Source organism: Microbacterium aureliae, assembly GCF_054780155.1.
Map to the genome: position 1 here is coordinate 335,382 of NZ_BAAGWW010000001.1, position 54,524 is coordinate 389,905.

The 54,524-nt window shown below is 71.9% G+C and carries 55 protein-coding genes (2 of these 55 cut by a window edge); 25 read left to right on the forward strand and 30 right to left on the reverse strand.

The genetic code is table 11. The features are described from left to right. Both tsf and rpsB read right to left on the reverse strand, forming a co-directional pair. Window positions 1-113: the 5' portion of a translation elongation factor Ts gene (gene tsf / locus ACYVF4_RS01645; protein WP_460719096.1), read on the reverse strand. The gene continues 715 nt to the left of window position 1, outside the view; only the first 113 of its 828 coding nucleotides appear in the window; the start codon lies at window positions 111-113; the stop codon falls past the left edge of the window. A gap of 95 nt (window positions 114-208) precedes the next feature. Further along, window positions 209-1,105, reverse strand: a complete 897-nt coding sequence (gene rpsB, locus ACYVF4_RS01650) for a 30S ribosomal protein S2 (protein WP_460719098.1) — start codon at window positions 1,103-1,105, stop codon at window positions 209-211. A 303-nt stretch (window positions 1,106-1,408) separates the two neighbouring features. Between rpsB and ACYVF4_RS01655 the strand changes: the two genes are divergently transcribed. After that, window positions 1,409-1,954 (forward strand): murein hydrolase activator EnvC family protein, encoded by a 546-nt coding sequence (locus ACYVF4_RS01655; RefSeq protein WP_460719100.1) that lies wholly within the window; start codon window positions 1,409-1,411, stop codon window positions 1,952-1,954. 1 nt (window position 1,955) lies between these two features. Here ACYVF4_RS01655 and ACYVF4_RS01660 read toward each other — a convergent pair whose 3' ends face one another. The 3 genes from ACYVF4_RS01660 to ACYVF4_RS01670 form a co-directional block, all read right to left on the reverse strand. Then, complete coding sequence (locus tag ACYVF4_RS01660; protein WP_460719102.1) at window positions 1,956-2,855, reverse strand: tyrosine-type recombinase/integrase; 900 nt, start codon at window positions 2,853-2,855, stop codon at window positions 1,956-1,958. Window positions 2,856-2,919: 64 nt separating this feature from the next. Continuing rightward, the gene (dprA, locus tag ACYVF4_RS01665; protein WP_460719104.1) at window positions 2,920-4,113 is read right to left on the reverse strand and encodes a DNA-processing protein DprA; all 1,194 of its coding nucleotides are present in this window, start codon (window positions 4,111-4,113) and stop codon (window positions 2,920-2,922) included. Next, window positions 4,110-4,733, reverse strand: coding sequence for an ATP-binding protein (locus tag ACYVF4_RS01670; RefSeq protein WP_460720719.1), 624 nt, complete (start codon window positions 4,731-4,733; stop codon window positions 4,110-4,112). Before ACYVF4_RS01670 ends, dprA begins: the two co-directional genes overlap by 4 nt. A gap of 56 nt (window positions 4,734-4,789) precedes the next feature. Between ACYVF4_RS01670 and ACYVF4_RS01675 the strand changes: the two genes are divergently transcribed. From ACYVF4_RS01675 to ACYVF4_RS01695, 5 genes are all read left to right on the forward strand, one after another. Then, window positions 4,790-6,415 carry a recombinase family protein gene (locus ACYVF4_RS01675; RefSeq protein ID WP_460719105.1) on the forward strand — a complete coding sequence of 542 codons (1,626 nt, stop codon included), beginning with the start codon at window positions 4,790-4,792 and terminating at the stop codon, window positions 6,413-6,415. Window positions 6,416-7,138: 723 nt separating this feature from the next. Continuing rightward, on the forward strand, window positions 7,139-7,411 hold the full coding sequence (locus tag ACYVF4_RS01680) for a hypothetical protein (RefSeq protein WP_460719107.1): 273 nt from the start codon (window positions 7,139-7,141) through the stop codon (window positions 7,409-7,411). Between the two features lie 193 nt (window positions 7,412-7,604). Next, window positions 7,605-8,393, forward strand: a complete 789-nt coding sequence (locus tag ACYVF4_RS01685) for a hypothetical protein (RefSeq protein WP_460719109.1) — start codon at window positions 7,605-7,607, stop codon at window positions 8,391-8,393. 409 nt (window positions 8,394-8,802) lie between these two features. Further along, the gene (locus ACYVF4_RS01690; protein WP_460719111.1) at window positions 8,803-9,375 is read left to right on the forward strand and encodes a hypothetical protein; all 573 of its coding nucleotides are present in this window, start codon (window positions 8,803-8,805) and stop codon (window positions 9,373-9,375) included. After that, window positions 9,372-9,746: a hypothetical protein gene (locus ACYVF4_RS01695; protein WP_460719113.1), complete on the forward strand. Its 375-nt coding sequence runs from the start codon at window positions 9,372-9,374 to the stop codon at window positions 9,744-9,746. Before ACYVF4_RS01690 ends, ACYVF4_RS01695 begins: the two co-directional genes overlap by 4 nt. 855 nt (window positions 9,747-10,601) lie before the next feature. On the opposite strand, the gene ACYVF4_RS01700 is transcribed toward ACYVF4_RS01695, so the two are convergent. Beyond that, window positions 10,602-11,393 (reverse strand): restriction endonuclease, encoded by a 792-nt coding sequence (locus ACYVF4_RS01700; RefSeq protein ID WP_460719115.1) that lies wholly within the window; start codon window positions 11,391-11,393, stop codon window positions 10,602-10,604. 201 nt (window positions 11,394-11,594) lie between these two features. Next, a complete protein-coding gene (locus ACYVF4_RS01705; RefSeq protein WP_460719117.1) occupies window positions 11,595-11,921 on the reverse strand; it encodes a hypothetical protein in 327 nt (108 codons plus the stop codon). Window positions 11,922-12,067: 146 nt separating this feature from the next. On the opposite strand from ACYVF4_RS01705, the gene ACYVF4_RS01710 reads away from it, so the two are divergent. From ACYVF4_RS01710 to ACYVF4_RS01720, 3 genes are read left to right on the forward strand one after another with little or no spacing between them, the layout of a single operon-like run. Beyond that, a complete protein-coding gene (locus ACYVF4_RS01710) occupies window positions 12,068-12,424 on the forward strand; it encodes a hypothetical protein (protein ID WP_460719119.1) in 357 nt (118 codons plus the stop codon). Window positions 12,425-12,429: 5 nt separating this feature from the next. Further along, window positions 12,430-12,759: a hypothetical protein gene (locus tag ACYVF4_RS01715; protein ID WP_460719121.1), complete on the forward strand. Its 330-nt coding sequence runs from the start codon at window positions 12,430-12,432 to the stop codon at window positions 12,757-12,759. Beyond that, window positions 12,759-13,049: a hypothetical protein gene (locus ACYVF4_RS01720; protein ID WP_460719123.1), complete on the forward strand. Its 291-nt coding sequence runs from the start codon at window positions 12,759-12,761 to the stop codon at window positions 13,047-13,049. The genes ACYVF4_RS01715 and ACYVF4_RS01720 overlap by 1 nt, the downstream gene beginning before the upstream one ends. Here the strand turns inward: ACYVF4_RS01720 and ACYVF4_RS01725 are convergent. Beyond that, window positions 13,046-13,267 carry a hypothetical protein gene (locus tag ACYVF4_RS01725; protein ID WP_460719125.1) on the reverse strand — a complete coding sequence of 74 codons (222 nt, stop codon included), beginning with the start codon at window positions 13,265-13,267 and terminating at the stop codon, window positions 13,046-13,048. The genes ACYVF4_RS01720 and ACYVF4_RS01725 overlap by 4 nt on opposite strands. Window positions 13,268-13,311: 44 nt before the next feature. Between ACYVF4_RS01725 and ACYVF4_RS01730 the strand changes: the two genes are divergently transcribed. The 4 genes from ACYVF4_RS01730 to ACYVF4_RS01745 all read left to right on the forward strand — a co-directional run bounded on the left by ACYVF4_RS01730 (window position 13,312) and on the right by ACYVF4_RS01745 (window position 14,822). Further along, entirely contained in the window at window positions 13,312-13,791 is a 480-nt protein-coding gene (locus ACYVF4_RS01730; RefSeq protein ID WP_460719127.1) for a hypothetical protein, read from the forward strand. 80 nt (window positions 13,792-13,871) lie between these two features. Beyond that, a complete protein-coding gene (locus ACYVF4_RS01735) occupies window positions 13,872-14,213 on the forward strand; it encodes a hypothetical protein (RefSeq protein ID WP_460719129.1) in 342 nt (113 codons plus the stop codon). 145 nt (window positions 14,214-14,358) lie between these two features. Beyond that, window positions 14,359-14,655, forward strand: coding sequence for a hypothetical protein (locus ACYVF4_RS01740; RefSeq protein ID WP_460719131.1), 297 nt, complete (start codon window positions 14,359-14,361; stop codon window positions 14,653-14,655). Further along, window positions 14,652-14,822 carry a hypothetical protein gene (locus ACYVF4_RS01745; RefSeq protein WP_460719133.1) on the forward strand — a complete coding sequence of 57 codons (171 nt, stop codon included), beginning with the start codon at window positions 14,652-14,654 and terminating at the stop codon, window positions 14,820-14,822. The genes ACYVF4_RS01740 and ACYVF4_RS01745 overlap by 4 nt, the downstream gene beginning before the upstream one ends. Here the strand turns inward: ACYVF4_RS01745 and ACYVF4_RS01750 are convergent. From ACYVF4_RS01750 to ACYVF4_RS01785, 8 genes are all read right to left on the reverse strand, one after another. Beyond that, on the reverse strand, window positions 14,819-15,610 hold the full coding sequence (locus tag ACYVF4_RS01750; RefSeq protein ID WP_460719135.1) for a hypothetical protein: 792 nt from the start codon (window positions 15,608-15,610) through the stop codon (window positions 14,819-14,821). The two genes, ACYVF4_RS01745 and ACYVF4_RS01750, sit on opposite strands and share 4 nt — an antisense overlap. Before the next feature lie 33 nt (window positions 15,611-15,643). Next, window positions 15,644-16,597 carry an ATP-binding protein gene (locus ACYVF4_RS01755; protein ID WP_460719137.1) on the reverse strand — a complete coding sequence of 318 codons (954 nt, stop codon included), beginning with the start codon at window positions 16,595-16,597 and terminating at the stop codon, window positions 15,644-15,646. After that, complete coding sequence (locus tag ACYVF4_RS01760) at window positions 16,594-16,962, reverse strand: YraN family protein (RefSeq protein ID WP_460719139.1); 369 nt, start codon at window positions 16,960-16,962, stop codon at window positions 16,594-16,596. The genes ACYVF4_RS01755 and ACYVF4_RS01760 overlap by 4 nt, the downstream gene beginning before the upstream one ends. Window positions 16,963-17,065: 103 nt before the next feature. Then, entirely contained in the window at window positions 17,066-17,389 is a 324-nt protein-coding gene (locus tag ACYVF4_RS01765; RefSeq protein ID WP_121149251.1) for a DUF2469 family protein, read from the reverse strand. Between the two features lie 23 nt (window positions 17,390-17,412). Next, a complete protein-coding gene (locus ACYVF4_RS01770) occupies window positions 17,413-18,072 on the reverse strand; it encodes a ribonuclease HII (RefSeq protein WP_460719141.1) in 660 nt (219 codons plus the stop codon). Further along, window positions 18,069-18,854 carry a signal peptidase I gene (gene lepB / locus ACYVF4_RS01775; protein ID WP_460719143.1) on the reverse strand — a complete coding sequence of 262 codons (786 nt, stop codon included), beginning with the start codon at window positions 18,852-18,854 and terminating at the stop codon, window positions 18,069-18,071. The genes ACYVF4_RS01770 and lepB overlap by 4 nt, the downstream gene beginning before the upstream one ends. Before the next feature lie 188 nt (window positions 18,855-19,042). Then, complete coding sequence (rplS, locus tag ACYVF4_RS01780) at window positions 19,043-19,390, reverse strand: 50S ribosomal protein L19 (protein ID WP_460719145.1); 348 nt, start codon at window positions 19,388-19,390, stop codon at window positions 19,043-19,045. A gap of 173 nt (window positions 19,391-19,563) precedes the next feature. Continuing rightward, the gene (locus ACYVF4_RS01785; protein ID WP_460719147.1) at window positions 19,564-20,052 is read right to left on the reverse strand and encodes an MFS transporter permease; all 489 of its coding nucleotides are present in this window, start codon (window positions 20,050-20,052) and stop codon (window positions 19,564-19,566) included. A 97-nt stretch (window positions 20,053-20,149) separates the two neighbouring features. Here ACYVF4_RS01785 and map point away from each other — a divergent pair, with 97 nt between their 5' ends. Then, window positions 20,150-20,932, forward strand: coding sequence for a type I methionyl aminopeptidase (gene map, locus ACYVF4_RS01790; protein WP_460719149.1), 783 nt, complete (start codon window positions 20,150-20,152; stop codon window positions 20,930-20,932). Between the two features lie 4 nt (window positions 20,933-20,936). Here the strand turns inward: map and treZ are convergent, their stop codons facing one another. Genes treZ through glgX form a run of 3 tightly spaced genes read right to left on the reverse strand, consistent with a single transcriptional unit; the run spans window position 20,937 to window position 27,229 of the window. Then, on the reverse strand, window positions 20,937-22,667 hold the full coding sequence (gene treZ / locus ACYVF4_RS01795) for a malto-oligosyltrehalose trehalohydrolase (protein WP_460719151.1): 1,731 nt from the start codon (window positions 22,665-22,667) through the stop codon (window positions 20,937-20,939). Beyond that, window positions 22,664-24,994: a malto-oligosyltrehalose synthase gene (gene treY / locus ACYVF4_RS01800; protein ID WP_460719153.1), complete on the reverse strand. Its 2,331-nt coding sequence runs from the start codon at window positions 24,992-24,994 to the stop codon at window positions 22,664-22,666. Before treY ends, treZ begins: the two co-directional genes overlap by 4 nt. Window positions 24,995-25,024: 30 nt before the next feature. Beyond that, complete coding sequence (gene glgX / locus ACYVF4_RS01805; protein ID WP_460719155.1) at window positions 25,025-27,229, reverse strand: glycogen debranching protein GlgX; 2,205 nt, start codon at window positions 27,227-27,229, stop codon at window positions 25,025-25,027. A 280-nt stretch (window positions 27,230-27,509) separates the two neighbouring features. On the opposite strand from glgX, the gene nirB reads away from it, so the two are divergent. Genes nirB through ACYVF4_RS01825 form a run of 4 tightly spaced genes read left to right on the forward strand, consistent with a single transcriptional unit; the run spans window position 27,510 to window position 32,843 of the window. After that, complete coding sequence (nirB, locus tag ACYVF4_RS01810) at window positions 27,510-30,086, forward strand: nitrite reductase large subunit NirB (protein ID WP_460719157.1); 2,577 nt, start codon at window positions 27,510-27,512, stop codon at window positions 30,084-30,086. Continuing rightward, entirely contained in the window at window positions 30,083-30,469 is a 387-nt protein-coding gene (nirD, locus tag ACYVF4_RS01815) for a nitrite reductase small subunit NirD (protein ID WP_460719159.1), read from the forward strand. The genes nirB and nirD overlap by 4 nt, the downstream gene beginning before the upstream one ends. Continuing rightward, entirely contained in the window at window positions 30,466-31,701 is a 1,236-nt protein-coding gene (gene cobA / locus ACYVF4_RS01820) for a uroporphyrinogen-III C-methyltransferase (RefSeq protein WP_460719161.1), read from the forward strand. Before nirD ends, cobA begins: the two co-directional genes overlap by 4 nt. Beyond that, window positions 31,701-32,843 carry a uroporphyrinogen-III synthase gene (locus tag ACYVF4_RS01825; RefSeq protein WP_460719162.1) on the forward strand — a complete coding sequence of 381 codons (1,143 nt, stop codon included), beginning with the start codon at window positions 31,701-31,703 and terminating at the stop codon, window positions 32,841-32,843. Before cobA ends, ACYVF4_RS01825 begins: the two co-directional genes overlap by 1 nt. A 33-nt stretch (window positions 32,844-32,876) precedes the next feature. Here the strand turns inward: ACYVF4_RS01825 and trmD are convergent, their stop codons facing one another. Further along, window positions 32,877-33,554 (reverse strand): tRNA (guanosine(37)-N1)-methyltransferase TrmD, encoded by a 678-nt coding sequence (gene trmD, locus ACYVF4_RS01830; protein WP_460719164.1) that lies wholly within the window; start codon window positions 33,552-33,554, stop codon window positions 32,877-32,879. Window positions 33,555-33,721: 167 nt separating this feature from the next. Between trmD and ACYVF4_RS01835 the strand changes: the two genes are divergently transcribed. Beyond that, window positions 33,722-35,140: an MFS transporter gene (locus tag ACYVF4_RS01835; RefSeq protein ID WP_460719166.1), complete on the forward strand. Its 1,419-nt coding sequence runs from the start codon at window positions 33,722-33,724 to the stop codon at window positions 35,138-35,140. Between the two features lie 92 nt (window positions 35,141-35,232). On the opposite strand, the gene ACYVF4_RS01840 is transcribed toward ACYVF4_RS01835, so the two are convergent. The 4 genes from ACYVF4_RS01840 to rpsP form a co-directional block, all read right to left on the reverse strand. Beyond that, window positions 35,233-39,294, reverse strand: a complete 4,062-nt coding sequence (locus ACYVF4_RS01840) for a molybdopterin-dependent oxidoreductase (RefSeq protein ID WP_460719168.1) — start codon at window positions 39,292-39,294, stop codon at window positions 35,233-35,235. 124 nt (window positions 39,295-39,418) lie between these two features. Continuing rightward, on the reverse strand, window positions 39,419-40,054 hold the full coding sequence (gene rimM, locus ACYVF4_RS01845) for a ribosome maturation factor RimM (RefSeq protein ID WP_460719170.1): 636 nt from the start codon (window positions 40,052-40,054) through the stop codon (window positions 39,419-39,421). Window position 40,055: 1 nt separating this feature from the next. Next, window positions 40,056-40,286: an RNA-binding protein gene (locus tag ACYVF4_RS01850; protein ID WP_460719172.1), complete on the reverse strand. Its 231-nt coding sequence runs from the start codon at window positions 40,284-40,286 to the stop codon at window positions 40,056-40,058. Then, complete coding sequence (gene rpsP / locus ACYVF4_RS01855; protein WP_460719174.1) at window positions 40,286-40,702, reverse strand: 30S ribosomal protein S16; 417 nt, start codon at window positions 40,700-40,702, stop codon at window positions 40,286-40,288. The genes ACYVF4_RS01850 and rpsP overlap by 1 nt, the downstream gene beginning before the upstream one ends. 183 nt (window positions 40,703-40,885) lie before the next feature. Here rpsP and ACYVF4_RS01860 point away from each other — a divergent pair, with 183 nt between their 5' ends. Further along, window positions 40,886-42,049, forward strand: coding sequence for a glutamate--cysteine ligase (locus tag ACYVF4_RS01860; RefSeq protein ID WP_460719176.1), 1,164 nt, complete (start codon window positions 40,886-40,888; stop codon window positions 42,047-42,049). Window positions 42,050-42,067: 18 nt separating this feature from the next. Here ACYVF4_RS01860 and ffh read toward each other — a convergent pair whose 3' ends face one another. Then, window positions 42,068-43,636, reverse strand: a complete 1,569-nt coding sequence (gene ffh, locus ACYVF4_RS01865; RefSeq protein WP_460719178.1) for a signal recognition particle protein — start codon at window positions 43,634-43,636, stop codon at window positions 42,068-42,070. A gap of 169 nt (window positions 43,637-43,805) precedes the next feature. After that, on the reverse strand, window positions 43,806-44,447 hold the full coding sequence (locus ACYVF4_RS01870) for a TetR/AcrR family transcriptional regulator (protein WP_460719180.1): 642 nt from the start codon (window positions 44,445-44,447) through the stop codon (window positions 43,806-43,808). A gap of 100 nt (window positions 44,448-44,547) precedes the next feature. On the opposite strand from ACYVF4_RS01870, the gene lipB reads away from it, so the two are divergent. Together lipB and lipA are read left to right on the forward strand one after the other, a co-directional pair. After that, on the forward strand, window positions 44,548-45,186 hold the full coding sequence (lipB, locus tag ACYVF4_RS01875) for a lipoyl(octanoyl) transferase LipB (RefSeq protein WP_460719182.1): 639 nt from the start codon (window positions 44,548-44,550) through the stop codon (window positions 45,184-45,186). Then, the gene (gene lipA / locus ACYVF4_RS01880) at window positions 45,183-46,202 is read left to right on the forward strand and encodes a lipoyl synthase (protein WP_460719184.1); all 1,020 of its coding nucleotides are present in this window, start codon (window positions 45,183-45,185) and stop codon (window positions 46,200-46,202) included. Before lipB ends, lipA begins: the two co-directional genes overlap by 4 nt. A gap of 113 nt (window positions 46,203-46,315) precedes the next feature. On the opposite strand, the gene ACYVF4_RS01885 is transcribed toward lipA, so the two are convergent. The 3 genes from ACYVF4_RS01885 to smc all read right to left on the reverse strand — a co-directional run bounded on the left by ACYVF4_RS01885 (window position 46,316) and on the right by smc (window position 51,278). Next, complete coding sequence (locus ACYVF4_RS01885) at window positions 46,316-46,816, reverse strand: DUF2004 domain-containing protein (RefSeq protein WP_460719186.1); 501 nt, start codon at window positions 46,814-46,816, stop codon at window positions 46,316-46,318. A 67-nt stretch (window positions 46,817-46,883) separates the two neighbouring features. After that, window positions 46,884-47,756: a signal recognition particle-docking protein FtsY gene (gene ftsY, locus ACYVF4_RS01890; protein ID WP_460719188.1), complete on the reverse strand. Its 873-nt coding sequence runs from the start codon at window positions 47,754-47,756 to the stop codon at window positions 46,884-46,886. A 9-nt stretch (window positions 47,757-47,765) separates the two neighbouring features. Beyond that, complete coding sequence (smc, locus tag ACYVF4_RS01895; protein ID WP_460719190.1) at window positions 47,766-51,278, reverse strand: chromosome segregation protein SMC; 3,513 nt, start codon at window positions 51,276-51,278, stop codon at window positions 47,766-47,768. A 487-nt stretch (window positions 51,279-51,765) separates the two neighbouring features. Between smc and ACYVF4_RS01900 the strand changes: the two genes are divergently transcribed. The 3 genes from ACYVF4_RS01900 to ACYVF4_RS01910 all read left to right on the forward strand — a co-directional run bounded on the left by ACYVF4_RS01900 (window position 51,766) and on the right by ACYVF4_RS01910 (window position 54,276). After that, window positions 51,766-52,020, forward strand: coding sequence for a hypothetical protein (locus ACYVF4_RS01900; protein WP_460719192.1), 255 nt, complete (start codon window positions 51,766-51,768; stop codon window positions 52,018-52,020). A gap of 80 nt (window positions 52,021-52,100) precedes the next feature. Continuing rightward, window positions 52,101-53,183, forward strand: a complete 1,083-nt coding sequence (locus ACYVF4_RS01905) for a GNAT family N-acetyltransferase (protein WP_460719194.1) — start codon at window positions 52,101-52,103, stop codon at window positions 53,181-53,183. Beyond that, window positions 53,176-54,276, forward strand: a complete 1,101-nt coding sequence (locus tag ACYVF4_RS01910) for a GNAT family N-acetyltransferase (protein WP_460719196.1) — start codon at window positions 53,176-53,178, stop codon at window positions 54,274-54,276. The genes ACYVF4_RS01905 and ACYVF4_RS01910 overlap by 8 nt, the downstream gene beginning before the upstream one ends. Here ACYVF4_RS01910 and mutM read toward each other — a convergent pair whose 3' ends face one another. Then, window positions 54,277-54,524: the final stretch of a bifunctional DNA-formamidopyrimidine glycosylase/DNA-(apurinic or apyrimidinic site) lyase gene (gene mutM, locus ACYVF4_RS01915; RefSeq protein WP_460719198.1), read on the reverse strand. Its footprint extends 670 nt past the window's final position; the window shows 248 of its 918 coding nt (coding positions 671-918); its start codon lies off the right edge, out of view; it ends in the stop codon at window positions 54,277-54,279.

Below are 54,524 nucleotides of genomic sequence, written 5' to 3' on the forward strand. Positions count from 1 at the left end.
ACGGCCTTCTCGACGTCGCCGTCGGCCTCTTCGAGTGCCTTCTTGGTGTCGACCATGCCGGTCCCGAGCTGCTCGCGCAGTGCCTTGATGTCGGCGATCGTGAAGTTTGCCATGGGTGGCGGCTCCTAGGTGTGTGGTGCGTTGTCGTGAACGCCCCGACGGCGACGCGGGTGCGACGCCGCCGGGACCGGGTGAAGCGGGCCGGGTCTTACTCGGCGGCGGGCTTGTCGGCCTGGTCGGCGGCGACGGTCTCGTCGGCCTCGGCCTGCGCCTCGTCGGCGACCTTCTCGGCCTCGGCGGGGGTCTCCTCGGCGCGGGTCTCCTCTGCGGCGGACTGCTCAGGGGCGGCCTGCTCGAGGAGCTCGCGCTCCCACTCGGCCAGCGGCTCGGCGGCCTCGGCCTCGTCGGCGGGCTGGTGGCGCTGGATGAGACCCTCGGCGGCGGCGTCGGCGATGATGCGGGTCAGCAGGCTGACCGAGCGGATGGCGTCGTCGTTGCCGGGGATCGGGTACTGGAACTCGTCCGGGTCGGCGTTGGTGTCGAGGATGCCGATCACCGGGATGCCGAGCTTGGAGGCCTCGTCGACGGCGAGGTGCTCGCGCTTGGCGTCGACGACCCAGATCGCCGACGGGGTCTTCTGCAGGTTGCGGATGCCGCCCAGCGACTTGTGGAGCTTGTCGAGCTCGCGCTTCTTCAGCAGGAGCTCCTTCTTGGTGAAGCCGCTGGCCGCGGGGTCCTCGAAGTCGAGCTCCTCGAGCTCCTTCATGCGCTGCAGGCGCTTGGACACCGTCTGGAAGTTGGTCAGCAGACCGCCCAGCCACCGCTGGTTGACGTAAGGCTGGCCCACGCGCGTGGCCTGCTCGGCGATGATCTCCTGCGCCTGCTTCTTGGTGCCGACGAACAGGATGGTGCCGCCGTGGGCGACGGTCTCCTTGACGAACTCGTAGGCCTTGTCGATGTACGACAGCGACTGCTGCAGGTCGATGATGTGGATGCCGCTGCGCTCGGTGAGGATGAAGCGCTTGACCTTCGGGTTCCACCGACGGGTCTGGTGTCCGAAGTGGACGCCGCTGTCCAGCAGCTGGCGAATGGTGACGACGGCCATGGCCGTTCTCCTTCTCTGGCGCACGAGGCGCCGCTTGCGGTTGTGATCCGTCGCCGGGCGGCGACGTGCCTGGTGCCCGGCACACGCCCGCCCCGTGTTCACACGGGGACCGATGGGAGTGGATGCCGCGCGGCGGCCTCTGTCGAGGGGCAGCGCTATGGGCACGCGGAGTCATCCCGACGAGCGGGATGCGAGGTCCAGTGTAACAGCCGGCCGCTCCTCCCCAGCCCCGGGATCGGACTCGGCTGTCCACAGCTGCGCCGGCGCGCGCCCCGGCGGCGCGCGGCGCCCGAGGATGTCGACATGCCCGTGCGACACCCGCTGCATCTGTTCGCCGTGGTCGCCGCGGCGGCCCTGGTGCTCTGTTCCCTGGTGCTCTGCTCGGCCGCACCGGCTCCGGCCGCCGTCGCGGGGCCGCCGTCCCCGCGCGGCACCGCCGCCGAAGCGCGGTGGGCGTGGCCGGTGGAGCCGTTCCGGCTGGAGCGCCCGTACGTCGCGCCCGCCCACCGCTACGCCGCGGGTCATCGCGGCATCGACGTGCGGCCGCTCGGGGCCACCACGGTGCGGGCGCCGGCGGCCGGAATCGTCGCCTTCGCGGGCCCGGTCGCCGGCCGCGACGTGGTCACCCTCGCCCACCCCGGCGACCTCGTCACCACCCTGGAGCCGGTCGCCTCGTCCGTCGAGCCCGGCGATCCCGTCGCGCGCGGCGCGATCGTCGGCGAGCTGTCGTCGGGCGGCCACGCTGCCGACGGGACTCTTCACATCGGGGTGAGGCTCGCCGGGGAGTACATCAACCCGCTGCTGCTGCTCGGAGAGATCCGGCCCGCCGTCCTCTTGCCGTGCTGCTGACTCAGGCCCGCGGATGGGCGAGGCGATAGGCGGCGGTCAGCCGCTCGCTCGAGACGTGCGTGTAGATCTGGGTGGTGCCGAGACTGGCGTGGCCGAGGAGCTCCTGCACGCTGCGCAGATCCGCTCCGCCGTCCAGCAGGTGCGTGGCCGCCGAGTGCCGCAGGGCGTGGGGGCCTGCGGTCGTACCGACCACCGGCTGCAGGAAGCGGGCGACGACGTCGTACGCGGACCGCACGCCCATGCGGCCGCCGCGCACCCCGAGCAGCAGCGCCGCCGGCCCGGCCGCCGCCCGCGCGGCGAGGACCGGGCGCGCGCGTGTGCAGTAGGCGTCCACCGCGGCGGCCGCCGGGGCGCCGTAGGGCACGACCCGCTCCTTCGCGCCCTTGCCGACGACCCGCACCGTCCGGCGCGCGCGATCGAGATCGTCGAGATCGATCCCGCACAGTTCGCTCACCCGGATGCCGGTGGCGTAGAGCAGTTCGATCAGCGCATGGTCGCGCAGCAGGACGGGGTCGCCCTCGCGCGCCGCGGCGGCCAGCCGGTCGAGCGCCTCGGCGAGGCCGGGCGCGGCGGCCACCGTCGGCAGGGTGCGTCCGCGCCGGGGGGTCGTCACCCGGACGGTGGGGTCGGCGGGCACGAACTCGTTCTCCCTCGCCCAGCGGAAGAGTCCGCGCACCGCCGCCGCCCGGCGGGCCACGGAGCTCTTGGCGAGGCCGCGTTCGCTCGCGTGCCACAGCCATTGCCGCACGTGCTCGAGCGTGACCTCGTCGAGTCGGGGGTCGGCGGAGGCGTCGGCGAAGTCCGCCAGGTCCGCGCGGTACGCGGTGACGGTCGCGGGGGCCAGGCGCCGGAGGTGGACGAGGTCGTTCATGTACTCCTCGACGGCCTCGGACACCCGCATGTGCCCAGTGTGCACCCCTCCACCTGCCGTCGCGGGGCGACGCCCCGCACGGCGACGCCCGGACTCAGCCCGATCGGGGCGCCCGCCGCCAGGCTCCGCCGTCGCGCTGCGCGGTGCCCTCGAGTTGCAGCAGGCCGAGGATGGCTTCGACGTCGGCCGTCGGCATCCCGCATCGCAGGGCGATCTCGTCCGGGCCGCGCCACGCGCGGGCCGACATGGCGTCTCGAACCCGGGTGACCTCGTCCGTGCGACCCTCGGGCGCGGGGAAGAGGGCGGGTGAGGCGAGGCCGAGCAGCTCCAGCACGTCCGCACCGGAGGTGATGCATGCGGCGCCGAACTCCCGGAGCATGCGGTGGCAGCCCACGGACGCGGCAGAGGTGATGGGACCGGGGACCGCCCCGAGCGGACGTCCCATCGACGCCGCGTGCCCGGCGGTGTTGAGCGACCCGCTCCGCCAGCCCGCCTCGACGACCACGGTGACGTCGCCGAGCGCGGCGATCAGCCGGTTGCGCTGCAGGAACCGCCACTTCGTCGGCGCCGTGCCGCACGGCACCTCGCTGACCAGCGCGCCGGAGCCGACGACGTCGTGCACGAGCTGCGCGTGCCCGGACGGGTATGCACGCTCGACTCCCCCGGCGCTGAGGGCGACGGTGGCGCCGCCCGAGCGCAGTGCCGCACGGTGCGCCGCGCCGTCGACCCCGTACGCGGCGCCTGACACCACCACGGCGCCGGCCGCGGCGACCTCGGCCGCCAACTCGCCCGCCACATGATCGCCGTACGAGGTCGCCGCCCGTGCGCCCACGATCGCCACGGTGGGTCGCCCGTCGGCCACCGGTCCGATGTCGCCGCGCACCCACAGGCACAGCGGCGCGTGCAGGCCGAGATCGTCCACCCGGCGCGGCCAGCTCGCGTCGGCAGGGGTCAGCAGCGCGGCGCCGGATGTCCGCGCGGCCGGAAGGCCGGTGTGCGAGAGGGCGGTCGGGATGCGCGGACGCCACCGCGCCTTGGCCGCCGCGAACGTGCCGGCTTCGATTCCCGCGGCGGCCGGCGGTGCGTCGTCGGTGTGGATCAGACGCAGCGCGTCCGCAGCGCCGACGGCCCGCACGAGGGCACCGGCCGCGCCGTCGCCGGGCTCCGCGACCGCGGACCACACCGCGCGCGCGAGGGCGTCCACGACGCCCTCCGCCGTATCGCCGTCACGCCGGACACCGGCGAGCACGGCGCGTGCCGAGGGCTCGGTCAGGTCGGTGGGTCTCATGCGGCGATCCCCTTCTTGAGGTACAGCGCCCGGCCGATGTGGTGGGGACCGAGCTGGGTGGAGCCGTCGAGGTCGGCCAGCGACCACGCCACCCGCAGCACGCGGTCGTACCCGCGCAGCGTGATGCCGCCGCGCTGGAGTGCGGCATCCAGCGGACGGCACGCCACCAGGCTCGGCGCCATCGGCCCGGTCCGCAGCCAGGAGCCGCTCGCCTGCGCGTTCAGGCGCCAGCCCGTGCCCCGCAGACGCGCGGCCGCGCGTCTGCGGGCCTCGACGACCCTCTCCCGCGCCTCGGCGGTGGTGGTCGCGGGCGTCGCGGGCTCCCGGCGGGCGGACGAGACGCGCGTGAGCGAGAGCTCGATGTCGATCCGGTCCAGCAGCGGCCCGGACAGGCGCCCGAGATAGCGCCGGATCGCCGCGGGCGGGCACACGCACGTCCCGCCGCGGATCCCGTAGTCCCCGCACGGGCACGGATTGGTGGCGAGGACCAGCTGGAACCGCGCGGGGAACGACGCCGCTCCCCCGGCCCGCTCGATCGTGATCTCGCCCGACTCCAGCGGCTGCCGCAGTGCATCGAGGCAATGCGCGGGGAACTCCCCCGCCTCGTCCGGTGTCTTCATATACACGGGCAGAATCTCCGGCGGAGGCGGCCTCTCATTCCCGAGAGGAGCCCACCATGAAGCACCCCAAGTCCACGACGCCGCGCCGCGCCGTCACGTACCTACGTCTCAGCCGATCCACCGAGGAGAGCGAGGCCATCCCCCGTCAGCGGGCCGACCTCGCGGCGCTCGCCGAGCGCGAAGGCTGGGACATCGTCGCCGAGCTCGCCGATGACGGCGTGAGCGGCACGAAGACCCGCGACAAAGCGGTCGAGGCCCTCCGCATGCTCCGCGACGGCGAGGCCGACGTCCTCCTCGTGTGGAAGCTCGACCGCTGGAGCCGCCAGGGCATCGCCGCCATCGGCGAGCTCATGGCGACCCTCGACGCCCGCCCCGACGCCGTCTTCGCGGCCTACCGCGACGGGCTCCGCTCGGATCAGCCCGCGTGGCGCATCGTCGCCGCCGTGCTGGCCGAGGTTGCCCGCACCGAGGCCGAGAACACGAGCGCCCGCGTCGCGGCGATGCGCGACGGCCACCTCAGCAAGACCCGCCCCGAGGATCAGCGCCACCTCGGCGGCGTCCCGGGCTTCGGCTACCGCGCCATCAAGAGCCCCCACGGCCCCGGCAAGGTGCTGGTTCCCGACGACTACGAGGTCGCCGTCGTCCGCGAGGTGGCCGACCTTCTCATCGGCGGCGCGACCCTCGCAACCGCGACCCGCTGGCTCGCCGACCACGACGTGCCCACGCCGACGAGCCCCGCCCGCCGTGCCCGTCAGAGCGGCGTGCGGCACTCGCACCTCGATAAGGGCGAGTGGCGCTTCACGACCGTCCGCAACCTCTGGCGGTCAGAGACGCTCATCGGACGCACCACCAGGCGCGTCGAGGTCACCGGCCCGGATGGCAGGCCCGTACTGGAGCGCCGCGTCGTCGTCGACGCCCTAGGCGTCCCGATCACCCGATGGGAGCCGATCATCGACGCCGACACGCATCGCCGCCTCCGCGAGCGGCTCCCTGAGACGGGCCGCAAGCAAGCCCGGCGCATGGCCTCATGGCTCAGCGATGTCGTGCGATGCGCCGGGTGCGGCGCAAAGCTCTATGTGCAGAAGCGGGACCGGGACGGCGTCGCTCCGCGGCATTTCCGGTGCCGCGCCTCCTCGGGCAAGCTCGACGCGTGCGCGGCACCGGCGACCGTCGATGTCGACCTCATCGAGGGCTTCATTGAGGCCGCCTTCCTCGATGCGGTGGGCGCCAAGCCCGAGCTCCGGCGCGAGGAGGTCGTCACCGCCCCAGACGTCGCCCGCGAGCTCGCCGAGGTCGAGGCGGCCATCGCCGACACAACCTCGGCGATGAGCAGGGACGACGGCGACGAGGTCGCCCTCTTCGCTCGCCTGGCCAAGCTCAAGGACCGGCGCCGCGACCTCCGCGCGCACGCCCCCGCGGTCGAGGTCGTCCTCGTGCCCACGGGCCGCACAATGGCCGACGTGTGGGCGGGCACCGCGGGCGAGGCCAGCCTAGAGCTCCGACGTGAGCTCCTCCGCGAGGTCATCCCCCACGCCTTCATCACCCGGGCGGCGGGCGGCAACGGACGGGCACCGCTCGGCGACCGCATCCTCCTCCGCTGGGATGCCGACCACGCACCCGAGGCGGGGCCGCTCACCGACGCGGGACCGTGGGCCCCCGCGCTCCGCTTTCGAGCGGCGTGACCCCCGCGCCGGGGTCGAGGGCGATGGCCCCGGCGTGCGGCGGGCGTGTGAACGTGCGCCGGGGTGAGGCGGCGATGCCCGGGCTGGGAGGGAGTGACCGCTACGTGTTCACATCGCGCTTTCTGCCCTATCTCAAATTCCCCCCTTGAGAGCTCGCTCTCTAGTAGCGGGAATGGGAAACACGCCTGAATGGGCGTCGTGAACACGTAGCAGTCACTAGGCCCACCGGCCTCCCCTGGGACCGGGCCCCTCGGCCCCCACCTACCCCCGGCCCGCCGCGCGGGCGCGCCCCCGCACCGACCGCCAGCCCCGCCCCGGTGCGCCACCCACCGGCGCCGATGCCCGGCAGAAAGTCTGGGCAGTCCCGCCCCTCCAGGCGGCCTCTCTTCTCGTGCACGTCTCCCCCGACGGCGAGGCCGAGGCGGTCACGTCCGACACGCTGGAGGGCCGCATCATGGCCCTCGTCGACACCGCCCTTCCCGGTGCTCGCCAACGTCAAGCTCCTCCGCCTCCTCTACTCCTAGGAGCGGGCAGGCCGGCGGCCTGTAGAGGGGTAGGAGGTAAACCACCTACCCCACGATCCTGACCCCCGCCGACCGGGCGCGCTGACAATAGCGGCCCGGCGCCGCGGCTCCCCCGGTCACATTCGCCCGCCCCCGTCGGCGGGCCTTTTCGCGGCACCTCGCCGTGTGACACACCCCCCCGACAGAAAGGCCCCACCTGATGGAGTACCAGCACGAGTGCGCCCAGTGTGGCCGCGCCTTCACCGCATCGACATCAGCCGCCATCACGTGCTCGACCGCATGCCGCTCCAAGCGCTGGCGCGGGGCAACCGCCGCCAACGCCGTCAAGGCCGCCGCCGAGCTACTCCACCGGCAGACCGCCGCTGTCATCGCCATGACCGCGCCCGGCGCGTCTGACGCCGACCGCGAGCACTACCGCGCTGAGCTCGACCGCATCGCCGCCGATGCCGCACGCATCCTCCCCGCCGCCTAGGCGGCCCCCAGCCACCACGCCCATCCCGCGCGCGTGTGGAGTCGCCCCGGATTGAGCCCCGGCGCGACCTACAAGCCCGAGAGGCCCGCCCCGTAATCCAGTCCGGGCCGGGCCTCTCGGCGCACCTTCCCTCGCTCCCTCATCACTGCGGATTGGATCGCCCCCGCTCAAGGCGCGCACGACTGGATAACGCATGACCCTCACCTCCGCTGAACGCACCTCCGCTTACCGCGCACGCCGCGCGGAACGCGAGCGCGACACCGTTGTCGCCTTTCTCCACAGCCTGACAACGTGGGACTTCATCGTCGACGAGCTCGACCCGGCGCTCCTCCCGCGCGACTTCCTCGTCGAGGCCCTCCGCACGTTCGCCGACGAGGCCGAGGCCGCCTATTGGGAGGTCCGCGACGGTAACGACAACGCCCTCTCCGACTATGAGGCCGCGGTGGATCGCTGGACTTCCGACCTCGTCAAGTGGCAACTCCGCCGCGCCAACGCCATCGCCGCGGGCCGCCGCCTGAACTCCCGCCGCTACCCCGAGGACGCACGCCCCACACGCCCTACGCGACCCACCCCGGAATCGTGGGAGCTTGTCGCCCGCGACGAGGGCTACCCGACCCGCCCCGTCGCGGTCGGGCCGCGGCGCGCTGTCGCCCTCCTACGTGAACTCGGCCCCGAGCTCGGCCTCCGCGAGGTGCGCCGATCCCACGGTCGCTACTACGCCTTCACCGATCCGGCACGAGAGGAAACCACCATGCCCCCATCCCCTCTGACGACGAGCTCATCGCCGACGAGGTCCTCGACCGCGTCGCCCGCCTGGCCTGGGCCGAACAGCGCGAGGTGCTCCGCGGCGTCCTTGAGCGCCGCCGCGCCCGTGAGGCGGCCCCCGACGTCGACGCGCACGACGCGCCCGGCGCCACCGTCGCCCGCGCGCCCGTCGACCTCGCCGCGTATCGCGCCCGTCGTACCTCCTAGCCGCGTGTAAACGCCCCTGACCCCGAGCGTCCTCACCTAGCCGCTCGGCCCGCCCGCGTCATCGTCGCCGCGGGCGACGCCCGCCCCTCCTCGTCAACGCTCCTGGGACGCGAGGACGGGGCGGGCCCTGTCCCCACCTCACCCGACCGAAAGGCCGCACGTGCGACCCATCGACCGCCTCGACCCCCGCACCCGGCGCGAGCTTGAACAGCGCTTCACCGAGTGTCGGCGCCCGCGAGCAGATGACGCGTCCATCGACGAGTGCGCCGCGGACATCTTGCGCAACCGCGCACGCCGCCGCGAGGAGCTCCTCCTCCCCGCTGGAGCCTGGGCCTAGCCCACCTCCCCCGAGGGCGTCCCCTGCCCTCACACGCGCGTCTCTACTGGGCGCGCGACGTCCCATCGAAGGACAACAACACATGAGCATCACCACCCGCGAGCCGCTCGACTACGGCCCCGGCACTCCGACCCCGGCGCCCGAGTGGGCCATCACCGCTGACCCCGGCGCCAAGCCCCTCCTGAAGGCGTTCTACGCCGCGCGAGACGCGGCCAAGGCCGCCCGCGAGGCCGCGAACACCGCCACCTATGCCTTCCGCGACGCGAGCGTGAGCGCAGACTCGGGCTATGTCGCCCGCCGCGACGTCGACATCGAATCGTGGCGCCGCCTCGACTACGAGGTCAAGGACGCCCGCGCCGCCGAGGTCAAGATCGGCCACGAGGTGCGACGCACTTACCGCGCCCTCGCGGCGTTCGTCGAGGCCAGCGCCGCGTGCGACGCCGAGGCCTTGAAGGTCGCCGAGGAGCGGCACGCCGCCGTCGTCGCCAAGCTCGCCGAGCTCGACAAGGCCATCGTGACCTTCGCCGAGGCCGAGGCGCTCGTGCCCGACGTGTACGCCCGCAAGGACGGCATCTTCCGCCACACCGTCAGCGGCGACGTCGACACGCTGGCCCGCGATCTCCGCGGCGTGATCGAGCGTGAGGCCACCCGATGAGCCCCCGTGCACACGACCTCGACCTCGACCCCGTCATCGACCGCGTCGTGGCCGAGGCGACCGCCCCGAGCACCGAGCGCGCGCCCAAGCGGCGCGAGGCCGACGACACCGGCTTCCAGCCGTACCCGGCGACCGTCGCCGAGCTCCGCGGCGGCCAGCTTCGCACCGTGCACGCCGAGGCCGTCCGCATTCTGGAGTCGCGCGGCATGGCCAAGCACCGAGCCATCGACGCCGTCAACCGGGGCGAGGGCATGGCAGAGACACTCGCCCGTGTCCGCGCAGGCCGAGCCAAGGCTCTCGCCAGAGCCGCCGCCGCCAAGTTCGGAGACGAACTTGCTGACGGCATCGTCGCGGCAGTCACCACGCGATAGAGCGCCACACTTCAACGACCGGCGGGGGGCGGGTCGGCGTCCGAGTCGTCCCCCCCAACCGTCGAGGCCGCCCCGTTCAACGCCGCCCGCGCCTCCCCCGTATGCGCGGCTTGCCTATGACCCGTCTGCGAGTGCGAGACGATTCGCGTAGGTCATCGTAGGTTCGCTGCGCAGAACTCTGAATACTCAGCCCCGATGCGATTCGCTCCGCCGCAACCGATATCCGCTCCAGCCTGCGCTCGTTCCGCTGCACGGCGTTCCAGTTCCTATTGTCGTAATCCTGCTCCGTCGCCGACTCTCCGTACTGGAGCAAGTCCAAGACATACGTGTCTTCGTACCACTTGGGTGTCGGCCTGGCGGCCTGATACCCAAGCGAGCGGACGGGGCGGGCGAGCGGGTCGCAATAGCGGACCACGACCTCGAATCTCGTGGGCAATTCGTCTGAGTTCAGCAACTCGGGCGCCGTGTCAATGTGCCAACTCATCCGCCGATGGGGCGCAAGCTGACGAATCGTGAAAGAACCGTCAAATATCTTCTCGATTCTGCCGAGCCGATCACCCTGAGACGAGCGCGGGACCGGCGACGAACGGAGCGTGACGTCGGTAGCGAGTTTATTGGACGTGTTCTCCACGGCGATAAGAACTAGCAATGATCGAAACTCGAAGTCGACCGTCACATACGGACGCTCCCGCTCCTCGCGCTCCAACAAGATGATGCGCAACTGGCCAAACGCCAACACCGCAGCGCCTAGCGCGACACCGAAAGTAGCGAACGTCCACAAGGCTCCCCACTCGGCGGCAGTTGGCCAGCCCTCGACATTCCACCACCCGGATAGAATCCGCGAAGCCCGGGATGTCATGGCTCACCGTGCTCGGCGAAGCTCTGCAGCCCAAATTCGTACCTGGCCACCGCCTCCTCCATGGCTTCAAGCTTGGCCGCTATGCCGATCATGTCGACCTTGCTGAGCCACACGAACGTCGCCGCGATATCCCCCTCAGGTACCGATCCGAACACCGCTGCGAGGTCGTTGATCGAGTGCAGTGCAGCCTCCTGCGCGACCCGGACCTCCCTCGCTTTGGCGTTAATGATCAAGACCTTCCGGAGACGTTCCTCCATTGCCTCCGCCTGCTCATTCGAGGGTTCCCGCGACAATAGCTCCACCGCTTCCGATTCAATCTCCCGCGCCGCTTTCGCCCAGGCGCCGACGCGCGGGTGGACCGTGGAATGCAGACCGCGCAGTTGTTCCATGCGATCGTGAGCTGCCGCCCCCAGAACCTTTAGCGTCGCCGCCTTATCGGCTCCCGAGCACCATTCGACAGCCTCGGCATTCACCGGGAGAACGTCATTGCTGTTCGTGAACCGAAAGAGGGCAACGCCGGTGGCAGCGGCGGCGCGTATCGCCGCCTCCGTGTAACCAGAGGAAGCGTAGAACGCCGCGGACACAGAGCGATACGCCGCGCCACGCAGTCTCTGGACATCAGGTCCGCCGACAGGCCGACTAAGGTGCTTGACCTGCGCTGCAACTCCTGAACCGGTCACGTCAATTCCACCATCAGCCCCCGAGCCCGTGCGCCTGGCGTCGCGAAAACCAAGGCCGCGAAGATGAGCTGCGGCCAACTCCTCCGCCATCTGCCACGTGAAGATCATGGGGGCACTCTATTGGTGTATCGCAGCCCAAAGGCACCGTTATCCACGACGTCACGTCGACACCCCTCCTCCACCCGATGCCTGTGTTCGCAGCCACCAGGCGACTACATTTCTGCGGAAGGTGGCCCGTGATAAGAACCGCAGGCTCATGGCGCGCCCCATGACGACACCCGCATGCGCCCGGCAGCGCAAACCCTCGGCCTAGACCGCCCCGCTATCCCTCACGCGAGCGCTCTCCCCAGGGCCGCTTCGGTTCACACGGCCAACGGCTCGAGCCACCGTATCGAGAGCGGCGTCCTCGGCATCCTCACCGGCGCCCTCCCAGCCGAGCGCGTCGATGAGCACACGAACGGCGTCAAGCCCTCCTGACGAGCTATCGCGGATGACAGACACGTAGGACGCTTCGAGGTCGCGCCACTTGTGCTCGGCTGGGGCGTACCGATCAACCCACCTCTTGAAGGCCTTGAGCTTCGATGACGGCAACTGCAACTCAAGCGTCGTGCGGTACCGGGTGCGTCCATCCGTCACACCGCGAAGTCTAGGGGGTGGGGGGTGCCTCCCCTCCCCCGGGGTCGCTCCTCCCCGAGCGGCCAGAGCGTCTCGCGCCGCGTACCGTCCGCGATTCCCCATTTTTCGACGTCCCCCTCCGCGCCCCTGACCCCCTTGGAGCAACCGTGTCCACGACCGCCTACCCCGACCACTGGACCGACGCCGCCGTCGACGTCGTCCGCACGGTCACCTCGGCCCGTCCCGAGCTCGACGGCGCAGAGGCCGCCATGCTCGGCGAGGCCGCCGAGCTCATCACCGCCGCCGACAAGCTCACCGCGACCGCCCGCGAGGCGGGCCTCCTCGCCACCGGCTCCACTGGGCAGACCGTCGTGCACCCGGCGCTCGTCGAGGCCCGCCTCACCCGCGCGGCGGCTGGCGCGCTCCTGTCCAAGCTCGTCCCGCCGCGCCCGGCGCAGGGCTCCCGCGGCGGCAACGGTCGCTTCACTGCCCGCATGGACGGCACCTCAGGACGCCGCCGATGAGGTGGATGACCGAGGCCCCGCCCGCGGCCCCCACGGGCCTCCTCCCGCGCTTCAAGGGCGAGGAGCTCCCCGAGTTCAACCCCGTCACCCCCGCGGGCGGCTGGACCCCGGCGACGGCACGCGCGGCGGCCACCGCCTACGCCCACGCCGTCGACTCCGGCATCCCGCACATCACCGTCGACCGGATCGCCGATGCCGCCTACTTCGCCCTCCGCCGCTCGGTCCCCGGCCTCCACGGCGCCGACCTCCTCGACCGGCTCCAGCGCGCCCGCGCCGCCTCCCCCGGCGACGTCGTCACCGACACGCCCGGCGTCATCGAGCTCCCGCCGTTCTGATGGCCGACGACCGCTACCGCCGCTACCGCGCCCGCCACCGTGACCGCGTCCGCGAGGACGAGAGGCGCCGCACCGCGCGCCGCTCGGCGCGCACGCCCGAGCAGATCGCCGCCGACCGCGCCCGGCTCCGGCCCGACGGCCTCCGCTACTGCCCGGCGTGCCGCCGCAAGCTCCGCTTCGCAGAGTTCGACGCGAACCGCTCCCGCCCGGACGGCCTGGCGACCCACTGCCGCACGTGCGCTCTCGTGGCGCACGCCGCACGCACGGGCCGCCGCCTGACCCCCGCCTAGTCGACGTCCTCCTCGGGCGCCGCCCTCGGGCGTCGCTTCGGCGCCGCCTCATCCCACGCGTTCCCGAGCCTCACGATGAACGGCCAGAGGTCGCGCGCCTCGCCGACGGCGCCTGTCGTCGTGAGCTCGCGCCCGTGCTCGGCGACGGCGTCATACAGCGCGTGCAACTCCTCCAGCGTCACGCTCAACGTCACGCGGCGGCGCTCGTGTCTCCCCATCCCGTCAGGGTAACCGCCCACCCTCGCCCCCCCCTAGGAGCCCCATGCCCGCGCCCACCTTCAACGCCGCCGACGTCGCCGACCGCCTCGGCGCCGCCCTCGCCCCGCATCCCTTCCGCGTGCGGCACCGCGGCGTCGCCTACGAGCTCCAGCCCGACGAGGCCCTCAGCGCCGCAGTCCTGCCGCACCTCCGCGTCTCCGATGTCGTCGGCTGGGCCCGCGCGCAACTCGCCGACCCCGAGCTCGACATCACCGCCGACGAGGCTTACGACCTCCTCGCCGACGTCACCGAGCACGTCATGCCCGACGACGCGAGCCTCGACCTCGACCTCGGCGTCGACGGCGTCGTCACCGTGCACGTCGCCGCGGTCGCTTCCCCGAGGCACCTCGCCGAGCTCCGCGCGGGCCGCGCCGCCGCGTGGGCCAAGCTCGTCGCCATCGACGGCCTCCCCGCACGCCCGCCCTCGGCGCTCGCCCGCTCCCTGGCGCTGGCCGCACTGGCCGCCGTCGAGCCCCGCGTGTAAACGCGTCCCTGCCCCCGCCTTCCCCCGAGGCGGGGGCTTTCGGCGTTGCCCCGGCGCGCCCGCCCTGTAGCCTCACGCGCATGCACACGCTCATCGTCTGGCTCGCGGCGGCGAGCTTCGCGCTCCCGGTCGCCGGGCTCGCGGTCTACCTTGTCCGCGACGCCCGCCACGCCCGCCGCGTAGCCGCCGCGCAGACCGCGGCACGTAACGCCGCCGAGAGCGGCCACCGCGAGGAGCTCGTCAACATCTTCGGCGCCATCGGCGTGCGCCCGCCGACAGGTCACGACGTCAACCACCTCCCGCTCTACGTCCTGGAGGTCATGAACGCCGCGCGTGGCGCCCGGCCCGTCGTCGAGTTCGTGCTCATCACCCTCGGCCTCGCGTGCGGCGCCCTCGCCGCCGTGCTCAGCCTCGGCGTGTAGCGGCGATACGCTCGGCACTATGCGCCTCCGCCCGCTCGTCCCCGTCGCATGCGCCGCGCTCCTCGCCGGGTGCGCTGGTAGCCCGCCCGAGGTCACCGCTGCCGCCACGACGCCGACGCCTACCGCTGACGCCCGATGCCTCGACGTGACCGACGGCGCCCGCGCTGGCCTTCAATGGGGCCTCGACGACGCCGGGATCGGCTACACCATCGAGCGACTCGCCGCCGTCGAGGCCGAGGCTGGCTGGTTCGTCGCCGCGCACGTCGTCGGCGAGGCGGGTGACACCGATGCCGTGTGGTGGACAACTCAAGACCCCACAACGGCGAGCGACGCGGCGTATCTCTCCGTTGACGCCGTCGCCGCGGTCGCCTCCAGCTTCGTCATGCCCGAGAACCTCTCGGGCACCGATCCCGTCGAGGCCGCGCTCGACTGCCTCGGATGACCGCCGACCTCGACGACGTCCTCGACGACCTCCAGCCGCCGCGCCGGTGCCCGGCGTGCGACCGCCCCCTCGACGTCGCACCCCTCGCCGAAGGCTCCCTTGTCCTAGCCCTGGTTTGCCGTACGCACGGCCCGATGGGCGCTATCGACACTCACGACTTGTTCTAGTGTTCGACGTCGCCATCCTCGGATGGTTCTCGCGCAGCATCCGGCAGAAGTCTTGACCCGTCATCACGCTGCGCCCTTAGCCGATGTGCGAGAGCTTCGTTCCACAACGCGACGGCCGCGTCAACCTCCGAAGGACGAAGCGTGCTTGTCATGAAGCGCTCATTCGTCAGACGCGACCTCAGATGCGCGGAAGCCGTATTCGGCTGCGCGTCCGCTTCGTCGCCGGGGTAGCGTCGTATCTCACGCAGAATCCCGAGCATCTCGTCGATCTTCTGAGAATCACTTCTTTGCGGTTCGACGCCGCCTGGTTCATCGTGTGCTGTTTGGATGGCGGCCTCCAATTCAGGCCAAGCCCGATCGTGCGCTTTCTCCAGAATCGTGTTATCTATCGGATTCTCGCTGAGACTGTTGATCTTCTTCAGTAGCCGGAGAACGTCGTCCTTGTCCTCCGCACGAGTCATATGAAGGTTCGCGAGCGGCCCCGCGTAGTCGCTCTGCTCCATCCACAGCAGAACTGGACAAACGCGGCGGTCGTCGAAACGTCCCAGCAGGGCACCGCCTTCGAAGTTCAACCAGGCCTCCGTCTGGTTCTCGGGCGTGATCAGTACCAGGCCGACCGCGGCCGAGTCGAGGTTGTGTGCAATATTGCTGAACCAGGCAACCCCTTTCTCCTGTTCTGACGACACGAATATCTCGCGACATTCCTGGATCACGGTCGGGAGGTACTCACGAAGAGCTATCGCGACGCGCAGCGAGCGGGGCTTCGACCAACTGATGAATACGTGCACGGGACGAACATAGAGCAATTCCGCCCCCACTGATCAGATAATGTGTGCTTTGGTCACCCCCGCCTCGTCGAGGAACAGCACCCCCTCGGAGGCGCGGGCGATCGCCCCGGGCCGCACGCCCCGCGAGCCGCCGCCGACGAGGGCGGCCACGCTGGCGCTGTGATGCGGCGCCTCGAACGGGGGCGCATGCGAGATGCTGGTGACCGCCTGCCCCGCGAGCGACCGGATCGAGGCCACCGTCAGCGCGGCCGCGTCGTCCAGATCGGGCAGGATGCCGGGCAGCCGGCGCGCCAGCATCGTCTTGCCCGCACCGGGCGGACCACACATGAGCACGTGGTGGCCGCCCGCCGCCGCGGTCACGATGGCCTCGACCGCCTCGCGCTGCCCGATGACCTGGGCGAGATCGAGTCCCGGGTCGCCGACGACGGCGGGCCCGCGGTCGTCGGCGACCGGTTCGAGGTCGGCCTGCTCGACGGCCGCGCCGTGCCACGCCGCGACGTCGGCCAGTGACACCGCGCCGAGCACCTCGACCCCGGGGATGAGCTCGGCCTCTGCGGCGTTGGCGTGGGGGACGACGACCCGGCGGACACCCGCCTGGGCTGCCGCATGCACCGCCGGGAGCACACCCGCCACGGGGCGCAGGCGGCCGTCCAGGCCGAGCTCGCCGAGGTGCATCGTCGACTCCATCCGCGCCCGGTCGAGCCGCATCTCGGTGGCCAGCGCCGTGATGGCGATGGCGACGTCGAACGAGGATCCGGACTTGGGAACGCTCGCCGGCGACAGGTTGACCGTCAGCCGCCTGCGCGGAAGGATCAGCCCGCTGTTGGCGCACGCGTTGTGCACGCGCTGCACGGCCTCCCCCAGCGCCTTGTCGGGCAGCCCGATGATGCGGAACCCCGGTGTCTGATTGGACAGATCGGCCTCGACCGAGACCATGACCCCCGCCATCCCCTGCAGCGCCACCGCCGTCGTGCGCGCGACGCTCACTGCAGATCCAGGTCGACGAGATGCTCCAGGGTCGCCGAGGCCGGATCGGCGCCGATCAGCGCGATGGCGTCGAGCCGCAGCCGACGGCCCTGGGCCTGGGCGGGGTGCGCCGCGATCCAGGCGACGCCCAGCTGCCACAGCCGCCGCCGCTTGCGCTGATCGACGGCCTCGAACGGGTGACCGAACGCCGCGCCGCGCCGCGTCTTGACCTCGACGACGACGAGGTCCCGCTCGTGCACGGCGACGACGTCGATCTCACCCGTCGCGCATCGCCAGTTGCGGTCGACCACGTCGTAGCCGCGATCGGCGAGATACCGCGCAGCCCTGTCCTCGCCGTCCCGGCCCAGCACATCCTTTTCTGCCATGCGGCGATCGTCGCGCGCCGGGCATCACGGAAGACCGCGGTGGCGGCATCCGTGGAGAAACGGGCGCGGACAACGGCCTGTGGGGTCGACGACGTGCGAACGGTCAGCTGTCCAGCGACAGCTCTTCGGGCAGCTGGAAGTCGCGCCGGGAGAGCTCCTCGACGTTGACGTCCTTGAAGGTCAGGACCCGGACGGACTTCACGAAGCGGTCGGCCCGGTAGATGTCCCACACCCAGACGTCGGTCATCGAGATCTCGAAGTAGAAGTCGTGCTCGGTGTCGCGGCGGACGACGTTGACCTCGTTGGCGAGGTAGAACCGCCGCTCGGTCTCGATCACATACTGGAACTGCGAGACGACGTCGCGGTACTCGCGGTACAAAGCCAGTTCGAGCTCACGGTCGTAGTCTTCGAAGACGTCGTCATCCATGGTCCATCCATCCTAGGGCCCGCTCAGAAGAGCGTCGGTGCGCCCGCGATCGACCAGGAGGCCCGGTGGTGGGGTGTCATGCCGTGGTCGAGGATGGCGGCGCGGTGGTCGGGGCTCGCGTACCCCTTGTTGCGTCCCCAGCCGTACGGCGGGAAGTCGTCGTGCAGGCCCGCCATGAGCGTGTCGCGAGCGACCTTGGCGATGACGGATGCCGCGGCCGCGCTCGCGCAGTCGCGATCGGCCTTGATCACCGGCCGCACGCGCAGGCCCGCTCCGCCGGCGGGGGTGATGTAGTCGTAGTTGCCGTCGAGCAGGATGAGCGCGTCGGCGGGGACGACGCCGTGGGCGCCGAGGTCGGCGAGGGCGCGGAGCGTCGCCAGGCCCAGCGCCCGCATGATGCCGACCTCGTCGATCTCGGCCGAGCTGGCCCAGCCCACCGCGCTGGCGCGCACCCACTCCGCCGCACGCGCGGCCACGTCGGGCCGGCGCTGCTCGGGTACGAGCTTGGAGTCCCGCAGTCCCGCGGGGACGCGCCGGCGCGAGCGCGCGGCGTCGATCGCCACCGCGCCGACGGCGACCGGACCCGCCAGCGCACCGCGGCCGACCTCGTCGCAGGCGATCACGGTCGCGTGCTCCTTGAGCAGCCGGCGCTCGAGCGTCAGCCGGGGCTCCACAACGGTCATGGCGCCGCGTCGCCGCCCGTCGACCCGGACGCGGGATCGGGGATGCCGGCGAAGTCGGCGCCGTGGGAGTCGACGATGCCGAAGCGATCGAACGGCCAGGTGATCAGGAACACGCGCCCGACGACGTTGTCGATCGGGACGAATCCGCCGCCGGGCTGGTCGGTGTTGTAACGGGAGTCCTTGGAGCGGTACCGGTTGTCGCCGAGCACCCACAGGCTCTCGGCCGGCACCGTGACGTCGAACTCGTCGGCCGACGCCGCCGACTGCGCGGTGGGCAGCTTGATGAAGTCGCTCTCGTCGACGGGAACGCCGTTGACGGTGATCTGCCCGATCGCGTTGCAGCACACCACGCGGTCACCGGGCAGGCCGATGATGCGCTTGACGAGATGATCGTCGCTGTCGGGCGCGGACAGGCCGACCAGCGCCAGCACCCAGTCGACCGCCTCGACCAGCGGGGGACGCTGCGGATCGGGGGTGACCGGCAGCCACCCGCCCGGGTCGCGGAAGACCACGATCTCGCCGCGGTCGAACTCGTCGAAACGCGGGGTGATCTCGTCGACGAGGATCCGGTCGCGGATCTCGAGGGTGTCCTCCATCGATCCGGACGGGATGTAGAACGAGCGCACGAGGAACGTCTTGACCAGGAACGACACCAGGACGGCGATCACGACGATCACCAGCACGTCGCGCAGGAAGGTGACCCAGCCGCGTCGGCGGGAGCGCGGCGTGAACCGGCGGCTCCCCGCAGCGGACGCCTCCGTCGCGGTCTTCTCGGTGGTCATCCAGGTTCCTCCAGCGGGCTCGCCGCCGATCGGAGGGCCACTCATCAAGGGTCGCACATGCGCGGGCCCGCCCGGCGTCGGTCGAGCCCCGTGTACGACGTGGGCGGACCGGCCGGCAGCGGGTCCGACGAGGGGCGGGGGACGACGAAGGCCCGGTCCGTCACGGACCGGGCCTTCGTGAGCGCGGATCAGTTCTCGCGCTTCTCCTTGATCTTGGCCTTCTTGCCGCGGAGGTTGCGCAGGTAGTACAGCTTCGCGCGACGCACGTCGCCTCGGGTGACGACCTCGATGTGGTCGATGACCGGGCTGTGCACCGGGAAGGTCCGCTCGACGCCGACCTGGAAGCTGATCTTGCGGACGGTGAAGGTCTCGCGCACGCCGTCGCCCGAGCGGCCGATCACGACGCCCTGGAAGACCTGGATGCGCGAGCGGTTGCCCTCGGTGATGTTGACGTGCACCTTGACGGTGTCGCCGGGAGCGAAGGCGGGGATGTCGGAGCGGAGCGAGGCTGCGTCGACGGTGTCGAGGATCTGCATGATCGTTTCTCTCTGCGGCCGCCACAGGTCGACCGCGGGAAGGGGATGGAAGATGTCGTGTGCCCCGTGCCGTCCGACGCTGTCGGAGGGCGGCTCCCCTGAGGCAGAACCTGGTCAGGGCACAAACAGCCATTCTGCCACGGATGGGTGCTCCGGCAAAACCGCGCGACGCGTCAGCGAGGAGGGGTCCCCCGGCTCTCGGTGACCACGATGACGTCCGCGGTCGCGGCCGAGCCGGCGGGGCGCACCGCGCCGAGCAGGCCGTCGCGGCCGACGCCGGCGACCAGGCCCGTGGGCCTGGCCTCGCGCCACAGCTGCGCCAGCGAGCTCCAAAACAGCCCCAGGCCGGCGAGCACCGCGCCGACCATGGTGAGCGCCCACCAGTCCGGGTGGAAGAAGCCCAGGGCGACCACCAGCACGTGCCACACCAGAACGCCGGCGGCGTCGGCCCACGAGACCGCGCGACGGGCGCGGACGGTCCCCCGGGCGCGGATGAGGAGGGTCACCAGCAGCTGCCAGACGAGCACCCCGGGCACCGCGAGAAGGACCCACAGCAGGGCCCACCCTCCGGCGCCGGTGACCGCCCACCCGATGAACAGCCACAGCGGCAGGGCGACGGCGGCGGGAAGGAGCCACGCGAACAGGAGGCGGCGGATCACCATGCCCCGATGCTACGCCGCGCCGGCCCCGCGCTGGCCGTGAGAACGCCGGGACGACGTCGCCGGTGAGACACAATGGAGCGATGAGAGGACGTGGAGAATGATCGAGCTGCGCACCCCGGCCGAGATCGAGGCGATGAGACCGGCGGGCCGCTTCGTCGCCGAGACGCTCGCGACGCTGCGGGACGAGACGAAGGTGGGCACGAACCTGCTCGCCATCGACCGTCGCGCACACGATCTGATCCGTCGCGCGGGCGCCACCTCGTGCTACATCGACTACCACCCCTCTTTCGGCGCGAGCCCCTTCGGCAAGGTCATCTGCACGTCGGTCAACGACGCCGTCCTGCACGGCCTGCCCTTCGACTACGACCTGCGCGACGGCGACCTGGTGTCGCTGGACTTCGCCGTCTCGATCGACGGCTGGGTCGCCGACTCTGCCGTGTCTTTCGTCGTGGGCACTCCCCGCGACGAGGATCTCGCGCTCATCGACACCACCCGGCGGGCGCTGGATGCCGCGATCGCGGCGGCCGTGGTCGGCAACCGGATCGGCGACATCTCCCACGCGATCGCCACGGTCGCCCATGGCGACGGCTACTCGATCAACACCGACTTCGGCGGGCACGGAGTGGGCCGCGTCATGCACGGCGACCCGCACGTGCCCAACGACGGCAAGGCGGGGCGGGGCTATCCGCTGCGCGAGGGTCTCGTCGTCGCGCTGGAGCCGTGGTTCCTCCAGACCACCGACAAGCTCGTCACCGATCCCGACGGCTGGACTCTGCGCAGCGCCGACGGCTCGCGCGGGGCGCACTGCGAGCACACCGTCGCCATCACGGCGGACGGGCCTCTCGTCCTCACCGACCGCGCCTTCCTCGGCGTGGACTGAGAGGCTAGGGCGCGCCCTCGACGATCGCCGCCGATTCGGCCGGGAGCACCAGGTCCGAACCGGCCAGGGCGACGGCGGGATCGGTGGCCAGCAGGACGCGTCCGCCGGAGGGGATCCGGACGTCCTCGCCCGACAGATTCACCAGCACGTCCAGCGTCCCGCGCGAGAGCCGGAAGACGCGGGAGTCGACCCCTTGGTCGGCCCGAACCTCGGCGGCCAGCGTGTCCGCGCGTGGATCCGTCAGCTCCGGCCGCTCGCGGCGCAGGCGCGCGAGCGCCCGGTAAAGCTCCAGCAGCCGCGCGTGCTCGGCGCGCTCCGGCTCGCTCCAGTCGAGGCGCGAGCGCCGGAAGGTCTCGGGGTCCTGCGGGTCGGGGACGACGGATTCGTCCCACCCCATGCGGGCGAACTCGGCGATGCGGCCTTCGGCGGTCGCGGCGCCGAGCTCGGGCTCGGGGTGCGAGGTGAAGAACTGCCAGGGCGTGCGCGCCCCCCATTCCTCGCCCATGAACAGCATCGGGGTGCCGGGCGCGGTCAGGGTGAGCACGGCGGCCACCGCGAGCCGGCCGTACGGCAGGCTCTGGGACAGCCGGTCCCCGGTCGCACGGTTGCCGATCTGGTCGTGATCCTGCGCGAAGGTCACCATCCGCCAGGACGGCACGGCGGAGGGAACCGGCGAGCCGTGGTCCCGGCCGCGGAACGACGAGTAGGTGCCGTCGTGGAAGAAGTGGCCCGTCCAGACCTTGCCCAGCGCGCGGGGGTCGGCGAAATCGGCGTAATAGCCCGTCGTCTCGCCCGTCACCGCGACGTGCAGCGCGTGGTGGAAGTCGTCGGACCACTGGGCCGTCAGACCGTAGCCGCCGGCCTCCCGCGGAAGGATCAGCTTCGGGTCGTTCATGTCGGACTCGGCGATGAGGGTGAGGGGACGGCCCACATGGGCGGACAGGGCGTCGGCGGCCTCCGCGAGCTCCTGCAGGATGTGGGTCGGCGAGGTGTCGACGAGGGCGTGCACGGCATCCAGCCGCAGGCCGTCGACGTGGTGGTCGCGAAGCCACATCAGGGCGTTGTCCACGATGAAGGAGCGCACGGCCGGCTCGTCGAGGTTCACCGAGTCGCCCCACGTGTTGCGCTCCCCCGAGCGCAGGTAGGGACCGAACTCCGGCAGGTAGTTGCCGCTCGGGCCGAGGTGGTTGTACACGACGTCCTGGATGACCGCGAGCCCGCGGGCGTGGGCGGCATCCACGAATCGCTGGTAGGCCGCGGGCCCGCCGTAGGCCTCGTGGACCGTGTACCAGAGCACGCCGTCGTAGCCCCAGTTCCACGTGCCGTTGAAGCCGTTCACCGGAAGCAGCTCGACGTGGGTGACGCCCAGCTCCACGAGGTGGTCCAGCCGCTCGATGGCCGAGTCCAGCGTGCCGCCGGGGGTGAAGGTGCCCACGTGGAGCTCGTAGACCAGACCCCCCGCCAGCTGGCGGCCGGTCCAGGAGGAGTCGGTCCACGCGAACTGCGCCGGATCGAACCACGCCGACGCGTCATGCACGCCGCGCGGCTGGCGCCGGGAGCGCGGGTCGGGACGCAGCTGATCCCCGTCGCCCAGCACGAAGCCGTACTCGTCGCCGGGGCTCAGCGAGACCGGGGCCGCCCACATCCCGTCGCCGGCCGCCGCCAGCTCGGTGTCGTCGTGCCCTGGCCGGCGCAGCCGCACGCGGCTCGCCGATGGTGCCCACACCTCGATCATCTCTCCCCCTCGTCCTCGGCGACCAGCAGCGCGACCGGGTAGTCCGCCAGCAGCTCCTCGAGCGCGATCGCGCCCGTCACCGTTCGTCCCGTCAGCACGTCCACCGCGCGGGTGTCCGGCCGCAGCAGCACGGTGTCCCCCCAGCCGCCCCGTTCGGCGAGTCCGGCCGGCAGCCTGGTCCCGACCGCGACGACCCCGCCGCGGTCGAACGCGACGGCGTGACCGGCCGCGGCGCCGGCGACGACCATCGGCCGGTACAGCGCGAAGGCGTCCGGGCGTTCGCGCCGCAGGCGGAGCGTCCGCGAGGTCACCAGGAGCTTCGCGGCACCGGTCGCGTCGACGGCGGGCCGCCAGCCCCCGTCCAGGCGCGCCAGCAGCGCACGCCGCTCGGCGAAGTCGACTCGCCGCCGATTGTCCGGGTCCACCAGCGAGGTCTCCCACAGCTCCGAGCCCTGGTAGACGTCGGGCACGCCCGGCCCCGCCAGCTGGAGAAGCTTCGCCGTGAGCGAGTTCGACCAGCCCAGGGGCGCGATGCGGGCCACGAAGCGCTCGATCACGGGGCGGGCGGGCCCGAAGGCCGAGTCCACGAGCGCGTGCATGCCGCGCTCGAAGTCCTCGTCCGGGTCCCACCAGCCCGTGCGCTCGGCCGCCTCGCGTGCCGCCTTCTCGGCATAGGCGTGCAGGCGGCCGGCGTCCGCCGGCCAGGAGCCGACGATCGCCTGCCACAGCAGGGAGTCGAAGGGGCCGTGGCCGGTGGAGGCGATGCTCCGGAGCTCCCGCAGCACGGCGCCCCACTCCTCGGGGATCTCGGACAGCACCGACAGCCGGGCGCGGACATCCTCTCCTCGTTTGGTGTCGTGCGTGGACAGCGACGTGAGGGCGTGCGGCCAGGCCGCCTGGCGGCGGGCGAACGCCGCGTGCAGGCCCTCGACGTCCAGGGCGAACACCGACGGGTCGCCGCCCACCTCGGTGAGAGTCCCGAGCCGCGTGGCCCGGTAGAACGCGGTGTCCTCGACGCCCTTGGCCATGACCGGGCCCGTCGTCTGCTGGAACCGGCGGGCGATCTCGAGAGAGGGGTCGCGCAGCATAGGCTCCAGCTCCCCGATCGCGCGCGCGAGATCCGGGCGCCTGCGGCGCGCCTCGCCGAGCGCCTCGTCGAGATACGCCTGGCCCGCCGGCAGGTACGACCGGTACACCGGGTAGCAGGCGAGGATCTCGGCCAGCGCATCCTCGGCGCCCGCGACCGGCGCGGGCAGCCGCCGGACGAGCCGGCGGATCTCGGCGACCTGGATGGTGTCGGCGATCATGCGCTTGGTCTCGTGGATGAGGTCCGGCCACGACGGCGACGCCGCGCCGCGCAGCTCCTCGTCCAGCCGGTCCAGCGCCGCCTCGCCGCGAGGGTCGATGAGGACGCGGTCGATCTCGGCCATCGCGTCGTAGCCGGTCGTGCCGTCGGTGGACCACCACGCCGGCAGCTGCTCGGGGTGATCGGTCGCGCTGTGCTCGAGGATCTTCTCGACGAGCACGTACGCTCCCCCGGTGGCCTCCGCCAGCCGGCGCAGGTACGCGCCGGGGTCGGCGAGACCGTCGGGGTGGTCCACCCGCAGGCCGTCCACGTGCCCGTCGCCGATCCAGCGCAGGATCTCGCGATGGGTCTCGTCGAAGACCCACGGGACCTCGACGCGTACGCCGGCGAGCGTGGTGACCGCGAAGAACCGGCGGTAGTTCAGCAGCTCCGCCTCGTCGCGCCAGAACAGCAGCTCCCAGTTCTGTCGCGCGAGCACGGCGGCGACATCCTCGGGGTCCACGCCTTCGAGGGATCGGGGGGCCAGCGGCAGCTCGTGGTCGAAGTAGCGCACGACGCCGGCGCCGGCATCCACGCGGACATCCGCCAGCGCCTCCGCCGGCGGGGCGCCGAGGATCGGGATGCGCACCCGCCCGCCGGCGACGTCCCAGTCGATGTCGAAGGCCTCCGCGTAGCGCGAGTCGCGCCCGTGCGTCAGCACATCCCACCACCAGGGGTTCTGCCGCGGGACGGCGACGCCCATGTGATTGGGGACGATGTCGACCAGGATGCCCAGGCCCGCCGCCCTCGCCTCCGCGGCGAACCGCGCCAGGGCCTCAGGACCGCCGCGCGCCGGGTCGACGCGCGCGACGTCCACGACGTCGTAGCCGTGGTCCGAGCCCGTCGACGCCGTCAGCAGCGGCGACAGGTACGCCCAGTCCACGCCCAGATCCCGCAGATAGGGCACGAGGTCGCGCGCGGCATCCAGGTCGAAGCTCTCTCGGATCTGCAGCCGGTAGGTCGATACGGGTCTGTCGGGCACGAGGTCTCCGATCCAGGATGAGCGGGCGGGTCAGCGGGGCAGCTCGCTGGCGGCGTGCTGCGGAATCGTCTCGGCGTCGGCGAGGGCGACCAGGGACGCCGCCACGGAGTGGTCGACGTCGGGTTCGGGCAGCTCGTGCTGGCAGAGCACCATGAGCGCCTTCGCCTCGAGCACCACGGCCTCGCCGGGTTCGACCGGATCGGTGTCGGCGCGCTGGCCGGCGGTGTCCACGAGCACGTCCCACTTCGGCGAGTACTCCACCGCGGGAAGCGTGAAGTCCACCGCGTCGTCACCGGCGTTGAAGAGCACGATGAAGTGCTTGTCCGACAGCGTCTCGCCTCGGCGATCGCGCTCGCGGATGCCGTCGCCGTTGAGGAACACGCCGACGGCGCGCCCGAAGCCGGAGTCCCAGTCCTCGGGCTGCATGACCGAGCCGTCGGGGCGCAGCCACACGATGTCGGGCACCGGAGCCCCCTCTTCCCGGCGGACGGGCCGGCCGTTGAAGAACCGGCTGCGCCGGAACGTCGGGTGGTCGCGGCGCAGGCGCGCGACGGCGGCGGTGAACTCCAGCAGCGGCTGGTCCACCGACTCCCAGTTCACCCACGTGAGCTCGTTGTCCTGCGCGTAGCCGTTGTTGTTGCCCTGCTGGGTGCGCCCCAGCTCGTCGCCGTGCGACAGCATCGGCACGCCTTGCGACAGCAGCAGCGTGGCGATGAAGTTGCGCTGCTGGCGGGCACGCAGGGTGAGGACGGCGGCGTCGTCGGTCGGGCCCTCGACGCCGTGGTTGTACGAGCGGTTGTGGGATTCGCCGTCGTTGTTGTCCTCGCCGTTGGCGTCGTTGTGCTTGTCGTTGTACGACACCAGGTCGCGCAGCGTGAAGCCGTCATGGGCGGTGACGAAGTTGATGGATGCCACGGGCCGGCGTCCGGAATGCTCGTAGAGGTCGGCGGACCCGGTCAGACGTGAGGCGAACTCGCCCAGCGCCTGCGGCTCGCCGCGCCAGAAGTCGCGCACGGTGTCGCGGTACTTCCCGTTCCACTCCGTCCACTGCGGGGGGAAGTTGCCGACCTGGTAGCCGCCCGGGCCGACGTCCCAGGGCTCGGCGATGAGCTTGACCTGGGAGACCACCGGATCCTGCTGGACCAGCTCGAAGAAGGTGGCCAGCCGGTCGACGTCGTAGAACTCCCGCGCGAGGGTCGAGGCGAGGTCGAAGCGGAAGCCGTCCACGTGCATCTCGAGGACCCAGTAGCGCAGCGAGTCCATGATCAGCTGCAGCGCGTGCGGATTGCCGACGTTCAGGCTGTTCCCGGTGCCGGTGTAGTCGGTGTAGTAGCGGCGGTCGCTGTCTTCGAGGCGGTAGTACGCGGCGTTGTCGATGCCGCGCATCGACAGCATCGGCCCCAGGTGGTTGCCCTCGGCGGTGTGGTTGTAGACCACGTCGAGGATGACCTCGATGCCGGCGGCGTGCAGGGCCTTGACCATGCCCTTGAACTCCTGCACCTGCTGACCGCGCTGCCCGGTGGAGGCGTAGGTGTTCTGCGGCGCGAAGAAGGCGGTGGTGTTGTAGCCCCAGTAGTTGGACAGCCCCTTCTCCTGCAGCGTCGAGTCGTTGACGAACTGGTGCACCGGCATGAGCTCCAGGGCCGTGACGCCCAGCTTTTTCAGGTGGTCGATGACCGCGGGATGGGCGATCCCGCTGTAGGTGCCGCGCAGCTCTTCGGGGATGAGGGGGTGGAGCTTGGTCATCCCCTTCACGTGCGCCTCGTAGATGAAGGTCTCGGCGTAGGGGGTCTTCGGCTGGCGGTCCCCCGCCCAGTCGAAGAACGGATTGACCACGACCCCCTTCATCATGGCGGCCGCGGAGTCGTCGTCGTTGCGCGAGTCGGGGTCGCCGAAGTCGTAGCCGAACACCGACTGCCCCCACGCCACCTGACCCTCGACTGCTTTGGCGTACGGGTCGAGCAGCAGCTTGTTGGCGTTGAAGCGCTGGCCGTTCTCGGGGTCCCACGCGCCGTGCACGCGATACCCGTAGCGCTGACCGGGACCGACATTGGGCAGGTAGACGTGCCACACGAACGCGTCGACGTCGCGCAGCTCGACGCGGGTCTCCTTGCCCCGGTCGCCGAACAGGCAGAGCTCCACGCGCTCGGCGCCCTCGCTGAAGAGGGCGAAGTTGGTGCCGTTGCCGTCGAACGTCGCACCCAGGGGGTAGGCGGAACCGGGCCAGGTCTGCATGCAGCCTCCAAGTCAGCGGAACGTCCTCACAGTATCGGGCGCGGACGGCGAACGGGCGGGATCTCACTTCGTGCTATAGGCGGCCGTGAGCGAAACGTTCGTTGGGGGTAATCGCGCGTGCCAGGAGAGAAAACACCGCGCTCGTAACGTGGCCGCCCACGACCGTCCGCGAGCCGAACTGGAGATCCCCATGACCGAGGCAGCACCCCGCACCCGCGTCGTCAAGAACTCGAAACACGGCGCTGACCTCGCCGCAACACCCGCCGCGTACGGTGACGCCATGAGCTCCACCCCCGCGCCCGCCCACCGCATCGCGGTCGTCGGCGCCGGGATGGTCGCCCACCGTTTCGTCGAGAGCCTGCTCTCGCGCGCCGACGACTCGTGGCGGATCACGCTGATCGGCGAGGAGCGGCGCCTCCCCTACGATCGCGTCGGCCTCACCGGGTTCTTCGGCGGCGCCTCGGCCGAGGACCTGACCCTCGACACCGCGATCCTGGACGATCCGCGGGTCCAGGTCGTCACCGGCGACCCCGTCGTCCGCGTCGACCGCGAGGCCCGGCAGGCGATCACGCGCGCCGGCGGGCGCGTCGACTACGACCACCTGGTGCTCGCCACCGGGTCGTACGCCGCGCGCCTCGCCGTCGACGGATTCGACCTGCCGGGATGCTTCGTCTACCGCACGCTGGACGACGTCGAGGCCCTCCGGGACTTCGTCGCCCGCCGCAGCGCCGAGCTCGGCCGCCCGCTGACCGGCACCGTCATCGGCGGCGGTCTGCTCGGACTCGAGGCCGCCGGGGCCCTCCAGGGCCTGGACGTCTCGTGCACGGTGGTGCAGTCCTCGGACCGCCTCATGAGCGCGCAGCTGGACCGGCCGGCGGGCGACGCGCTGCGGCGCCTGATCCAGCAGCGCGGCATCGGGGTGCGCACGGAGTCCGTCACGACGCGTCTGGACCCCGACCGCACGGGCCAGGTCGCGGGGCTGGAGTTCCGCGACGGGACGTACGAGAACACGGACGTCGTCGTCTTCACCGTCGGTGTCCGTCCCCGCGACGAGCTCGCCCGCACCGCAGGGCTGGACGTCCACCCCCGCGGCGGCGTGCTCATCGACCCGCAGTGCCGGACGTCGGATCCCCGCATCCTCGCCGTCGGCGAGGTCGCCAATTTCGACGGCGCGTGCGTCGGGCTCGTCGCCCCCGGCTACGCGATGGCCGAGGTCGCGGCGACCCGGCTGCTCGGGGGCGACGCGTCGTTTCCGGGGTACGACCTGTCGACCAAGCTCAAGCTGAGCGGCGTGGACGTGGCGAGCTTCGGCGACGCGTTCGCCGAGACGCCGGGCGCCCTGGACGTGGTCTACGCCGATCCGGTGGCGGGGGTGTACAAGAAGCTGGTCCTCTCGGACGATGCCAAGACGCTGCTGGGGGGCATCCTCGTCGGCGACGCGTCGGCGTACGGGTCCCTTCGCCCGCTGGTCGGCGGAGCCCTGGGCGCGGATCCGGCCGGCTACCTGATGCCCGAGGGCACCGCGGCGCCCACCGGCGATCTCCCGGATGCCGCGCTGGTGTGCTCGTGCAACTCCGTCACGGCCGGGACCATCCGCGAGGCGGTCCACGAGGGCGGCTGCACCGACGTGGCGGCGGTCAAGGCGTGCACGAAGGCGGGCGCCGCGTGCGGATCGTGCCTGACGAGCGTCAAGAAGATCGTCGGGGCCGAGCTGACGCGGCTCGGCGCGACGGTGAGCAGCGCGATGTGCGAGCACTTCGAGATGTCGCGCCGGCAGCTCTTCGACGCCGTCCGCGTCTCGGGCCTGACGACGTTCAGCGCCGTGATCGGCCGCTTCGGCAGCGGCCGGGGATGCGACGTCTGCAAGCCCGCGCTCGCCAGCATCCTCGCCACGCTCGTGCGCGGGCACGTGCTCGAGGGCGAGAACGCCACCCTGCAGGACACCAACGACCACGTGATGGCCAACCTGCAGAAGGACGGCAGCTACTCCGTCGTCCCGCGCATCCCCGGCGGCGAGATCACCCCCGAGAAGCTCGTGGTGATCGGTCAGGTCGCCCAGGACTTCGGCCTCTACACGAAGATCACCGGCGGGCAGCGCATCGATCTCTTCGGCGCCCGTCTCGAGCAGCTCCCCGACATCTGGAAGAGGCTCGTGGATGCCGGCTTCGAGTCCGGCCACGCCTACGGCAAGTCGCTGCGCACGGTGAAGTCGTGCGTCGGATCGACGTGGTGCCGCTACGGGGTGCAGGACTCGGTGGGCATGGCCGTCGAGCTGGAACTGCGCTACCGGGGGCTTCGCTCCCCGCACAAGCTCAAGCTCGGGGTGTCGGGCTGCGCGCGGGAGTGCGCCGAGGCGCGCGGCAAGGACGTCGGCGTCATCGCCACCGAGGCCGGGTGGAACATGTACGTCGGCGGCAACGGCGGCTTCACCCCGCGCCACGCGGTGCTGCTGGCCGAGGGTCTGAGCGATGCAGAGCTGCTCACCGCGATCGACCGCTTCCTGATGTACTACATCTTCACCGCAGACCGGCTGCAGCGCACCGCCCCGTGGTTCGAAGAGCTCGAGGGCGGCGTCGACGGACTGCGCGAGGTGATCTTCGAGGACAGCCTCGGGATCTGCGCGGACCTGGACGCCGCGATGGCCGCGCACATCGACTCGTACGAGGACGAGTGGAAGGCCACCCTCGAGGACCCTGACAAGCTCCGCCGGTTCGCCTCGTTCGTCAACGCCCCCACCACGCCCGACCCTTCGCTGGCCTACACCGCCGAGCGCGGTCAGGCCCGCCCCGCCACCGAGAGCGAGCGCGCCGACGGCCGCGTGCTCATCGCCGGAACCACCCTGGAGGTGCGCCGATGACCCTGACCGACGCCACGCCCGCCCGCGCGTCCACCGCGCGGACCGAATGGGTGCGGATCTGCGCCGTGACCGACCTCGAGGTCGAGCGCGGCCGCGCGGCCCTCCTCGGCGACATCCAGGTCGCCCTCTTCCTGCTGGCCGACGGCCGCGTGCACGCGGTGGCGAACCAGGACCCCTACAGCGGCGCCCACGTCATCTCCCGCGGCATCGTGGGCACGCGGCAGGGTGCCCCCACGGTGGCCTCGCCGATGTACAAGCAGGTGTTCGACCTGCGTACGGGCACGTGCCTGGACGCGCAGGGGAAGGACCCGGTTGCGCTGCGCACATGGCCGGTCGCCCTCGCGGACGGCGACGTGCTCATCCGTCGGGAGGCGGGCGCATGACGACGATGCTCGGTGTGTCCCTCGCCGGCCGCGAGGTGGTCATGGTGGGCGGCGGTCCGGTCACGGCCCGTCGGCTTCGGCGCTTCGTCGCCGACGGTGCACGCGTGCGCGTGGTCGCCCCCGACGTCGTGCCCGAGGTGCGTGAGCTCATCCTCGCCCACCGGCTGCCGTGGACCCGGCGCGCGGTGCGCCCGCGCGACCTCGCCGCCGCCTGGCTCGTGCACACCGCCACCGGCGACGCGCGCACCGATGCGGGCGTGGCGGCGCGGTGCGAGCGCCGGCGGATCCTGTGCGTCAACGCCTCGGACGGCGGGCACGGCTCGGCGAGGCTCGCCGCCGAGACCCGCTCGGGCGACGTCGTGGTCGGCGTCGTCTCGGATGCCGGTGTGGATCCGCGACGCGCGGCGACGGTGCGCGACGCCGTTGCGACACTGCTGCATGCCGGCCGGCTGCCCGTGCGCCGGCGGCGGGGCGGCGGCCCCGGCCGCGTGGACCTCGTGGGCGGCGGCCCCGGCCCCGTGGATCTCATGACGGTGCGCGGCCGCCGGCTGCTGGCCGAGGCCGACGTCGTCGTCGCCGACCGCCTGGGACCGACCGGCGCGCTGGCCGAGCTCGACCCCGAGGTCGAGGTGATCGACGTCGGCAAGCAGCCGGGCCGGCACACCGTGCCCCAGGAGGAGATCAACCGGATGCTGGTGGCGCACGCGCTGGCCGGCAAGCGGGTCGTGCGGCTCAAGGGCGGCGACCCCTTCGTCTTCGGACGCGGCGGCGAAGAGGTGGCCGCGTGCGTGGCAGCGGGCGTCGCCGTCGAAGTGGTGCCCGGGCTCACCAGCATCGTCTCGGTCCCGCAGTCCGCCGGCATCCCCGTCACGCATCGCGGAACCGCGGCGAGCCTGCACGTCGTCAACGGCCAGGCCGAGGAGGCCTCACCCGCCACGCTCGCCGCCCTGGCCGATCCGGCGGTCACCACCGTCGTCCTCATGGGGGTGGCGGCCCTACCGCGCCTGGTCGCGGCCGCCCTCGGCGCCGGGGCGCCCGCCGATCAGCCGGTCGCCATCGTCGAGCGCGGCCACACCGCCTCGCAGCGGACCACCCGGACGACCCTCGCCGGCGCCGTCGCGGCCGCGACCGCGGCCGGGGTGAGCAACCCCGCCGTCATCGTGATCGGCGACGTGGCGCGCGAGGGCCTGCTGCTGCCCGCCCTCGCACTGGCAGGTGACGCGTCCCGGTGATGAGCTCCACCGCCCCACCCCGCCGTCCGCTGTCGGCGGCCCTCGACGGCTGCACCGTCGTCATCGCCGTCGACCGCCGGTCGGGCGAGCTCGCCGCCGCGCTCGAGCGCCACGGCGCCGTCGTGCGGCACGCCCCCGCCCTCACGATCGTGCCGCACATCGACGACGAAGCCCTCCTCGACGCCACCCGCGAACTCATCGCCCACCCCCCTGACGTCGTCGTCGCCACGACCGGAGTGGGCTTCCGCGGCTGGATGGAGGCGGCCGAGGAGGCCGGTCTGCTCGACGACCTGCACGCGGCGATGAGCGGCGCGCAGATCGTCGCGCGCGGCCCCAAGGCGCGCGGCGCCATCCAGCAGGTGGGGCTCACGGCCGACTGGGTGGCCGAGTCCGAGACCTCCGCCGAGCTCGGCGACTTCCTCGTCGCCGAGGGCCTGGCCGGTCGACGCGTCGCGGTGCAGCATCACGGTTCCGGCGCGGACGGGCTGGACGAGCTGTTCGCCGCGCACGGCGCCGACGTCGTGAGCCTCACGGTGTACCGCTGGGGGCCGCCGGCGGACCCCGACACCGTCGTCCGTTCCGTGGTGGCCACCGCGGCCGGCGAGGTGGACGCGGTGCTCTTCACGTCGGCGCCGGGAACGGCCGAATGGCTCGCGGCCGCGCGGCGCGAAGGCGTCCTCGAGGCGATCGTCGAGCGGGCCGCGAACGGCCGGCTGCTGCTGGCGGCGGTGGGGCCCATCACCGCGGGACCGCTCGAGCAGGCCGGAATCGTCCCCCTCGTCGCCGAGCGCGGACGCCTCGGATCGCTCGTGCGCGGGGTGGTGACGCACTTCGGCGGCGGACACGCCCCGCACCTGGACACGTCGGCCGGACGACTGGAGCTGCGAAGCAGCGGGGTGGTGCTGGACGGCATCCACATCCCGCTCTCGCGGACCGGCGCCGATGTCGTGGCCGCCCTCTTCGACGCCGGCGGCGGCGTCGTCTCACGCGGCCGGCTGCAGGGCGCCCTCCCCCGGTCGGGCACCAACACCCACGCCGTCGAGATGGCCGTCGCGCGCCTGCGTGAGGCGATCGGCACGCCGGACCTCATCAAGACCGTGGTCAAGCGCGGCTACCGGCTGGACGTGCTCGACCCCGACTGACCGGCCGCGCCCGGGAGTGCTCGCGCCGCCGCGTCAGGGGATGAGGTCGGGTCGGACGCGCCGGGTCCGCTCGATGCTCTGCTCCCGCCGCCACGCCGCGATCGCGCCGTGATTGCCGCTGAGCAGCACCGGCGGCACCTCGCGCCCCCGCCACTGGGCCGGCTTGGTGTAGCTGGGGTACTCCAGCAACCCGTCCTCGTGCGACTCCTCGACGAGGCTGTCGGGGTTGCCCACGACGCCGGGCACCAGCCGCGACACGGCCTCGATCATCGCCATCGCCGCGACCTCGCCGCCGTTGAGGACGTAGTCGCCCAGGCTCACCAGCCGGACCCGCCCCTGCTCAGCGTAGTGATCGACCACGCGCTGATCGATGCCCTCGTACCGGCCGCACGCGAAGATCGCGTGGTCCTCGGCGGCGAGCTCCCGTGCCATCGCCTGCGTGAACAGCTCCCCCGCCGGCGACGGCACGATCAGCACCGAGCCGTCGTCGACGATGCCGTCCAGCGCCTCGCCCCACGGCTCGGGCTTCATCACCATGCCGGCTCCGCCGCCGTAGGGGGTGTCGTCGACCGTGCGGTGGCGGTCGTGGGTGAAGTCGCGCAGGTCGTGCACGCGCAGATCCAGGATGCCGCGGTCCCGCGCCTTGCCGATGAGCGAGACGTCGAGCACATCGAAGAACGCCGGGAAGATCGTGACGATGTCGATGCGCATGCCCTCGAGTCTAAGGACCGCCCGGGCATGTTTCCGGCGCGTGACAGGGCACTAACGACCGGGCGGGGTGGGCGTGATCCGACGGTGATCGAGAAGTAACCCCCCGGGGGTCGGTGCGGAAACACGCTCTTCATACGGTGAGGGCACACTCTCACCCAGGAGGAGCCATGACCACCACCGTCACCCCGTCCCAGACGGGTGCTGCAACTCCCGCGGCCGCATCCGCGGTCGCCCTCACCCATCGCCCGGGCCGCTGGATCGACGGCTGGGACCCCGAGGACGCGAAGTTCTGGGCGTCCGAAGGCCGCGCCGTCGCCCACCGGAACCTCCGCTGGTCGATCTTCGCCGAGTTCCTCGGCTTCATCGTGTGGCAGCTGTGGAGCATCGTCGTGGTGATGCTGCCCGCGGCCGGCTTCACCCTCACAAGCTCCGAGCTGTTCTGGCTCATCTCGCTGCCGAGCCTCGTCGGGGCGACGCTGCGCTTCCCGTACACGTTCATGGTCGCCGTCTTCGGCGGTCGCAACTGGACCATCGTCTCGGCGGCGCTGCTGCTGATCCCCGCCGTGCTGCTGGGGATCGTGGTGTCCAACCCCGAGACGCCGTTCGGCGTGCTGCTGCTGGTCGCCGCCCTCGGCGGCGTCGGCGGCGGCAACTTCGCAAGCTCCATGGCGAACATCACCTACTTCTTCCCGCAGAAGGAGAAGGGCTGGGCCCTCGGGCTCAACGCCGCCGGCGGCAACCTCGGCACCTCGGTGGCGCAGTTCGCCGTCCCGGTCGCCGTGACGATCGGCGCCGGGGCGACGCTGAACATCGCCCTCGCCGGCTGGATGTGGATCCCGCTGATCCTCGTGGCGATCTGGGGCGCGTGGAAGTACATGGACAACCTGTCCTCGGCGAAGGCGGACTTCGCCGGCTCGGCGGCAGCCCTGCGCGAGCCCCACCTGTGGCTGATGGCGCTGCTGTACATCGGCACCTTCGGGTCGTTCATCGGCTTCGCCAGCGTCTTCCCGAAGCTGATCGCCGACCAGTTCCCCGAGTTCACCACCTTCCAGGTGGGCCAGGCGGCGATCTCGCTGGCGTTCCTCGGCGCTCTGATCGGCTCGGTCGTCAGGCCCTTCGGCGGGCGTCTCGCCGACCGCTTCGGCGGCGCGCGCGTGACCGTCGTGACCTTCGGCGTGATGGCGCTGGGGGCGGCGGCGCTCATCTGGATGCTGTCGCTGCAGAGCTTCTGGGCCTTCCTCGGCTGCTTCCTGCTGCTGTTCGCCGCCACGGGCGCCGGAAACGGCTCGACCTACCGCATGATCCCGAGCATCTTCGCCGGGCGTGCGGCGGCCCGCGGCATCGTCCCCGGGTCCCCCGAGGCCGGCGCCGTGCAGCGCAAGTCCGCAGCCGCCCTCGGGCTCATCAGCGCGATCGGCGCCTACGGCGGGTTCGTGATCCCGCAGGTCCTCAACGCCTCGCAGCTGGCTTCGGGCAGCTACACGCCGGCGTTCTTCGGCTTCGTCGGGGCGTACCTGCTCCTGGCGGTGCTGACCCTCGTGGTCTACGTCGTCCCGCGCGCCGGGCTGGGACGCCACCGCATCTGAGTCCCACGACGAAGCGGGTCGCGCCTCAGGGCGCGGCCCGCTTCGTCGTCCCCGGCGGGGCAGCGTGCGGGCGACCGCGTCGAACGATGCGATCAGTAGATGTCGCGCACGTAGCGCTTGTCGGCGGCGAGCGCGCGCACATACTCGGCGGCGGCGTCCGCCGGCATCCCGCCATGGCGCTGCACGATGGTGCGCAGCGCCTCGTCGACGTCCGGCGCCATGCGTGCGGCGTCGCCGCAGACGTACACGTGCGAGCCGTCCTGCAGCCATCGCCACAGTTCGGCGCCGTGCTCGACCATGCGGTCCTGGACGTAGATCTTCTGCCGCTGGTCGCGCGAGAACGCCACGTCCAGCCGCGTGAGGAAGCCGTCGGCGTGCATGCCCGTCAGCTCGTCGCGGTAGTAGAAGTCGCTCGCCTCGTGCTGCTCGCCGAAGAAGAGCCAGTTGCGTCCGGAGTGACCGTCCGCGCGGCGGTCATGCAGGAACCCGCGGAACGGGGCGACGCCCGTGCCCGGCCCGATCATGATCATCGGCGCGTCCGGGTCGGCGGGCGGGCGGAAGTGGGGCGAGCGCTGCAGGTAGAGGGGGGTGCGGCCGTCGGGCTGGTCGGCGAGGAAGCTCGAGCAGACGCCGCCGCGCTCCCGGCCCGTCTCGGTGCGGAAGCGGACGACCGACACGGTCAGCTGCACCTCGTCGGGGGACGTCTTCGGGCTGGACGAGATCGAGTACTGGCGGGGCTGCAGGCGGCCGAGCACGTCGACCCATTCCTGGGGGTCGGCGGCGACGGGGAACGCCTGCAGGACGTCGACGCCCTGCATGCCCCACAGGTACTGCTCGAGGCGGCCCTTGTTCTCGCGGCGCAGCAGTCCCGACAGCGCCGAGTCCGCCGTGCGGTCGGCGACGAAGCGCAGCAGGTCGGGCGTGATCCTGGCGATGTCCAGGCGCGCCCGCAGGGCCTCGCCGAGCATGCGCTCCTGGCCGTCCACCTCGACGACGGTGCGGGCGGCGAGGCCCGTGGCATCGAGCCACTCGGCCACGAGGGATGCACGGTTCTCGCACACGACCCCGAGCGCGTCCCCCGCTTCGTAGCCGACGTGCCAGTCGGACAGGTCGAAACCGAACTGCCGCACCTCTTTCTGCGATCCGGCGCCGCTCAGCAGCACATTGGTGACCAGGGGCGCGTGGACGGGATTGGCGCGGGTGAACAGGCGCGTAGCCTGCGCGGGAGCCGGTGCCGCACCGACGGCCTCAGCGGCGCCGAGAGCGCGCAGGACATCGTCGAGCCACCTGACCGCGCGCATCTCGAAGTCGGGCTCGCAGTCCACGCGCGGCAGGAGGGGTGTCGCCCCGAGCGCCGCCAGCCGCTCGTCCATGGCGCGCCCGTGCCCGCAGAAGTCGTCGTAATTGGAATCCCCCATCGCCAGCACGGCGAAGCGGACGCCGTCCAGGGCGGGGGCCTCCGCGGCCTGCAGCTCCTGCCACAGCCCGGCGGCGTTGTCGGGCGGTCCGCCGTCGCCGAAGGTTGACGTGACGACCAGCAGGTCGCCGGCACCGGCGAGCTCCGGCATCGTCACGGCCGCCATGTCGACCGCGCGCGCCGCGATCTGCCGCTGGGCGAGCGCCGCGACGCACCGCTGGGCGAACTCCTCGGCATTGCCGGTTTGTGACCCCCACAGGACCATGACCGCGTCCCCGCCGGGGGGTACCGACGGCGCCTGCGCCCGCGCGTGGGCACCCGCCAGCATCCCGTCGAACCACCGGCGCACCGCGTCGTCGACGGGCGCGGAAGCGGGGAGCACCGGCACGGTGCCCGGCTCGATGACCGCGGTCTCGAGCGCGGCGAAGAACCCCCCGAGGTACTCGCTCTCGGCAGGGGTGAGCGCCGGGGGCGCGGCGAGGGCGGGCACCGCCCACTCTGCCGGGCGGCCGGACGCCGCCTCGGGCGCCGGCCCGACCCGCCGGATCGCCACCGCGGCGTACTTCAGCTCCGGCTGCAGCGACGCGGGGTCGACGGCGTCGCTGGTGAGGGAGTTGACCGTGACGTGCTCGCCGTGCTCGTCGTTCCAGTGGAACGGGGCGAACAGCCCGCCGGGACGCACGCGGTCGGTGAGGACGGCGGGCAGCACGACGCGACCACGGCGCGAGGACACCTCGACCAGGTCCCCCGCGGTGATCCCGTGCGCCTCGGCGTCGTCGGGATGCAGCTCCACGAAGGGTGACGGGTTGAGCTTGAGGAGCTTGGGCACCCGGCCGGTCTTCGTCATCGTGTGCCACTGGTGCTGCAGCCGCCCGGTGTTGAACACGAACGGGTAGGCGTCGTCCGGCAGCTCCGCCGGGGGCAGGTGAGGACGGGCGAGGAACTGCGCCCGCCGGGACGCCGTGGCGAACGCCAGCCGCGGACGGTGGCCGTCGGCATCCGTGTGCAGGGTCTGGCTGACCCCGTCGTTCAGATAGCGCACCGGATGCCGGTCGGCGGCGTCGCCCGGTGGCGCCGGCCACTGGACGGGGCCGCGGCGCAGGCGCGCGTAGTCGACCCCGCGCACGTCCCACCCCGTCTGCGGGTTCCAGAACCGGCGGATCTCGTCGAAGACCTCCTCGCTCGTGGAGTAGTCGAAGCCGTCGGCGAACCCCATGGCCTGGGCGATGCGGCAGATGGTGCGCCAGTCCGGCTCCGCCTCGCCCGGTGGGTCGGCGACCTGCTGCACGAGGGTGAGGGTGCGGTCGCTGCTGACGGTGACGCCGTCCGCTTCGACCCACAGGGTCGCCGGCAGCAGGATGTCGGCGTACGCGTTGGTGGCGGTGTCGGTGTAGACGTCCTGCACGATCACCAGTTCGGCGGCCTCCAGGCCCTCGATCACCGTGCGGCGGTTGGCCACCGACGCCACGGGGTTCGTGCAGATGATCCACGCGGCCTTGATCGCCCCCTCGGCGAGGCCGCGGTACATGTCGATCGTGCCGGGCCCCGCCTCGGCACGGATGGTCCCCGGCGCGATCCCCCACACCTGCTCGGTGAAAGCCCGGTCCACGGCGCTGAAGACCGCGCGCTGCCCCGGCAGTCCCGGGCCCATGTAGCCCATCTCCCGGCCGCCCATGGCGTTGGGCTGCCCGGTGAGCGAGAACGGCCCGCTGCCCGGGCGGCAGATCGCACCGGTCGCCAGGTGCAGGTTGCAGATGGCGTTGGTGTGCCAGGTGCCGTGGGTGGACTGGTTCAGTCCCATCGTCCACAGAGTCATCCACTCCCCCGCTTCGGCGATCCACCGCGCGGCGGTGCGGATGTCCTCCTCGGCCAGGCCCGTGACCCGGGCGACCCGTTCCGGGCTGTAGTCGGCGAGGAAGGCGGGCATCTCCTCCCAGCCCTCGGTGTGCGAGGCGATGAACTCCTCGTCGATGGCGCCGGCGTCCACCAGCAGGTGCAGCAGACCGTTGAGCAGCGCCAGATCGGTCCCGGGGGCGATCTGCAGGAAGAGGTCGGCGCGATCGGCCGTCGCGGTGCGCCGCGGGTCCACGACGATGAGCCGCGCGCCCTGCTTCAGCCGGTCGGCCATCCGCAAAAACAGGATCGGGTGGCAGTCGGCGGCGTTGGAGCCGATGACCAGGAACAGATCGGCGAGGTCGAAGTCCTCGTACGACCCGGGCGGTCCGTCCGCCCCCAGGGACTGCTTGTAGCCGGTGCCTGCCGAGGCCATGCACAGCCGCGAGTTGGACTCGATGTGCAGCCCGCCGATGTAGCCCTTCACCAGCTTGTTCGAGAGGTACTGCGCCTCCATCGTCATCTGGCCCGAGACGTAGACCGCCACGGAGTCGGGGCCGTGCTCGTCCACGATGGCGCGGAGCCTCCGGCCGGCCTCCGCCACGGCATCCGCCATCGGCGTCGGCACCGGCGCCTCGCCGCGCGAGGGCCGCACGTGCGCCGTCGTCATGCGCCCGGGCGCCCGCATGAGGTCGGCGTGGGTGGCGCCCTTGGTGCACACGCGCCCGCCGTTGGTGGGGTGCTCCCGGTCGCCGGTCACCGAGACGACGCTGCGGGGACCCTCCCCCTCATCGCCGGCCGAGACGCGCAGACCGCAGCCGACGCCGCAGTACGAGCACACCGTGCGCACCGCCCCGATCCGACGATCCGTCGGCGAGGTCGGCGCATCGAGGGTGGAGCTCATGCATCCGATGATGGAGCGCGGAGGTTCCGGGGGCTTTCCCGCGATGTTTCCCGCAGATCACATCTCGCGCATCGGGCGGCGGGCGCAGAAGTGAGTGGATGCCGTGGGCGGCTGCCGCGGCGGCTCAGCCGTCGTCGCGGGCGGCGGCCCCGGCATCCGACCCGCCGTCTTCGTCACGGGCGGCCGCGTCGCCGGTGTCGCCGGCGTCGGTGTCATCGCTGTCGGGGAGGTCCTCGAAGAGCCCGGGCGGCGGGGTCACCACGACCCGGCCCGCGGCGATGTCGACCTCGGGGACGATCGCGGTGACGAACGGCACGAGGACCTCGCGCTCGTCGGCGGTGCGGACGATCAGCAGGTCCTGCGCGGGAAGATGGTCCACGCGCACGACGCTGCCGACGCGCTCGCCGTCGCGGACGACGTCCAGGCCCACCAGCTGGTGGTCGTACCACGCGTCGTCCTCGGCGGGGGCGGCATCGGCATCCTGGTCGATCCAGAGGATCGCGCGCACGAGCGCCTCGGCCTGACTGCGGTCCTCGACCCCTTCGAAGAAGGCGACCGGGTGGCTGTTCATCCATTTGAACTCGCGCACCGTCAGGGGCTTGCCGTGCCACGGCGAGGACTCGGGCACCTGCAGGGTGAAGGTGGCGCCCGGGGTGAAACGACCCTCGGGGTCGTCGGTGTAGAGCTCGAGCTTCAGCGCGCCCTTGAGGCCGTGGGCCTTGACGAGGCGTCCGACGCGCAGTTGGGTCTTGCCGCTCATCTCAGTCGTCCGCGACGTCGACGCGCACGCGGCGACCGTCGGCGAGCGCCGTGATGAGGGTGCGCAGGGCCTTGGCGGTGCGCCCGCCGCGCCCGATGACCCGTCCGCGGTCCTCGGGGTGCACGTGCACCTCGAGGACGTCGCCCCTCGACGAGGCGGACGAACGGATGCGCACGGCGTCAGGGTGATCGACGATCCCCTTGACGACGTGTTCGAGCGCGGCGGCGAGCACTACTCTGCGTCGGCCTGGTCGGCGGCGTCGGCGGCGGGAGCCTCGGCGGGCTCCTCGGCCTTCTTCTCAGCCTTGGGCTTGACGACGGACTTCTTGGCCGAGTCGACCTCGAAGGGCGCCTTCGGCTCGGCGGTCTTCACCGTCGAGACGGCGTCCTTGTCGCCCTTGAAGCGGCCCCAGTCGCCGGTGAGCTTGAGGATGGCGCGCACCTGCTCGGTCGGCTGGGCACCGACGCCGAGCCAGTACTGCGCGCGGTCGGAGTCGACCTCGATGAACGAGGGCTGCTCGGTGGGGTGGTACTTGCCGATCTCTTCGATCACGCGACCGTCGCGCTTGGTGCGCGAGTCGGCGACGACGATGCGGTAGTAGGGCGCACGGATCTTGCCCAGGCGCTTGAGACGGATCTTGACAGCCACGATTCTCCTGAATGTGTGGGAAGCGGACGAACTGGACGTCCGGGAGCGTGGGGTGCACACCCGGCGGAAAGCTCAGGAACGGCCCGCGACGCTGGATAGAGGGTCGAGCGCCGGGTCCGACCCTCTATTCTGCCAGATCGCAACGGTGGCTGCGAACCGCGCGGTGCGTGCCAGACTGAGCCTGTGACGGTGCCCTTCGCGACCTCCGCACGCTCGTCCGTCGGCCTCGAGTGGGAGATCATGCTCGCCGACGAGGTGACCGGGGACCTCGTCCCGCGTGCCCCCGAGGTGCTGTCCGCGCTCGAGGAGGCCTCGGCGCTGGAGCGGTACACGGTCACCGGCGAGCTGCTGACCAACACCGTCGAGGTCACCAGCGGCGTCGGGCGCACCGTCGAAGCCGCCGTCGACGACATCGCCGACGCGATCGCCGCCGTGCGGCAGGTCACCGATCCGCTGGGCATCGCGCTGATGTGCGCGGGCTCCCACCCCTTCGCGCAGTGGTACGACCAGAAGGTCACCGACAAGACGCGGTATCACAGCCTCATCGAGCGGACGCAGTGGTGGGGTCGCAACATGATGATCTGGGGCATCCACGTGCACGTCGGCGTGGACGACGTCGACAAGGTCTTCCCGATCATCGGCGCCCTGTCGGCCTACCTCCCCCACCTGCAGGCGCTCTCGGCGTCGAGCCCGTTCTGGGCGGGCGAGCGGACCGGATACGCCTCGAACCGCGCCCTGGTGTTCCAGCAGCTGCCCACGGCGGGCCTGCCCTGGCCCCTGCAGACATGGCAGGAGTTCGAGGGCTACCTCGATGACATGGTGCGCACCGGCGTCATGCGCGACGTCACCGAGGTGCGGTGGGACATCCGTCCGGCGCCGCGGTGGGGCACCATCGAGGTGCGCGCGTGCGACGGCATGTCGACGCTCCCCGAGCTCGCCGCCGTCGCGGCGCTCGTGCAGGTGCTCGTCGAGCGGTTCTCGCGCGACCTCGACGAGGGCCGGACACCCCAGACCCTCCCGCCCTGGTTCGTCCGCGAGAACAAGTGGCGCGCGGCCCGCTACGGCCTGGACGCGCGCGTGATCATCGACCGCGAGGGCACGCAGGTCCCCGTGCGGGACCACCTGCGCCAGACGATCGCGGCCACCGCCGACATCGCCGCCGAGCTCAAGTGCGCGCGGGAGCTGTCCGGGATCGAGCGGATCCTCACCGGCGGGGCGAGCTACGAGCGGCAGCTGCTCGTCGCCGACGCCGCCGACGGCGACCTGCGGCAGGTCGTGCAGCACCTGATCGGCGAGTTCCGCGCCGGCCCGACCCTGCGCGATCACCTCGCGACGCTGCGCCCCTGAATCAGGAGCGGCGCTGGATCAGGAGCGGCCGAGCATCTTCTGCAGCTCGGCCAGGTCCGCCTCGCTGGGCGCGCCCGCACCCGCACCGCCGCCCAGGCCGAAGCCGGACCCGGTCGGCGCGGCCGCGCGCTCGGCGGCGATTCCGGCGTTCTCGGCGGCCCGCTTGGCGGGGTTGCCCGACCGCGAGCCGGAGCCCTTCTTCTGCTTGCCGCCGCGCTTGCTCGACGCGCCCGGGCGCCCGGCGCCCGGAACCGGACCCATGCCGGGGATCGAGGGCACACCGCCGCGCGCGACGGTCTTCATCATCTTCGCCGCCTGCTCGAACCGCTGCACCAGCTGGTTGACGTCGGTGACGGTCATGCCCGAGCCGCGCGCGATGCGCAGGCGGCGCGAGCCGTTGAGAATCTTGGTGTTGCGGCGCTCAGCGGGCGTCATCGAGCGGATGATGGCCTCGGTGCGGTCGATCTCCCGCTCGTCGAAGTCGTCGATCTGCTGCTTCATCTGGCCCATGCCCGGCAGCATGCCGAGCATCTTCTTCATCGAGCCCATCTTGCGCATCTGCTGCATCTGCTCGAGGAAGTCCTCGAGTGTGAACTGCTCGGTCGCGAGCTTCTCGGCGACCTTCAGCGCCTCCTCCTCGTCGAAGGCCTGCTGGGCCTGCTCGATGAGGGTCAGGATGTCGCCGAGGTCCAGGATGCGGCTGGCCATGCGGTCGGGGTGGAAGGCCTCGACGTCCTCGAGGCCCTCGCCGGTGGACGCGAAGATGATGGGGCGGCCGGTGACCGACGCGACCGACAGCGCGGCACCGCCGCGCGCGTCGCCGTCGAGCTTGGACAGCACCACGCCGGTGAAGTCCACGCCGTCCTGGAAGGCCTTGGCCGTGTTGACGGCATCCTGGCCGATCATCGCGTCGATGACGAAGAGCACCTCGTCGGGGTCCGTCGCTCGCCGGATGTCGGCTGCCTGCTTCATCAGCTCGGCGTCCACGCCGAGGCGGCCGGCGGTGTCGATGATGACGACGTCGTGCTGCTGGCGGCGGGCGACCTCGACACCGTCCCGCGCGACGCGGACCGGGTCGCCGACGCCGTTGCCGGGCTCGGGGGCGTAGATCGCCGCACCGGCGCGCTCGGCGACGACCTGGAGCTGGTTCACGGCGTTCGGGCGCTGCAGGTCGGCGGCGACGAGGAGCGGCGTGTGGCCGTCCTTCTCGAGCATGCGCGCGAGCTTGCCGGCGAACGTGGTCTTTCCCGACCCCTGCAGGCCGGCGAGCATGATGACCGTCGGCGGGTTCTTGGCGAACTGCAGCCGGCGCTGCTGACCGCCGAGGATGCCCACGAGCTCCTCGTTGACGATCTGCACGACCTGCTGGGCGGGGTTCAGCGCGCGGTTGACCTCGTCGCCCAGCGCGCGCTCGCGGATCTTCGCGGTGAACTCCTTCACCACGCCGAGCGCGACGTCGGCGTCCAGCAGCGCCCGCCGGATCTCGCGCACCGTCCCGTCGACGTCCGCGGGCGTGAGCTTGCCCTTGGTCCGCAGATTGCGGAAGGTCTCGGTGAGCCGGTCGGAGAGGGTGCCGAAAGTCGCCATGATCCTGCGATTCTACGCGTCCCGCGCGTGCACCCCCGACGACGGCGCCCGCGTGGTCGCGCCGCCGCGGCGGGCCAGAACTCCACGGGATCGCGCGGCGCGGGCCGGGCTCACGCGCGTCAGGGCCGCGCGCCGGTCCGGATCCGTGGAGTCCTGCCACCGGGGCGGGTCAGGCGGGGCCCGGCGGGACGGCCCCGGCATCCGCTGTCACCGCCCCTTCGGCCCCGGCGTCCCACGCCGCCACGCCTTCGGCGGCGGCCGCCGCCCTCGCCAGGAAGCGCGCGAGCGAGGTGCGCCCGGCCCCGTCGTGCGCCCACGCCTCGATCGCGGCCAGGACCGCCCCGCCCCACGCGGCGCCGGCGACCTCGGCGTGCAGCCGGTCGGCTCCACCCCGCACGAGCCGCGCGGCGACGGCGCGCGCGATGCGGGAGCGTCGCAGCGACGCCTCCCGCTCGAGCTCCTCGCCGATCCCCATGGCGACGGCGTTCACGATCCCGAGCGCCAGGCTGTCGGGCGCGAAGTCGGCCGCGACGGCCAGCACGCCCTCGCGCACGTCGGCCGCGGCATCCGTCGCCGACCCTGCCAGCGCACCCTCGAGCACCGCGATGCGGTCGTCGAGGCCCGCCCACAGCACGCCGGCCTTGGAGTCGAAGTAATTGAAGAAGCTCGACCGGCTCACACCCGCGCGCGTGGCGATGTCGGCGATCGAGGTGGCTTCGAAGCCCTGCTCGAGGAAGAGCTCGCACGCAGCCTCGGCGAGCATCTCGCGCGATGACGCCTTCGGTCGTCCGACCCGTCCTCTGCCGGTCATGGGACCGAGGCTAGCGCGACACGGATTCGCGGCGCGTGCCGTATTCTTGGACGCGATCCAGATTTCTCCTTCCGCCCGTCCGGCGATCGATCGGAGCCTGATGCTCGACATCCACACGGTGGGCCTCGCCCCCGACTACGTCGCCTACCTCGACGGCTGGGAGATGCAGCGCCGCATCCACGCCGACCTGGTCTCCGGCACCCGCCCCGACACCCTGCTTCTGCTCGAGCACGAGGCGGTGTACACCGCTGGAGTCCGCACGGCCGCGCACGAGCGCCCCGTCGACGGCACCCCCGTCGTCGACGTCGACCGCGGTGGAAAGATCACGTGGCACGGGCCGGGGCAGCTCGTCGGCTACCCGATCGTCCGCCTCGCCGAGCCCGTCGACGTCGTCGGCCACGTCCGTCGCCTCGAGCAGCTGCTCATCGAGGCGCTGCGCGAGCACGGCGTCGACGGACACGTCGTCGACGGCCGCAGTGGCGTGTGGGTCCGCCGCCCGCTCGGCGAGGACAAGGTCGCAGCCATCGGCGTGCGGGTCCAGCGGGGCGTGACGATGCACGGCTTCGCCCTCAACTGCGACAACTCCCTCGCGGCGTTCCGCAACATCATCCCGTGCGGCATCACGGATGCCGGTGTGACCACCGTCAGCGAGGTCGTCGGGGCCGAGGTGACGCCCCGAGACGTGGTGGGCACCGTCGCCCGGGTGTTCGAGGCCGACTTCGCGGGGGTGCCGGCATGAGCGCGTGCGGGACGCCCGCGTCGGGCCCGGCGACCGCGCCCGACGGGCGCAAGATGCTGCGGCTCGAGGTCCGCAACGCGCAGACGCCCATCGAGCGAAAGCCGGAGTGGATCAAGACGCGCGCCAAGATGGGCCCGGAGTACCAGGCCCTGCACTCCCTGGTGAAGACCGAGGAGCTGCACACCGTCTGCCAGGAGGCCGGGTGCCCCAACATCTACGAGTGCTGGGAGGATCGCGAGGCGACGTTCCTCATCGGCGGCTCGCAGTGCACGCGGCGCTGCGACTTCTGCCAGATCGACACCGGCAAGCCCGCCGACTACGACACCGACGAGCCGCGGCGCGTGGCCGAGAGCGTCACGCGGATGAACCTGCGCTACGCCACGGTGACCGGCGTCGCCCGCGACGACCTGCCCGACGGCGGTGCGTGGCTGCACGCCGAGACGGTGCGCGCCATCCACGCCGCCAACCCGAACACCGGCGTCGAGATCCTCGCCACCGACTTCAACGGCGACCCGGCTCTGCTGAACGAGGTGTTCGACAGCCGCCCCGAGGTCTTCGCGCACAACGTCGAGACGGTGCCCCGCATCTTCAAGCGGATCCGTCCCGCCTTCCGCTACGAGCGGTCGCTGGACGTGCTCACCCAGGCCCGCGCGGCGGGGCTCATCACCAAGTCGAACCTGATCCTCGGCATGGGCGAGACCCCGGACGAGGTTGTTCAGGCCCTGCAGGATCTGCACGACGCCGGCACCGACATCATCACGATCACGCAGTACCTGCGGCCCACGCCGCGCCACCTGCCGGTGGACCGCTGGGTGAAGCCGCAGGAGTTCGTGGAGTTCAAGGAGGAGGCCGAGCGCATCGGGTTCCTCGGCGTCCTGGCAGGTCCCCTCGTGCGCTCGTCGTACCGCGCCGGACGGCTGTGGGCGCAGTCGATGCTGTCCAAGGGCCGCGAGATCCCGCCGCACCTGGCGCACATCGCCGAGGGCGTCGAGAGCGGATTCGCTCAGGCGGTGTGAACCGCCTGAGCGACCCGCCCGACCCGCGAGACGCGCGCCGGCGCGCGAAACGCGCGCGAGTCTCGCGCGCCCGCACGCGCCTCGGCATCGGCCGGGGCGGGCGGCGGCGGGGGTCAGTCGGCGCTCGTCACCGACTGCACCGAGCCGTCCGAGCCCAGGTTGACCAGCAGCACGTCGTCGGCGGCATCCGGATCCAGCGCGTACTCGAGCACCGCGAACGGGTCGGCTCCGCCGTGCTCGTCGGCGAGGATCGTCATGCTCATCAGCTGCATCGAGCGGATGACGTCGATGTGCACGTCACCGGAGTTGTCGACGAGCAGGTCCTCGATGTCCTCTCCGAGCGCCTCCTGCTGCTGGAGGATGTATTCGGTGACCTCGCTGGTGCGGTCGCTGAGCTCGTTGACCATGGCGTTGCGGGCCGTGAGGTCGATGGACTCGAGGGCCGAGATGAGCGCGGCGGCGACGTCCAGCGCCGTTTCGGACACGTCGTCCTGGTCGGGCGCGGTCAGGTCGACCGTGACGGACTGGTCTCCCAGCTCCACGTTCTCGGACCAGAAGATCGATCCGTCGGGCCCCGACTCGAGAAGTCCGAAGTAGTCGTGCTCGATCGCCATGTGCCCATGAAACCAGCCCCCGCCCGCGGGCGATAGCCCCGGCGGGGCGTGGCGCGGATCCGGCCGGTCAATCCACCAGCGACGACGCGAAGACGTGCGGGGTGAAGCCGGTCAGGTCGCCGATCCCCTCGCCCTGCCCGAGGAGCTTGACGGGGATGCCGGTGCGCTCCTGGACCGCCAGGACGAAGCCGCCCTTGGCCGAGCCGTCGAGCTTGGTGAGGACGAGCCCGGTCACTCCGGCGTGTTCGAGGAAGGCCTGCGCCTGCATGACGCCGTTCTGGCCGGTGGTGGCATCCAGCACCAGCAGCACCTCGCTGATGGGCGCCTGCTTCTCGATCACGCGCCGAATCTTGGTGAGCTCGTCCATGAGGCCGCCCTTGGTGTGCAGGCGGCCGGCCGTGTCCACGAGCACGATCTCGGTGCCCGTGCGCTTGGCGTAGTCGATCGTCTGGAAGGCGACGGATGCCGGATCCTGCCCCTCCTGCTGGGGGCGCACGATCGCGGCGCCGCCGCGCTCGGCCCACGTCGCCAGCTGGTCGACGGCGGCGGCGCGGAAGGTGTCGGCGGCCCCCACGACGACGGTGCGGCCGTAGCGCTGGAGGAACTTGGCGAACTTGCCGATGGTCGTGGTCTTGCCCACGCCGTTCACCCCGACGACGAGGACGACCGCCGGACGCTCGGTCAGCCGCAGCGTCGTGTCGAACTTGGCGAAGTGCTCCTCGAGCGTCTCGCGCAGCATCCGCTGCAGATCGCGCGGGTCCGTCGTACGGTACCGCTCGACCTTGTCGCGGAGCTCGTCGACGATGCGCTCGGTGATGTCGGGCCCGAAGTCGGCGGTCAGCAGCGCCGTCTCGAGGTCGTCCCACGTGGTGTCGTCGATCGTCGGCTTGACGAACATGCCGCGCAGGGCGCGGCCGAGCGACCAGGAGTTCTCCGCCATGCTCCCAGCCTAGGCTGACGCCGTGGCGGTCTCGCGCACGCGCTGGCCCACCACGGCCGACACGCCGTCCTGGCGCATCGAGACGCCGTAGAGCGCGTCGGCGATCTCCATGGTGCGCTTCTGGTGGGTGATGACGATGAGCTGGCTGCTCTCGCGGAGCTGCTCGAAGACCCCGAGCAGCCGGCCGAGGTTGGCGTCGTCGAGCGCGGCCTCGACCTCGTCGAGGATGTAGAACGGGCTCGGCCGCGCCTTGAAGATGGCGGTCAGCAGCGCGACCGCCGCGAGCGAGCGCTCGCCGCCCGAGAGCAGCGACAACCGCTCGATCTTCTTCCCGACCGGGCGCACCGAGACCTCGATGCCGGTGGTGAGCGGACTGTCGGGGTCGGTGAGCGAGATCGATCCGGAGCCGCCCGGGAAGAGGATCGGGAAGACCTCGCCGAAGGCGACGCGGGTGTCCTCGAAGGCGGCGACGAAGATCGTCTGCATCCGCTCGTCGAGCTCTTCGATGATCGTCAGCAGATCCTTGCGGGTCTGGGTGAGGTCGGCGAGCTGTTCGGTGAGGAAGGTGTGGCGCTGCTCGAGCGCGGCGAATTCCTCGAGGGCTAGGGGGTTCACGCGGCCCAGCTGCGCGAGCTTGCGCTCGGCGTCCTGCAGGCGGCGGCGTCCGGCAGCGCGGTCATACGGCACCGTGGTCTCGCCGTCCTCGGCGGGAACGGGCTGATCGGGACCGTATTCCGAAATCAGAATGTCTTCTTCGAGCCCGAGCTCGGAACGAACGCGGTCCACGAGCGCAGTCGCGTGCAGACGCTTCTCGTGGATCTGGAGCTCCAGGGAGTGCACGTTCTCGGTCAGCTGGGCCAGCCGCTCGCGCGCACTCGCCTCGCGTGCGCGCAGCGCCGTCAGCTCCGCCGTCGTGGCCGCGCGCGAGGCCTCGCGCTCGGCGAGCTCGACCCGCGCCTGCGACACCGATCGATCGACGCTGTCCAGCACCGCCGGCAGTTGGGCGAGGACGCCGTCGGCGACCTCGCGCTGGGCGCGCCGGATCACGGCTCGCCGGGCCGCCTCGGCCGCCGCCTCGCGCTCGCGTTCGCGCTGGCGCTGCATCTGGACGACGCGGGCCTCTTCGGCCCGGATGCGCTCGCGAAGGGTCTCGACGTCGAGTCGCGTGCGCATCTCGGCGTCCCGCGCGGACTCGAGCGCCTGGAGCATGCCCTCCCGGGCCGACGCGTCGAGGATCGGCCGGGGCGCCTCCTGCGCCACGGAGAGCTGGTCGTCTGCCGCACGGGCGGCGGCGGCGGCCTCGTCCACCGCCGCGCGAGCCTGGCCGAGGCCCGCCGCGAGCCGGTCGCATTCGGCGACGGCGGCCTCATGGCGCACGGTGACGCGGTTGAGCAGCTCGGCGTGCGCGGCCAGCGCCGCGTCGTGCGAGCGCAGCGTCGACAGCGCGGCCGCGGTGCGCTCGCGCGCGGCGGACTGGGCGGCCGCCGCATCCTTGAGCGCCTCGCGCAGGGACTCCACCACGACGACGATCTCGGCGCGCCGCTCGGCGGCGGCGTCCCGCTCGGCGGCCAGCTCCAGGCGGGATCGGGATGCGCCGGCGCCGGCCCGCACCGACAGATCGGTGCACACCTCGCCCGCCTGGGTCACCACCACCAGGGGCCGCTCCCCCGCCGGGGCCGACAGCGCCCGGCGCGCGGCCGGCAGGTCCTCGGCGATGACGACGTCCCGCAGGATGCCGAGCACCCCGGGCGGCGCGGTGACGACGTCGCGGGCGGCGACGGTGCCCTCCGGCGCGGCGACGCCGGGCGCGTGGGCGCCGCGGGCGTCGGCGATCACGACGTCCACGACGCCGAGGTCGGCGGTGCGCAGCTCGTCGGCCAGCGCGTAGGCGTCGCCCGCGGCGTCCACGAGGACACCCTCGGCGAGCGGGCCGAGGACGGCGGCGACGGCCGCCTCGTAGCCGGGCTCGACGGTGACGGCATCCGACACGAGCCCTCGCGTCCCCGGGCGGCCCTCGGCCAGCAGGACCGCGGCGGCGCTCTTGATCTCGAGGGCGCGCGAGAGCGCCGCGGTCTGCGCCGTCAGCGACTCCAGCTCCCGCTCGGCGGCGTGGAGCCGGTCCCGGAGCGCGGTCAGCTCGCCCTCGGCGTCCGCGGCCTCCTTCTGGGCCCGCTCGTACGCCGCGGCGTGCTCGGCGGAGCTCCCCTCGGGCGCGAGCGAGGGGTCGACGCCGGCGAGCTCGGCCTCGGCCTCGTCGCGCCGGGCGATCGCGGACTCCAGGGCGCGCTGCTGACGCTGGACACCCGCCTCGACGGCGGCGAGAGCGGATGCCGCGGCGTCGGCCGCCCCCCGGAGCGCGGTCAGCCGCATATCGTGCTCCGACACCAGCGCGCTCTGCTCGGCGATGTCGGCGTCGAGGGCGTCCAGGTCGGCGCGCGCCCGCAGCACGGCGCGGGCCGCGTCGTCGGCGGCATCCCGCGCGTCCTGCAGACCGCCGGCGAGCGCATCGACCTCGGCGCGGGCGTCGTCGATCATGCCCTGCGAGACCGTCGTCCGTTCGACGCGATCGCCGTCCTCGTCGTCGGCGAGCAGCGCCCGCCGCTGGCCGGCCAGGGTGTACAGCGATCGCAGGCGCTCCTGCGCGCGCTCGAGCCCGAAGCTGATGCGGCGCGCCTCGTCGACGGCTTCGGAGCGCTGGTCTGCCTCGAGCCGCTCGATGGCCTCGCGGACGCCCGAGAGGGTGTCCTGCAGGACCACGCGCTCGGCGTGCCGCTCCTGCTCGGTCTGCGCGTGGCGCGCGAGCTCGCCGCGCAGCGCCACGAGGTCGTCGGCGAGCAGGCGTGCGCGCGCATCGCGCACCACCGCGGCGATCGTGGCGGCCTCGCGCGCGACCTCGGCCTGCTTGCCGAGGGGCTTCAGCTGGCGACGCAGCTCGCCGGCGAGGTCGCTCAGGCGCGTGAGGTTGGCCTCCATGGCCTCGAGCTTGCGGAGGGTCTTCTCTTTGCGGCGGCGGTGCTTGAGGATGCCGGCCGCTTCCTCGATGAAGCCTCGGCGATCCTCGGGGGTGGCCTGCAGGACGCTGTCGAGGCGTCCCTGGCCGACGATGACGTGCATCTCGCGCCCGAGGCCGGAGTCGCTGAGCATCTCCTGCACGTCCAGCAGCCGGCAGGTGCTGCCGTTGATGGCGTACTCGCTCGCGCCGTTGCGGAACAGCGTGCGGCTGATCGTCACCTCGGCGTATTCGATCGGCAGCGCGCCGTCGCTGTTGTCGATCGTCAGCTGCACCTCGGCGCGCCCGAGCGGGCCGCGGGTGGCCGTGCCGGCGAAGATGACGTCCTCCATCTTGCCGCCGCGAAGGGTCTTCGCGCCCTGCTCCCCCATGACCCACGCGAGGGCGTCGACGACGTTCGACTTGCCGGATCCGTTGGGTCCCACGATGCAGGTGACCCCCGGCTCGAGGGCGAACGTCGTCGGCTGAGCGAACGACTTGAACCCTTTGAGCGTCACGCTCTTCAGGTGCATGGATCGCCCTCCGCCCGGTCGATTACCCGCCTACGCTACCGGAGCGGGACCGCCGGGCCCGGCAGGCGGGCGGAGAACCGGCGGCTTGCCGCGACACGCCATGGGGACGTCGAATCTGCGAAAACGCTTGACGTCGGGGCCCGTGAGGCTGTAGCGTCGCTGACCGCGTCTGAAGTCGAGAAAGGAGGTCCACCGATGATGCACATGAACACCACTGGAATCGCCGCCGGAGATGGCGGTGCGATTCGTTTCTGCGCGTCGGGGACCCTCTCCTTCGGCGCTGTGCTGAGCGGCCGCTTCCCCGCCGCCATCTGATCCCCGCAGGGGACGAGTCTGCCCGCTTTCGGGCGACATCGGTCTGCTGCGCCGCATCCGCCTCGCGGTGCTGAGCGCGCTCCCCCTGCGTCATCCCGCCGTGCTGCGGCACGGCATCTCCGCCTCGAGCGCCCGCACGAGGCATCCCTTCCAGATCGGAAAGAGAACCATCATGCATACCCTTCTCGCGCCGCAGCGCCCATCGGGCCAGCCCGATACGCTGCGGCTCCCGAGCCGCGACATCCGCATCTCACTTCTGGATCGCCTCGCCCTGCACCTGGGCGTGCAACTCCTGCTGTGGAGCACCCGCACCCCGCGGCTCACCGACGACCGCCGCCGCCACGCTCAGGCGTACCGGCTGCAAGAAGCGGTCGCGCTCCGCGAGCGCCGCTACTTCCGCGAGGCCAGCCTCGCACCACGGCCGTGACGGCCACCGGGTCCGCCGCCCGCACGCGGGCGGCGGACCCCCACCCGAACACCCCACCCACGACGCAAGGACGCACCGACATGACCACCATCACCGGGCTGGAGCTCCGCCCGCTGCTCGTACCCGCCTCGGTCGACGCGGCGGACGCCGCCGACTTCGTCGAGATGGTCCGGGTCCGCAACGAGATCTACCGCGAGATCTCGGGCCACGACGACCACCGGATCTCTGCTGAGGAGCTCCTCCCCCACTACCAGCCGACGCCGTACGAGACGCGCCTTGCGTGGGTCGTGATCGAGGACGGCGCCATGATCGGCCGGGTCGGCATCGACCTGCCGCACGAAGACGGCTCGCACAACGCGTTCTGGCTCATCGAGCTGCTCCGCGAGAGCTGGGGTCGCGGCATCGGCTCCGCGGCGTACGACCTCGTCGAGCGCACGGCTCGAGAGCACGGGCGCACGGTGCTCCAGTCCTGGGCCGAGCACCCCGCCGCCCCCGGACCCCAGCTGGCCCCGCCCACCGGCTTCGGCGCGATCCCCGAAGATCACATCGCGCGGTTCTTCGTGCGACACGGCTACGCGCTGGAGCAGGTGGAGCGCAACAGCGCCTTCGATCTCACCGGCTCGTTCGACGAGGTCGAGCGCCTGCTCGCCGAGGCGCGGGCCGCGTCCACGGGCTACCGCGTGGTCCAGTGGTTCGCCCCGACGCCGCCGGAGTTCACCGACGGCTACGCCTGGATGAAGTCGCGGATGTCGACGGACGCGCCGGCGGCCGCGCTGGAGTTCGACGAAGAGAAGTGGGATGCCGCGCGCATCGCCGAGCACGACGCGAGGTATACCGGCACCGGACGCACGCTCCAGGTGACCGCCGCGCAGCACATCGCCACCGGCGCGCTGTGCGCCTTCAACGAGCTGGTCGTCGGCCGGGACCGCACCGAGGCCTCGCACCAGGAGGACACGCTCGTCCTCAAGGAGCACCGCGGTCACAAACTCGGAACGCTGGTCAAGTGCGCGGGGCTGCTGTCGTGGCGCGAGGTCGCTCCGGAGTCCCGTCGCGTGATCACCTACAACGCAGAGGAGAACAGGCCCATGCTCGACATCAACGAGGCGATCGGGTTCGCGCCCATCGCGTACGTCGGAGCGTGGAAGAAGGTGCTCCATGACTGACCGGGCAGACGGCGCCGTATTGACCGTGCAGCGGATCCCAGTGCCGGATTCGACCGACTCGGGCAACGCCCGGTTGTTCCTCGAGATGGCGCGCATCGCCAACGCGGTGTGCCGTTACGACGCCGGTCACGACTACCTGCGCGAGGAGCCCGAGGAGATGCTCGGCTTCTGGCAGGACCAATCGGACTGGACGCAGCTCGGCTACGCGGCGCTGCACGGCGATGAGGTCGTGGGTGCGGTGAGGATCATGCTCTCGAACGAGCCGGACGTCAGCGCGCTCGAGTTCGATCTCATGGTCGACCCGCCCCGTCGCGGCGGCGGTGCGGAGGAGCTGCTGCTGGCGGAGGTGGAGCGCGAAGCGCGCGAGCGCGGGCTGGCGACCATACAAACCTGGACCCTGCATCGACCCGGCGCGCCCGGCGCGCGGCTGGAGCCGTCGACGGGCTGGGGATCCATACCAGCCGACGACCCGCAGACCCGGTTCGCCCTGGACAGCGGCTTCACCCTGGAGCAGGTCGAGCGCAACAGCGTCTTCGACCTCACCAGCGACTTCGCGCTCGTCGAGCGCATGCTGGCCGGTGCGCTGGCGGTCGCCGGTGACGACTACCGATCGGTGCAGTGGACGTCGCCGACCCCCGCCGAATTCGTCGACGGGTTCGCCTACGCGCTCTCCCGCATGTCGACCGACGTGCCCGCGGGTGGTCTGGTGATCGACGAGCAGCACTGGGATGCCGCCCGTGTCGAGCGCCGCGACGCCCGGCTGAAGGCCCAGGGCCTCACCGTGTCGGTCGCCGCCGTGCTGCACCTGCCGAGCGGAAGGATCGCCGCGTACAACGAGCTCGTCATCGGCGAGGACCGCACCGGCGCCACGCAGCAGTACGGCACCCTCGTAGTGAAGAAGCATCGCGGGCACCGCCTCGGCACGATCGTGAAGTGCGCGAACCTGCTGCGCTGGCGCGAGCTGGTGCCGGAGTCGCCGCGGGTCTCCACTTTCAACGCCGAGGAGAACCGTCACATGCTCGCCATCAACGAGGCCATCGGCTTCGTGCCGGCGTCGTACGCCGGGGCGTGGAAGAAGGTGCTCGCGATCTGATCAGCGCGTCGGGCGCCGGGAGAGCTTCTGGCAGTGCGGGCAGAAGTGGCTCGACCGGTTGGTGAACGAGACCCTCACGATCGGACGGCTGCACCGCGGACAGGGCTCCCCGGTGCGGCCGTACGCGTGGAGCGAGTGCGCGAAGTAGCCGGCCTGGCCGTTGACGTTGACGTACTGCGCGTCGAAGCTCGTGCCACCCTCGGCCAGTGCCTTCTCGAGCACGTGGCGCATTTCGGCGAGCAGGCGGT

What these genes read in the sequence shown, in the direction of transcription:
- ACYVF4_RS01910 (WP_460719196.1), top strand. Translation starts at nt 53,176, where the DNA reads ATGACTGACCGGGCAGACGGCGCCGTATTGACCGTGCAGCGGATCCCA.
- ACYVF4_RS01765 (WP_121149251.1), bottom strand. Translation starts at nt 17,389, where the DNA reads ATGGATGACGACGTCTTCGAAGACTACGACCGTGAGCTCGAACTGGCT.
- lipA (WP_460719184.1), top strand. Translation starts at nt 45,183, where the DNA reads ATGAGCGCGTGCGGGACGCCCGCGTCGGGCCCGGCGACCGCGCCCGAC.
- ACYVF4_RS01675 (WP_460719105.1), top strand. Translation starts at nt 4,790, where the DNA reads ATGAAGCACCCCAAGTCCACGACGCCGCGCCGCGCCGTCACGTACCTA.
- cobA (WP_460719161.1), top strand. Translation starts at nt 30,466, where the DNA reads ATGACGACGATGCTCGGTGTGTCCCTCGCCGGCCGCGAGGTGGTCATG.
- nirD (WP_460719159.1), top strand. Translation starts at nt 30,083, where the DNA reads ATGACCCTGACCGACGCCACGCCCGCCCGCGCGTCCACCGCGCGGACC.
- ACYVF4_RS01885 (WP_460719186.1), bottom strand. Translation starts at nt 46,816, where the DNA reads ATGGCGATCGAGCACGACTACTTCGGACTTCTCGAGTCGGGGCCCGAC.
- ACYVF4_RS01690 (WP_460719111.1), top strand. Translation starts at nt 8,803, where the DNA reads ATGAGCATCACCACCCGCGAGCCGCTCGACTACGGCCCCGGCACTCCG.
- glgX (WP_460719155.1), bottom strand. Translation starts at nt 27,229, where the DNA reads ATGCAGACCTGGCCCGGTTCCGCCTACCCCCTGGGTGCGACGTTCGAC.
- nirB (WP_460719157.1), top strand. Translation starts at nt 27,510, where the DNA reads ATGAGCTCCACCCCCGCGCCCGCCCACCGCATCGCGGTCGTCGGCGCC.
- ACYVF4_RS01685 (WP_460719109.1), top strand. Translation starts at nt 7,605, where the DNA reads ATGACCCTCACCTCCGCTGAACGCACCTCCGCTTACCGCGCACGCCGC.
- rplS (WP_460719145.1), bottom strand. Translation starts at nt 19,390, where the DNA reads ATGCAGATCCTCGACACCGTCGACGCAGCCTCGCTCCGCTCCGACATC.
- ACYVF4_RS01840 (WP_460719168.1), bottom strand. Translation starts at nt 39,294, where the DNA reads ATGAGCTCCACCCTCGATGCGCCGACCTCGCCGACGGATCGTCGGATC.
- ACYVF4_RS01725 (WP_460719125.1), bottom strand. Translation starts at nt 13,267, where the DNA reads ATGGGGAGACACGAGCGCCGCCGCGTGACGTTGAGCGTGACGCTGGAG.
- ACYVF4_RS01695 (WP_460719113.1), top strand. Translation starts at nt 9,372, where the DNA reads ATGAGCCCCCGTGCACACGACCTCGACCTCGACCCCGTCATCGACCGC.
- ACYVF4_RS01760 (WP_460719139.1), bottom strand. Translation starts at nt 16,962, where the DNA reads ATGGCAGAAAAGGATGTGCTGGGCCGGGACGGCGAGGACAGGGCTGCG.
- trmD (WP_460719164.1), bottom strand. Translation starts at nt 33,554, where the DNA reads ATGCGCATCGACATCGTCACGATCTTCCCGGCGTTCTTCGATGTGCTC.
- dprA (WP_460719104.1), bottom strand. Translation starts at nt 4,113, where the DNA reads ATGAGACCCACCGACCTGACCGAGCCCTCGGCACGCGCCGTGCTCGCC.
- ACYVF4_RS01745 (WP_460719133.1), top strand. Translation starts at nt 14,652, where the DNA reads ATGACCGCCGACCTCGACGACGTCCTCGACGACCTCCAGCCGCCGCGC.
- ACYVF4_RS01700 (WP_460719115.1), bottom strand. Translation starts at nt 11,393, where the DNA reads ATGATCTTCACGTGGCAGATGGCGGAGGAGTTGGCCGCAGCTCATCTT.
- rpsB (WP_460719098.1), bottom strand. Translation starts at nt 1,105, where the DNA reads ATGGCCGTCGTCACCATTCGCCAGCTGCTGGACAGCGGCGTCCACTTC.
- ACYVF4_RS01900 (WP_460719192.1), top strand. Translation starts at nt 51,766, where the DNA reads ATGCATACCCTTCTCGCGCCGCAGCGCCCATCGGGCCAGCCCGATACG.
- ACYVF4_RS01660 (WP_460719102.1), bottom strand. Translation starts at nt 2,855, where the DNA reads ATGCGGGTGTCCGAGGCCGTCGAGGAGTACATGAACGACCTCGTCCAC.
- ACYVF4_RS01730 (WP_460719127.1), top strand. Translation starts at nt 13,312, where the DNA reads ATGCCCGCGCCCACCTTCAACGCCGCCGACGTCGCCGACCGCCTCGGC.
- treZ (WP_460719151.1), bottom strand. Translation starts at nt 22,667, where the DNA reads ATGATCGAGGTGTGGGCACCATCGGCGAGCCGCGTGCGGCTGCGCCGG.
- smc (WP_460719190.1), bottom strand. Translation starts at nt 51,278, where the DNA reads ATGCACCTGAAGAGCGTGACGCTCAAAGGGTTCAAGTCGTTCGCTCAG.
- ACYVF4_RS01905 (WP_460719194.1), top strand. Translation starts at nt 52,101, where the DNA reads ATGACCACCATCACCGGGCTGGAGCTCCGCCCGCTGCTCGTACCCGCC.
- ACYVF4_RS01785 (WP_460719147.1), bottom strand. Translation starts at nt 20,052, where the DNA reads ATGGTGATCCGCCGCCTCCTGTTCGCGTGGCTCCTTCCCGCCGCCGTC.
- lipB (WP_460719182.1), top strand. Translation starts at nt 44,548, where the DNA reads ATGCTCGACATCCACACGGTGGGCCTCGCCCCCGACTACGTCGCCTAC.
- ACYVF4_RS01655 (WP_460719100.1), top strand. Translation starts at nt 1,409, where the DNA reads ATGCCCGTGCGACACCCGCTGCATCTGTTCGCCGTGGTCGCCGCGGCG.
- ACYVF4_RS01715 (WP_460719121.1), top strand. Translation starts at nt 12,430, where the DNA reads ATGACCGAGGCCCCGCCCGCGGCCCCCACGGGCCTCCTCCCGCGCTTC.
- lepB (WP_460719143.1), bottom strand. Translation starts at nt 18,854, where the DNA reads ATGACCACCGAGAAGACCGCGACGGAGGCGTCCGCTGCGGGGAGCCGC.
- ACYVF4_RS01770 (WP_460719141.1), bottom strand. Translation starts at nt 18,072, where the DNA reads ATGACCGTTGTGGAGCCCCGGCTGACGCTCGAGCGCCGGCTGCTCAAG.
- ACYVF4_RS01825 (WP_460719162.1), top strand. Translation starts at nt 31,701, where the DNA reads ATGAGCTCCACCGCCCCACCCCGCCGTCCGCTGTCGGCGGCCCTCGAC.
- ACYVF4_RS01680 (WP_460719107.1), top strand. Translation starts at nt 7,139, where the DNA reads ATGGAGTACCAGCACGAGTGCGCCCAGTGTGGCCGCGCCTTCACCGCA.
- ACYVF4_RS01670 (WP_460720719.1), bottom strand. Translation starts at nt 4,733, where the DNA reads ATGAAGACACCGGACGAGGCGGGGGAGTTCCCCGCGCATTGCCTCGAT.
- map (WP_460719149.1), top strand. Translation starts at nt 20,150, where the DNA reads ATGATCGAGCTGCGCACCCCGGCCGAGATCGAGGCGATGAGACCGGCG.
- ACYVF4_RS01735 (WP_460719129.1), top strand. Translation starts at nt 13,872, where the DNA reads ATGCACACGCTCATCGTCTGGCTCGCGGCGGCGAGCTTCGCGCTCCCG.
- ACYVF4_RS01870 (WP_460719180.1), bottom strand. Translation starts at nt 44,447, where the DNA reads ATGACCGGCAGAGGACGGGTCGGACGACCGAAGGCGTCATCGCGCGAG.
- ACYVF4_RS01720 (WP_460719123.1), top strand. Translation starts at nt 12,759, where the DNA reads ATGGCCGACGACCGCTACCGCCGCTACCGCGCCCGCCACCGTGACCGC.
- ACYVF4_RS01835 (WP_460719166.1), top strand. Translation starts at nt 33,722, where the DNA reads ATGACCACCACCGTCACCCCGTCCCAGACGGGTGCTGCAACTCCCGCG.
- ffh (WP_460719178.1), bottom strand. Translation starts at nt 43,636, where the DNA reads ATGGCGACTTTCGGCACCCTCTCCGACCGGCTCACCGAGACCTTCCGC.
- rimM (WP_460719170.1), bottom strand. Translation starts at nt 40,054, where the DNA reads ATGAGCGGCAAGACCCAACTGCGCGTCGGACGCCTCGTCAAGGCCCAC.
- ftsY (WP_460719188.1), bottom strand. Translation starts at nt 47,756, where the DNA reads ATGGCGGAGAACTCCTGGTCGCTCGGCCGCGCCCTGCGCGGCATGTTC.